The organism is Pseudomonas sp. KBW05 (assembly GCF_003852405.1).
In the GTDB taxonomy this organism is placed as follows: Bacteria; Pseudomonadota; Gammaproteobacteria; order Pseudomonadales; family Pseudomonadaceae; genus Aquipseudomonas.
In genome coordinates this window covers 56666-113270 of the sequence record NZ_QAJM01000024.1, presented here as the reverse complement: position 1 = coordinate 113270, position 56605 = coordinate 56666, and the positions used below count along the sequence as shown (strand labels likewise).

The 56605-nt window shown below is 59.0% G+C and carries 55 protein-coding genes (2 of these 55 cut by a window edge); 27 read left to right on the top strand and 28 right to left on the bottom strand.

Annotated elements, in window-relative coordinates; genetic code table 11:
- Nucleotides 1–533 carry the 3' portion of a DNA-binding transcriptional activator PunR gene (punR, locus tag DBR46_RS23160; RefSeq protein ID WP_124528072.1) on the top strand. 376 nt of this gene lie to the left of the window's left edge, so only the last 533 of its 909 coding nucleotides appear in the window; its start codon lies off the left edge, out of view; the stop codon is at nt 531–533.
- A 121-nt stretch (nt 534–654) separates the two neighbouring features.
- On the opposite strand, the gene DBR46_RS23155 is transcribed toward punR, so the two are convergent.
- Nucleotides 655–1824, bottom strand: coding sequence for an aspartate aminotransferase family protein (locus DBR46_RS23155; RefSeq protein WP_124528071.1), 1170 nt, complete (start codon nt 1822–1824; stop codon nt 655–657).
- Nucleotides 1825–1926: 102 nt separating this feature from the next.
- Between DBR46_RS23155 and DBR46_RS23150 the strand changes: the two genes are divergently transcribed.
- Nucleotides 1927–2832 (top strand): LysR family transcriptional regulator, encoded by a 906-nt coding sequence (locus DBR46_RS23150; RefSeq protein ID WP_124528070.1) that lies wholly within the window; start codon nt 1927–1929, stop codon nt 2830–2832.
- Here the strand turns inward: DBR46_RS23150 and DBR46_RS23145 are convergent.
- Complete coding sequence (locus DBR46_RS23145; protein WP_124528069.1) at nt 2829–3452, bottom strand: HAD family phosphatase; 624 nt, start codon at nt 3450–3452, stop codon at nt 2829–2831. The genes DBR46_RS23150 and DBR46_RS23145 overlap by 4 nt on opposite strands.
- A gap of 214 nt (nt 3453–3666) precedes the next feature.
- Complete coding sequence (gene fabV / locus DBR46_RS23140) at nt 3667–4860, bottom strand: enoyl-ACP reductase FabV (RefSeq protein ID WP_124528068.1); 1194 nt, start codon at nt 4858–4860, stop codon at nt 3667–3669.
- Nucleotides 4861–5167: 307 nt separating this feature from the next.
- Here fabV and DBR46_RS23135 point away from each other — a divergent pair, with 307 nt between their 5' ends.
- The 4 genes from DBR46_RS23135 (at nt 5168) to DBR46_RS23120 (ending at nt 8338) form a co-directional block, all read left to right on the top strand.
- Entirely contained in the window at nt 5168–5992 is an 825-nt protein-coding gene (locus DBR46_RS23135; protein ID WP_124528067.1) for an aspartyl/asparaginyl beta-hydroxylase domain-containing protein, read from the top strand.
- 150 nt (nt 5993–6142) lie between these two features.
- Nucleotides 6143–7516, top strand: coding sequence for a nucleotide 5'-monophosphate nucleosidase PpnN (gene ppnN, locus DBR46_RS23130; protein ID WP_017737369.1), 1374 nt, complete (start codon nt 6143–6145; stop codon nt 7514–7516).
- A gap of 172 nt (nt 7517–7688) precedes the next feature.
- On the top strand, nt 7689–7946 hold the full coding sequence (locus DBR46_RS23125; RefSeq protein ID WP_124528066.1) for an AbrB/MazE/SpoVT family DNA-binding domain-containing protein: 258 nt from the start codon (nt 7689–7691) through the stop codon (nt 7944–7946).
- The gene (locus tag DBR46_RS23120) at nt 7943–8338 is read left to right on the top strand and encodes a PIN domain-containing protein (protein WP_124528065.1); all 396 of its coding nucleotides are present in this window, start codon (nt 7943–7945) and stop codon (nt 8336–8338) included. The genes DBR46_RS23125 and DBR46_RS23120 overlap by 4 nt, the downstream gene beginning before the upstream one ends.
- Nucleotides 8339–8349: 11 nt before the next feature.
- Here the strand turns inward: DBR46_RS23120 and DBR46_RS23115 are convergent, their stop codons facing one another.
- Nucleotides 8350–8679 carry a YXWGXW repeat-containing protein gene (locus DBR46_RS23115; RefSeq protein ID WP_124528064.1) on the bottom strand — a complete coding sequence of 110 codons (330 nt, stop codon included), beginning with the start codon at nt 8677–8679 and terminating at the stop codon, nt 8350–8352.
- A 90-nt stretch (nt 8680–8769) separates the two neighbouring features.
- Nucleotides 8770–9675, bottom strand: coding sequence for a LysR family transcriptional regulator (locus DBR46_RS23110; RefSeq protein ID WP_124528141.1), 906 nt, complete (start codon nt 9673–9675; stop codon nt 8770–8772).
- 87 nt (nt 9676–9762) lie between these two features.
- On the opposite strand from DBR46_RS23110, the gene DBR46_RS23105 reads away from it, so the two are divergent.
- A complete protein-coding gene (locus tag DBR46_RS23105) occupies nt 9763–10467 on the top strand; it encodes an NADPH-dependent F420 reductase (RefSeq protein ID WP_256659380.1) in 705 nt (234 codons plus the stop codon).
- 87 nt (nt 10468–10554) lie between these two features.
- On the opposite strand, the gene mqo is transcribed toward DBR46_RS23105, so the two are convergent.
- Nucleotides 10555–12201 carry a malate dehydrogenase (quinone) gene (gene mqo / locus DBR46_RS23100; protein ID WP_124528062.1) on the bottom strand — a complete coding sequence of 549 codons (1647 nt, stop codon included), beginning with the start codon at nt 12199–12201 and terminating at the stop codon, nt 10555–10557.
- A gap of 490 nt (nt 12202–12691) precedes the next feature.
- On the opposite strand from mqo, the gene DBR46_RS23095 reads away from it, so the two are divergent.
- From DBR46_RS23095 to DBR46_RS23085, 3 genes are all read left to right on the top strand, one after another.
- Nucleotides 12692–13327: a Wzz/FepE/Etk N-terminal domain-containing protein gene (locus DBR46_RS23095; protein WP_124528061.1), complete on the top strand. Its 636-nt coding sequence runs from the start codon at nt 12692–12694 to the stop codon at nt 13325–13327.
- Between the two features lie 296 nt (nt 13328–13623).
- On the top strand, nt 13624–14811 hold the full coding sequence (locus DBR46_RS23090) for an MFS transporter (RefSeq protein WP_124528060.1): 1188 nt from the start codon (nt 13624–13626) through the stop codon (nt 14809–14811).
- A 152-nt stretch (nt 14812–14963) separates the two neighbouring features.
- A complete protein-coding gene (locus DBR46_RS23085; RefSeq protein ID WP_124528059.1) occupies nt 14964–15803 on the top strand; it encodes a hypothetical protein in 840 nt (279 codons plus the stop codon).
- Between the two features lie 309 nt (nt 15804–16112).
- Here DBR46_RS23085 and DBR46_RS23080 read toward each other — a convergent pair whose 3' ends face one another.
- The 5 genes from DBR46_RS23080 to DBR46_RS30245 all read right to left on the bottom strand — a co-directional run bounded on the left by DBR46_RS23080 (nt 16113) and on the right by DBR46_RS30245 (nt 20367).
- Nucleotides 16113–16580 (bottom strand): hypothetical protein, encoded by a 468-nt coding sequence (locus DBR46_RS23080; protein WP_124528058.1) that lies wholly within the window; start codon nt 16578–16580, stop codon nt 16113–16115.
- 795 nt (nt 16581–17375) lie between these two features.
- A complete protein-coding gene (locus DBR46_RS23075; protein ID WP_124528057.1) occupies nt 17376–18209 on the bottom strand; it encodes a hypothetical protein in 834 nt (277 codons plus the stop codon).
- 343 nt (nt 18210–18552) lie between these two features.
- On the bottom strand, nt 18553–18768 hold the full coding sequence (locus tag DBR46_RS23070) for a hypothetical protein (RefSeq protein WP_124528056.1): 216 nt from the start codon (nt 18766–18768) through the stop codon (nt 18553–18555).
- A 304-nt stretch (nt 18769–19072) separates the two neighbouring features.
- Entirely contained in the window at nt 19073–19516 is a 444-nt protein-coding gene (locus DBR46_RS30250) for a hypothetical protein (protein WP_158619161.1), read from the bottom strand.
- Nucleotides 19517–19755: 239 nt separating this feature from the next.
- Nucleotides 19756–20367 carry a hypothetical protein gene (locus tag DBR46_RS30245; protein WP_158619160.1) on the bottom strand — a complete coding sequence of 204 codons (612 nt, stop codon included), beginning with the start codon at nt 20365–20367 and terminating at the stop codon, nt 19756–19758.
- Nucleotides 20368–20749: 382 nt separating this feature from the next.
- Between DBR46_RS30245 and DBR46_RS23055 the strand changes: the two genes are divergently transcribed.
- Nucleotides 20750–22093, top strand: coding sequence for a DNA cytosine methyltransferase (locus DBR46_RS23055; protein ID WP_305955605.1), 1344 nt, complete (start codon nt 20750–20752; stop codon nt 22091–22093).
- Nucleotides 22090–22362: a pyocin activator PrtN family protein gene (locus DBR46_RS23050; protein ID WP_124528054.1), complete on the top strand. Its 273-nt coding sequence runs from the start codon at nt 22090–22092 to the stop codon at nt 22360–22362. The genes DBR46_RS23055 and DBR46_RS23050 overlap by 4 nt, the downstream gene beginning before the upstream one ends.
- 34 nt (nt 22363–22396) lie before the next feature.
- Here DBR46_RS23050 and DBR46_RS23045 read toward each other — a convergent pair whose 3' ends face one another.
- Nucleotides 22397–23950, bottom strand: a complete 1554-nt coding sequence (locus DBR46_RS23045; protein WP_124528053.1) for a hypothetical protein — start codon at nt 23948–23950, stop codon at nt 22397–22399.
- 71 nt (nt 23951–24021) lie between these two features.
- A complete protein-coding gene (locus DBR46_RS23040; RefSeq protein WP_124528052.1) occupies nt 24022–25116 on the bottom strand; it encodes a site-specific integrase in 1095 nt (364 codons plus the stop codon).
- Between the two features lie 102 nt (nt 25117–25218).
- On the opposite strand from DBR46_RS23040, the gene dusA reads away from it, so the two are divergent.
- Together dusA and tal are read left to right on the top strand one after the other, a co-directional pair.
- Nucleotides 25219–26238: a tRNA dihydrouridine(20/20a) synthase DusA gene (dusA, locus tag DBR46_RS23035; RefSeq protein ID WP_124528051.1), complete on the top strand. Its 1020-nt coding sequence runs from the start codon at nt 25219–25221 to the stop codon at nt 26236–26238.
- Between the two features lie 252 nt (nt 26239–26490).
- Nucleotides 26491–27417, top strand: coding sequence for a transaldolase (tal, locus tag DBR46_RS23030; RefSeq protein WP_017737360.1), 927 nt, complete (start codon nt 26491–26493; stop codon nt 27415–27417).
- 145 nt (nt 27418–27562) lie between these two features.
- Here tal and rssC read toward each other — a convergent pair whose 3' ends face one another.
- Both rssC and rssB read right to left on the bottom strand, forming a co-directional pair.
- The gene (gene rssC, locus DBR46_RS23025; RefSeq protein WP_003172602.1) at nt 27563–28045 is read right to left on the bottom strand and encodes an anti-sigma factor antagonist RssC; all 483 of its coding nucleotides are present in this window, start codon (nt 28043–28045) and stop codon (nt 27563–27565) included.
- Nucleotides 28045–29226: a two-component system response regulator RssB gene (gene rssB, locus DBR46_RS23020; RefSeq protein WP_017737359.1), complete on the bottom strand. Its 1182-nt coding sequence runs from the start codon at nt 29224–29226 to the stop codon at nt 28045–28047. Before rssB ends, rssC begins: the two co-directional genes overlap by 1 nt.
- A gap of 277 nt (nt 29227–29503) precedes the next feature.
- Here rssB and DBR46_RS23010 point away from each other — a divergent pair, with 277 nt between their 5' ends.
- A complete protein-coding gene (locus DBR46_RS23010) occupies nt 29504–29800 on the top strand; it encodes a PilZ domain-containing protein (protein WP_124528050.1) in 297 nt (98 codons plus the stop codon).
- Between the two features lie 62 nt (nt 29801–29862).
- Here DBR46_RS23010 and DBR46_RS23005 read toward each other — a convergent pair whose 3' ends face one another.
- Nucleotides 29863–30552, bottom strand: coding sequence for a VacJ family lipoprotein (locus tag DBR46_RS23005; RefSeq protein ID WP_017737357.1), 690 nt, complete (start codon nt 30550–30552; stop codon nt 29863–29865).
- Between the two features lie 196 nt (nt 30553–30748).
- Between DBR46_RS23005 and DBR46_RS23000 the strand changes: the two genes are divergently transcribed.
- A complete protein-coding gene (locus tag DBR46_RS23000) occupies nt 30749–31357 on the top strand; it encodes an HAD family phosphatase (protein WP_124528049.1) in 609 nt (202 codons plus the stop codon).
- Between the two features lie 110 nt (nt 31358–31467).
- Nucleotides 31468–31734 (top strand): DUF4404 family protein, encoded by a 267-nt coding sequence (locus DBR46_RS22995; RefSeq protein WP_124528048.1) that lies wholly within the window; start codon nt 31468–31470, stop codon nt 31732–31734.
- Between the two features lie 137 nt (nt 31735–31871).
- Here the strand turns inward: DBR46_RS22995 and queF are convergent, their stop codons facing one another.
- Together queF and DBR46_RS22985 are read right to left on the bottom strand one after the other, a co-directional pair.
- Nucleotides 31872–32702, bottom strand: coding sequence for an NADPH-dependent 7-cyano-7-deazaguanine reductase QueF (queF, locus tag DBR46_RS22990; protein WP_124528047.1), 831 nt, complete (start codon nt 32700–32702; stop codon nt 31872–31874).
- A gap of 61 nt (nt 32703–32763) precedes the next feature.
- Entirely contained in the window at nt 32764–33279 is a 516-nt protein-coding gene (locus tag DBR46_RS22985) for a plastocyanin/azurin family copper-binding protein (protein ID WP_124528046.1), read from the bottom strand.
- A gap of 155 nt (nt 33280–33434) precedes the next feature.
- Between DBR46_RS22985 and DBR46_RS22980 the strand changes: the two genes are divergently transcribed.
- Nucleotides 33435–34115 (top strand): heavy metal response regulator transcription factor, encoded by a 681-nt coding sequence (locus tag DBR46_RS22980; RefSeq protein WP_124528045.1) that lies wholly within the window; start codon nt 33435–33437, stop codon nt 34113–34115.
- Complete coding sequence (locus DBR46_RS22975) at nt 34112–35458, top strand: heavy metal sensor histidine kinase (RefSeq protein ID WP_124528044.1); 1347 nt, start codon at nt 34112–34114, stop codon at nt 35456–35458. Before DBR46_RS22980 ends, DBR46_RS22975 begins: the two co-directional genes overlap by 4 nt.
- A gap of 115 nt (nt 35459–35573) precedes the next feature.
- Here DBR46_RS22975 and DBR46_RS22970 read toward each other — a convergent pair whose 3' ends face one another.
- Genes DBR46_RS22970 through DBR46_RS22960 form a run of 3 tightly spaced genes read right to left on the bottom strand, consistent with a single transcriptional unit; the run spans nt 35574 to nt 38818 of the window.
- A complete protein-coding gene (locus DBR46_RS22970) occupies nt 35574–36818 on the bottom strand; it encodes a lipoprotein-releasing ABC transporter permease subunit (protein ID WP_124528043.1) in 1245 nt (414 codons plus the stop codon).
- A gap of 58 nt (nt 36819–36876) precedes the next feature.
- Complete coding sequence (gene lolD, locus DBR46_RS22965) at nt 36877–37560, bottom strand: lipoprotein-releasing ABC transporter ATP-binding protein LolD (protein WP_017477213.1); 684 nt, start codon at nt 37558–37560, stop codon at nt 36877–36879.
- A 7-nt stretch (nt 37561–37567) separates the two neighbouring features.
- A complete protein-coding gene (locus DBR46_RS22960) occupies nt 37568–38818 on the bottom strand; it encodes a lipoprotein-releasing ABC transporter permease subunit (RefSeq protein ID WP_026136852.1) in 1251 nt (416 codons plus the stop codon).
- Nucleotides 38819–38912: 94 nt separating this feature from the next.
- Between DBR46_RS22960 and DBR46_RS22955 the strand changes: the two genes are divergently transcribed.
- Both DBR46_RS22955 and DBR46_RS22950 read left to right on the top strand, forming a co-directional pair.
- Nucleotides 38913–39497: a PilZ domain-containing protein gene (locus tag DBR46_RS22955; protein ID WP_017737348.1), complete on the top strand. Its 585-nt coding sequence runs from the start codon at nt 38913–38915 to the stop codon at nt 39495–39497.
- Nucleotides 39498–39540: 43 nt separating this feature from the next.
- Entirely contained in the window at nt 39541–40263 is a 723-nt protein-coding gene (locus tag DBR46_RS22950) for a glycerophosphodiester phosphodiesterase (protein WP_017737347.1), read from the top strand.
- A gap of 42 nt (nt 40264–40305) precedes the next feature.
- Here DBR46_RS22950 and sthA read toward each other — a convergent pair whose 3' ends face one another.
- On the bottom strand, nt 40306–41700 hold the full coding sequence (sthA, locus tag DBR46_RS22945) for a Si-specific NAD(P)(+) transhydrogenase (protein ID WP_017737346.1): 1395 nt from the start codon (nt 41698–41700) through the stop codon (nt 40306–40308).
- Between the two features lie 234 nt (nt 41701–41934).
- On the opposite strand from sthA, the gene DBR46_RS22940 reads away from it, so the two are divergent.
- Entirely contained in the window at nt 41935–42456 is a 522-nt protein-coding gene (locus tag DBR46_RS22940) for a chalcone isomerase family protein (RefSeq protein WP_124528042.1), read from the top strand.
- 192 nt (nt 42457–42648) lie between these two features.
- Here DBR46_RS22940 and DBR46_RS22935 read toward each other — a convergent pair whose 3' ends face one another.
- On the bottom strand, nt 42649–44112 hold the full coding sequence (locus DBR46_RS22935) for a glyceraldehyde-3-phosphate dehydrogenase (RefSeq protein WP_124528041.1): 1464 nt from the start codon (nt 44110–44112) through the stop codon (nt 42649–42651).
- Nucleotides 44113–44452: 340 nt separating this feature from the next.
- Between DBR46_RS22935 and mfd the strand changes: the two genes are divergently transcribed.
- From mfd to DBR46_RS22920, 3 genes are read left to right on the top strand one after another with little or no spacing between them, the layout of a single operon-like run.
- Nucleotides 44453–47902, top strand: coding sequence for a transcription-repair coupling factor (gene mfd, locus DBR46_RS22930; protein WP_124528040.1), 3450 nt, complete (start codon nt 44453–44455; stop codon nt 47900–47902).
- Nucleotides 47903–47913: 11 nt separating this feature from the next.
- Nucleotides 47914–48483 carry a CsiV family protein gene (locus tag DBR46_RS22925; RefSeq protein ID WP_124528039.1) on the top strand — a complete coding sequence of 190 codons (570 nt, stop codon included), beginning with the start codon at nt 47914–47916 and terminating at the stop codon, nt 48481–48483.
- 9 nt (nt 48484–48492) lie between these two features.
- Nucleotides 48493–51183, top strand: coding sequence for a DEAD/DEAH box helicase (locus DBR46_RS22920; RefSeq protein ID WP_124528038.1), 2691 nt, complete (start codon nt 48493–48495; stop codon nt 51181–51183).
- Nucleotides 51184–51294: 111 nt separating this feature from the next.
- On the opposite strand, the gene nagZ is transcribed toward DBR46_RS22920, so the two are convergent.
- A complete protein-coding gene (nagZ, locus tag DBR46_RS22915) occupies nt 51295–52305 on the bottom strand; it encodes a beta-N-acetylhexosaminidase (protein WP_124528037.1) in 1011 nt (336 codons plus the stop codon).
- A 145-nt stretch (nt 52306–52450) separates the two neighbouring features.
- Nucleotides 52451–53158 carry a TetR/AcrR family transcriptional regulator gene (locus DBR46_RS22910; protein WP_124528036.1) on the bottom strand — a complete coding sequence of 236 codons (708 nt, stop codon included), beginning with the start codon at nt 53156–53158 and terminating at the stop codon, nt 52451–52453.
- 263 nt (nt 53159–53421) lie between these two features.
- On the opposite strand from DBR46_RS22910, the gene lexA reads away from it, so the two are divergent.
- Complete coding sequence (lexA, locus tag DBR46_RS22905; protein WP_003172575.1) at nt 53422–54030, top strand: transcriptional repressor LexA; 609 nt, start codon at nt 53422–53424, stop codon at nt 54028–54030.
- A 10-nt stretch (nt 54031–54040) separates the two neighbouring features.
- Nucleotides 54041–54517 (top strand): SOS-induced cell division inhibitor SulA, encoded by a 477-nt coding sequence (gene sulA, locus DBR46_RS22900; RefSeq protein WP_124528035.1) that lies wholly within the window; start codon nt 54041–54043, stop codon nt 54515–54517.
- Between the two features lie 217 nt (nt 54518–54734).
- On the opposite strand, the gene DBR46_RS22895 is transcribed toward sulA, so the two are convergent.
- From DBR46_RS22895 to topA, 3 genes are all read right to left on the bottom strand, one after another.
- Nucleotides 54735–54968: a hypothetical protein gene (locus tag DBR46_RS22895; protein ID WP_026136850.1), complete on the bottom strand. Its 234-nt coding sequence runs from the start codon at nt 54966–54968 to the stop codon at nt 54735–54737.
- Nucleotides 54969–55098: 130 nt separating this feature from the next.
- The gene (locus DBR46_RS22890; RefSeq protein WP_124528034.1) at nt 55099–55620 is read right to left on the bottom strand and encodes a DUF6586 family protein; all 522 of its coding nucleotides are present in this window, start codon (nt 55618–55620) and stop codon (nt 55099–55101) included.
- Nucleotides 55621–55796: 176 nt separating this feature from the next.
- Nucleotides 55797–56605 carry the 3' end of a type I DNA topoisomerase gene (gene topA / locus DBR46_RS22885; RefSeq protein WP_124528033.1) on the bottom strand. Its footprint extends 1813 nt past the window's final position, so the window shows 809 of its 2622 coding nt (coding positions 1814–2622); its start codon lies off the right edge, out of view; it ends in the stop codon at nt 55797–55799.

The window sequence follows — 56605 nt, the reverse complement described above, 5'->3', positions numbered from 1 at the left end:
AGTACGAGGTGTACAACGGCGTGTGGGATGCCCTGGCCGACGAGCGCACCGACATCGTCATCGGCGCCACCAGCGCAGTGCCGGTGGCCAGTCACTTCACCTTTCGTGACATGGGCCTGTTGAACTGGCTGTGCGTGGTCAGCGCGCGGCATCCGCTGGCGGCCATGGAAGGCTTGCTCAGTGACGATCAACTGCGGCCCTTTGCCTCGCTGTGCATGACCGACACCTCGCGCAACCTGCCCAAGCGCGACACCTGGACCCTGGATAACCAACGCCGGCTGGTGGTGCCGAATTGGGCCTCGGCCATCGATTGCCTGCGCGACGGCCTGTGCGTCGGCATGGCGCCAGCACATCAGGTGCTGCCGTGGATCGAACGCGGTGAGTTGGTGGCGCTGCAGTTGAGCCGGCCGTTTCCGGCCAGCCCATCGTGTGTGGCCTGGGCGCAGAGCAAGTTGTCGCCGGCGATGACTTGGTTGTTGGATTATCTGGGGGACAAGGAGACGATGAATCAGGAATGGCTCAATGGCCCCTGAAACATATGGGTATCCCTATGTGGGAGCGGGCTTGCTCGCGAAGGCTGTGTATCAGATACGGATTTATTCACTGACACACCGCCTTCGCGAGCAAGCCCGCTCCCACATTTTTTGATTGGGGTTAGTCCAACAAGCGGGTGATGGCCCGTACGATCATCTCGACCTCTTTGGCATCCAGGGTCAGCGGCGGCAGCAGGCGAATGATCTTGCCCCGTGTCACGTTGATCAACAAGCCGTGCTCCTGCGCCGCACGCTGGGCCAGGTCACGATAGGGGCTGGCCAGCTCGATGCCGATCATCAAGCCCTGGCCACGAATCGCCAGCACCTGTGGGTGCTCACTCAACTCTACCCGCAGCCGGGCCAGCAGGCGCTCGCCCTGTTGCGCCGCGTTCTGCAGCAAGCCTTGCTCTTCAATAATATCCAGCACCGTGCAGCCTACGCGGCAGGCCAGCGGATTGCCGCCAAAGGTGCTGCCGTGACTGCCCGGGGTGAACAGCTGCGCCACCGCCGACCGCGCCAGGCAGGCGCCGATGGGCACGCCGTTGCCAAGGCCTTTGGCCAGGGTCATCACATCCGGGAGAATGCCTTCGTGCTGGAACGCAAACCAAGTGCCGGTGCGGCCGATGCCGGTCTGGATTTCGTCGAGCATCAGCAGCCAACCGTGGCGTGTACAGTGATCACGCAGGGCGTATAGATAGCCGGGCGGTGCAGGCAGCACGCCACTTTCGCCCTGGATGGGTTCCAACAGGACGGCGGCGATACGCGCGCCGTACGCCTTGGTGATCGCCTCGATCGCCGCGATGTCACCAAACCCCACCTTGATAAAATCCCCCGGCAGGCGCTGGAAGCCCAGCCGCACCGATGGCCCGTCGCTGGCCGCCATGGTGCCCAGGGTGCGGCCGTGGAAGGCGTTTTCCATCACCACCACCAACGGTTCTTCGATGCCCTTTTTCCAGCCATGCAAGCGCGCCAGTTTCAACGCCGTCTCGTTAGCCTCGGCGCCGGAGTTATTGAAGAACGCGCGGTCGAGGCCGGACAACCGGGCCAGACGCAGGGCCAGGCGTTGTTGCCAGTCGATGCTGTAGAGGTTGGAGGTGTGCAGCAGCAGTCCCGCCTGCTCACTGATGGCACTCACCAGTCGGGGATGGGAATGCCCCACATTGGTCACCGCCACACCCGCCACCGCGTCCAGGTATTCGCGGCCTTGCTGGTCCCACAGGCGCGTGCCCAGGCCACGGGTAAAACTCAGGGCCAAGGGTTGATAAGTGGTCATCAGGCAGGTGGCGGTCATGGTCGCAGCTCCAATACATCGTTGTAATGCTTGCACTATCGTTAGCCACCCGAGCTGGATAAACTGCGCTTTTATGCAATGACTTTGAACCAGGACTTGATAATGGATTTGTTCCAGGCGATGTCGGTGTACGTAAAAGTCGTGGAAACCGGCAGCATGACGGCCGCCGCACAGGCCTGCGGGATGTCGACCACCATGGTCGGCAATCACCTGCGCGCCCTCGAACAGCGCCTCGGGGTCAGCCTGCTCAAGCGCACCACGCGCAAACAAAGCCTCACGGAATTCGGCGGGCAGTACTACCAGCGCTGCCTGGAAGTGCTGGGGCTGGTGGCCGACTCCGAGCAACTGGCCGAGCAGGCCCACAGCGACGTGCCCAAAGGCACCCTGCGCATCACCGCGCCACCGGCCTTTGGCACCGAGCGCCTGGCCCCGGCCTTGAGCGAGTTTTCCCAGCGCTACCCGTTGATCAAGCTCTATGTCGTGCTCAGCAACCAGCGCATGGACATGGTCGACAGCGGCTTCGACGTGGCGATCCGCCTGGGCGACCTGGAACCTTCCAGCCTGATCGCCCGGCCGATGCAGGATTACACCATCACCCTGTGTGCCTCGCCGAGCTACCTGGCGCGACGTGGCACGCCGCAAACCCCCGACGACCTGCAAAAGCACGACTGCCTGGCATTCGCCTACCCCTCCACCGACGATTGGCGCAACGCCGACAAGCTCTGGCGCATGAGCGGCGCCGAAGGCGAAGTGGAAATTCCGGTGTCCGGCTCGCTGACCATCAACAGCTCGCAAGCGCTGCGCCAGGCGGCGGTGCAAGGCATGGGCATCGTCATGCTGCCCGATGCCCTGGTGCAGCCCGACTTGCAGGACGGCAAGCTCGTAGCCCTGCTGACCGCCTATCAACTGCCCAGCCGCCCCATGCATTTGCTGTACGGCCAGGATCGTTATCGCCTGCCAAAACTGCGGGCGTTCGTCGATTTCGCCATGGAGAAATGGGCGCGCTAGAAGCCCACCCCCAACTCCCGCAGGCAGGCGGCGGTGTGTTCTGCTGATACGTGGTGAATGCCCTGCCAGCCCAGGGCCACCGCCGCGTCGATATTGCCGGCCACATCATCGATGAACACCACCTCTGCCGGCTGGATATCCGGCAGGTGGGCGCGTATCTGGTTGAGGCTCGCGTGGTAGATCGCCGCGTCGGGCTTGATCAACTGCAGTTCGCCGGATACCACGATGTCGCGAAAATACTGCAGGAACGGGTAGTTGGCCCGCGCATAGGGAAAGGTCTCGGCCGACCAGTTGGTGAGCCCGAACAACGGCATGTTGGCCTGGTGCAATGCCTTGAGGATCGTCACGCCTTCCGCCAGCGGGCCGCGCAGCATCTCGTGCCAGCGCGCGTAATAGGCGCGGATCAACGCTTCATGATGGGGGTGCTGCTCGACCAGGATGCGGGTGCCTTCGGCCAGTGAGCGGCCGGCGTCCTGCTCGGTGTTCCAGGCCTGGGTGCAGATGGTGTCGAGGAACCATTGCCGTTCGCGGTCGTCGGCAATCAGTTTGCGGTACAGATGGTGCGGGTTCCAATCGAACAGGACACCGCCGAAATCAAAAACTACTGCACGAATCGTCATCAGATCCTCCGTTAGCGTGAGTGATAGCTGGCGGAGTCTGGCAGATCGGAGAGACCAAGCGCGCTCAAAAAAGCGTAAGAAAGTTCTGAGAACACACAAAACAAATGTGGGAGCGGGCTTGCCCGCGAAAGCGGTGCATCAGTCGCCTTATTCAGCGCCTGACACTCCGTATTCGCGGGCAAGCCCGCTCCCACATTTTTTGCTCTACCGGATTTTAGGCCTGGATCAGGCCCTTGATCTTCACATCCGGGTTCACGTCAGCGTCGTAGTCCACGCCGTCGATTTCAAAGCCGAACAAGCGCAGGAACTCCGCCTTGTAGCCGGCAAAATCGCTGATCTCGTTGACGTTGTCGTCGGTCACCTGGTTCCACAGCGCCGCCACGGCGTCCTGGACTTTAGGTTCCAGCTCGGCCAGGTCGGCACGCAGGCGACCGTCGGCGTCGAGTTTCGGCTCGCTGCCGTACAGGCTGTCCTTGAACAGGCCGTAGACCTGCTCGATGCAACCTTCGTGGGTGCCCTGCTCTTTCATCACCTTGAACAGCAGCGACAGGTACAGCGGCATGATCGGGATCGCCGAGCTTGCCTGGGTGACCACGGCCTTGAGCACCGACACACGGGCGTCGCCCTTCAGCGCAGCGAGGTTGTCGCGCAGGGTCAGGACTTTTTTGTCGAGGTCTTTCTTGGCTTCGCCGATGGAGCCGTTCCAGTAGATATCCTGGGTCAGCTTTTCACCGAGGTAGGTGAACGCTGTGGTCTTGGCGCCTTCGGCCAACACGTCGGCGTCACGCAGGGCGTCGATCCACAGCTGCCAGTCTTCGCCACCCATGACTTTCACGGTGCCGTCGATTTCTTCCTGGGTCGCCGGCTCCAGGGTGGTGTCGACCACGACGCCTTTGTCGGTGTTGATACCGCGCAGGGTCACGGCCTTGCCGATCGGCTTGAGGGTGGAGGTGTGCACCACGCCTTGCGGGTCGGTACGGCGTGGCGCGGCCAGGCTGTAGACCACCAGGTCGATCTTGCCCAGGTCTTTCTTGATGGTTTCGATGGTCAGGCGCTTGATCTCGTCGGAGAACGCGTCGCCGTTGATGCTCTTGGCGTACAGGCCTTTCTCGACAGCGAACTTCTCGAATGCGGCGCTGTTGTACCAGCCGGCCGAACCGAGCTTGCCGTCTTCACTTGGCTTCTCAAAAAACACGCCCAGGGTGTCGGCACCGCAGCCAAACGCAGCACTGATGCGCGCGGCCAGGCCGTAGCCGGTGGAAGCGCCGAGGACCAGCACCTTCTTGGGGCCGCCTTCGATGACGCCGTGTTGGGTCACGTAGTCGATCTGTTGCTTGACGTTCGCTTCACAGCCAACAGGGTGAGCGGTCACACAGATAAAGCCACGAACCCGCGGTTTGATGATCATAAAATTTCTGCCTCTTCCAAGGGGTCGATGGCCAATGGTGGCCATTCAACTTCAATCGTACCGGTCTATGACGCCCGAAAAACCGAAGCGTCACGATAGTCGCAAATCTTCTGTTTACAAAATCCAATCGGTAAACGCGTATGCCGTTAAAAACTGTGTAAAGCGTTCACAATTTCGCAATATTTGTAACGCCTGCCCGGCGCTGGACGCCTTATCATGACGTAGTTGTTTCATTATGTTTCAAAACCCACCACTCGCGGCCACGGATCCGGACCTGTCGATTGGCGTCCAGCCGGAGCTGAGTTTCATGAACAAGTCTGCCTTACGCAAAAAAGCAGTGTCCATCGCCTGGATACTTGGCGTGCTCCTGATTATTAGTCTGTTCCCCCTGACCACCATGGTGTTCCTCGGCCTGGTGCTGGTGTGTGGCATCTATGATTTCCTGCGCAACGGCCTGTATGACGCACCCACCATCAAGAAATACTTTATCGGCAGCGGCCGCAACACCTGGTTGCTGGCACCGTTCAACACGTTGTTCGACCTGTTGAGCTCACGCAACCGCCACATCTACACGATGAACGACCTGCCACCTGCCTGGCGTGAGGACCTGCAACAAGTGCTCAACGAAGCCATGGGCCACAAGGATGAAATCATCGGTTACCTGGACGAACGCATGGCCGAGAAGAAGCGCGGCATGTTGTTTTTCCAGTGGTACGGGCGGCCGATCGAAACCACCCTGGACATTCCGAAACTGCGCGAAAAGCTACCGTTCGTGAAGACCATCGGCGTGTCGGTGTTCAACGAAAACCGTTCGACCTCTTTTCACTTCGGCCCGCTGCGCATGATGTTCCGGGTGCTCTACAACATGGCTCCCGCGCCCCATCATGACGGCGTCTACATCCAGGTCGGCGAGCACAAACATTACTGGCACGACGACCCGTTGTTCATCTTCGATGACACGCTGATGCACGCCTCCTTCAACAAGAACGATGCAAAGCGTTACTGCCTGTTTATCGATATCGTGCGGCCGACCCCGCTGCCGCAGGTGCTCAATGCCGTGATCGCGGGGTTTGCCGCAATGGTCTTTACCCTGCGTCGGGTTTTCTACAAAAACTGGAAGCTGATTCAGTAAGTTCTGCGGCATGATGATGTGCGACGGTGTTTGCACTCGGCCTTGCGCCTGAGGTAAACAATGGTCACGTGCGACCGAGTTCGGCGCCCATCATTCTCCAGCCATCGCAGCCCCTTACGGGTGTGGTGGCTGCGCTTTCAAGGAATCAGAATGCCCCAACGTCAAGTCATCAATGCCTCCGTCAGCCCCAAGGGCAGCCTCGAAACCCTGTCCCAGCGTGAAGTGCAACAACTGAGCGAAGCCGGCACCGGCAGCACCTACACCCTGTTCCGCCAGTGCGCCCTGGCGATCCTCAATACCGGCGCGCATATCGACAACGCCAAGACCATCCTCGACGCCTACAAAGATTTTGAAGTGCGCATCCACCAGCAGGATCGTGGCGTGCGCCTGGAACTGCTGAACGCACCGGCCGATGCCTTCGTTGATGGCGAAATGATCGCCAGCACCCGTGAGATGTTGTTCAGCGCCCTGCGCGACATCGTCTACACCGAGAACGAACTGGACAGCCAGCGCATCGACCTGAGCAACTCCCAGGGCATCACCGACTACGTGTTCCACCTGCTGCGCAACGCCCGTACGTTGCGCGCCGGTGTCGAGCCGAAAATCGTGGTGTGCTGGGGCGGCCACTCGATCAATACCGAAGAATACAAATACACCAAGAAAGTCGGCCACGAACTGGGCCTGCGCAGCCTGGACGTGTGCACCGGTTGCGGGCCCGGCGTGATGAAAGGTCCGATGAAAGGCGCGACTATTTCCCACGCCAAGCAGCGCATTACCGGTGGGCGCTACCTGGGCCTGACCGAGCCCGGCATCATCGCCGCCGAAGCGCCTAACCCGATCGTCAACGAGCTGGTGATCCTGCCGGATATCGAAAAACGCCTGGAAGCGTTCGTGCGCGTCGGCCACGGCATCATCATCTTCCCGGGCGGCGCCGGCACAGCGGAAGAGTTCCTGTACCTGTTGGGCATCCTGATGCATCCGGACAACCGCGACCTGCCGTTCCCGGTCATCCTCACCGGGCCGAAACACGCCGCGCCGTACCTGCAACAACTGCACGCGTTCGTCGGGGCAACCCTCGGCGAAGCGGCACAGGCGCACTATCAGATCATCATCGACGACCCGGCCGAAGTGGCCCGCCAGATGACTGCAGGGCTCAAGGGCGTGAAGCAGTTCCGCCGTGAACGCAACGATGCATTTCACTTCAACTGGCTGCTGAAGATCGACGAAGGCTTCCAGCGCCCGTTCGACCCGACCCACGCCAACATGGCCAGCCTGCAACTGAGCCATGCGCTGCCGCCCCACGAACTGGCGGCCAACCTGCGCCGCGCGTTCTCCGGGATCGTGGCAGGCAACGTCAAGGACAAGGGCATCCGCCTGATCGAAGAACACGGCCCTTACGAGATCCACGGCGACCCGGCCATCATGAAGCCGCTGGATGAGCTGCTGCAGGCCTTTGTCGCCCAGCACCGCATGAAGTTGCCAGGCGGCGCGGCCTATGTGCCGTGCTATCGCGTGGTGCAATAACGCCAGCAGTTGGTCATACGTTGTAGCGCTTTGGGCGCGTTCCAGGGCGTGCTGATGGCGTGAATCGGGCTAGTGTTTACTTAGTCCGATTCACTCACAGCAGAAGGCACAACCTATGGACCAACGGTTCTTGTCCTCCATTATTCCTTACCCTAAGGTAAGGAGTATCACGATGGAGATTTTCAATATGGCGACCGCCACACTCACCTCGAAAGGGCAAATCACCATTCCTGTCCAGGTAAGGACCGCCCTGGGCCTTGAGACAGGTGATCGCGTTGAGTTTGTCGAAATGGAAGACGGCAGGTTTTCGATCATTGCCGCGAGCAAAACTGTGCATGACCTGAAGGGTCTGATCCAGAAACCCGCCAAGGCCGTATCCTTGGAAGACATGAATCGCGCTATCGCGTCACAGGGAGCAAAAGCCGGATGATCGGCCTGGATACCAATGTGCTGGTGCGCTATGTCACCCAGGATGATCCAATCCAATCGGCCAAGGCTTCAGATCTGATTGAATCGCTCACCACGCTGTCGCCGGGCTTTGTCAGCCTGGTCTCGGTGGTGGAACTGGTATGGGTGTTACAGAGCTGCTATCAATCGGCCAAGAGTGACGTGGTGGTAGTTTTGGAGACGTTACTGCGCACCCGCGAGCTGACTATCGAGCATGCCGAAACCCTCTGGCAGGCACTCCGACGATTTACCGCAAGCAAGGCCGACTTCGCCGACTGCCTGATTGAACGCTGCGCCCATGCAGCAGGATGCGAGTACACCGCCACCTTCGATCTCAATGCCGTGAAGGCAGCGGGCATGAAGCGACTGACCTAGCCGTGCAGGGCTCAACGAACCCAGCCACCGCCCTGCCAGTGGTAACCGTCATTGCGCTGCACCCAGTGCGGATGTACATAACGATAGCCTTCGCGCACCGGCTCCCAATGGCCGTGTACCGCGACATAGCGCCCACTCTCCCAGCGCCAGTAACCGCGTGACCACACATAGCCGTAACGTGGCACGGGTTCGACTTCGATCACTTGCACCGGCGGCGGCTGTGGCGCGATGACTTCGACATACTCTCGCTGCGCCGGCCTGCGCTCATGCACGACACGCTCCTGTACACACCCCGACGCGGCAACCACCACTGCCGCCAATGCTGCATAACGTAGCAACATACAAACCCCTCGGGCGTTATCGCCCTAAGCCTACACCGGTAAAAAATCCCCCCTTGTCGCAGCCGCGCTCCTGCTTGGCCTGGATTCTTTTTAACAGGTGGTGTCTGTCGGATTGCTGAACCCATCGCCGCCAAAACGCCGCAGCACAGCGTCGACAAATCGACGCAACTTGGCGGTGCGCTGCCGGTTCGCGGTGTAGACCAGGTGCATCGGCCGGCTCGGTGCATCAAAGTCTGGCAGTACCCGCACCAACTCCCCCTTGGCCAACGCCGTGCGTAAAAAATCTTCGGGGCCAAGCACGATGCCAAAACCATCCAGCGCTGCCGACATCAACGCCCTGCTTTCATTGATCTGCAACCGGCTGGCTACCCGTATGCGGTAAGAAGCCGAGCCTTGATGCAGAACCCATTCCCGATCCGCCGGGCGCGACCAGAAGGCGTACCCCAGGCACTCATGATGTTCAAGATCCACCGGCACCCGCGGCACACCTCTTTCCGCCAGGTAAGCGGGCGCTGCGCAGAGCACCAGCCGATACGGCGCCAGGGGCCGGGCGGTAAGACTAGTCGTCGCAAGGGGCCCGATACGAAAGGCCACCTCGTAGCCCTCCTCGACCAGATCGACAAAACGGTCGGTCAAGTGCAGGTCAATTTCCACATCGGGGTGGTCACGCAAAAACCGGGTAATCAGCGGCATCAGGCTGTAGGAGCCGAAGGTCACCGGCGCGGTGATTTTCAGCTTGCCGCGCGGCGTGTCATTCATGATCTGCGCGAGGGAGTCGGCGGCATCAGCCTCTGTCAGGATGTGCTTGCAGCGCTCGTAGTACGCACTACCCAACTCCGTCAGGCTTTGCCTGCGCGTAGTGCGATTGAGCAAGCGGGCGCCCAGGCGCTGTTCAAGCGCAGCAACATGCTTGGCCACCATCTGCGGCGACATGTTCAAGCGCTCGGCAGCACGCGCGTAGGAGCCCAACTCGGCAGCCATCACAAAGGCATTCATGCTTGAAAGACGGTCCATTATTCACCACCCTGAGTAACAACAGCGACATCAAAACGGTTATTTATCACCAAACAGTTGCCAATCATCATAACCACTCCCGCAACTCACCGGAGCAAGGACATGAACATTGGCGTTATTGGAGCAGGCTTCATCGGGCGCGCCGTGGCGCAATTGGCACTGGCTGCCGGGCATGAGGTGATGCTGAGCAATTCCCGTGGCCCGCAGAGCATGACCAGTGTGGTCAGCGGCATACTCGGCGTGCAGGTCGGTAGCGCTGAAGAGGCCGCCAGGTTTGGTGATGTGGTACTTGTTGCCATTCCTTTTGAGCATTACCGCAGTATTTCCCCGCAATGGCTGGCAGGAAAAACGGTGATGGACGCCAACAACTATTATCCAAACCGCGACGGACATTTCCCCGTGCTGGACCGCTTTGAAACCACCACCAGCAGGCTGCTCGCCGAGCACCTGCCACAGGCGCACGTGGTGAAGGTGTTCAACGCGATATTCGCCCCCGACCTGACCCAGGACGCCCGCCCTCATGGCGCAACAGACCGCCGTGCACTCCCGGTGGCTGCGGACAATGCAACGGCCAAAGCGCAAGTGATCCACCTGCTCGACGAGCTTGGTTTTGACGCCGTGGATGCAGGCGGGATAGACGAAAGCTGGCGATTTGAGCGGGCTAAACCAGCCTATTGCGTGTCGCTGGACCAGGCCGGCTTGAAAGCGGCGCTGGCCGCAGCCGAGCGAACAGTGGAATTGCCTGCAGTCGAGCGGGTTCGCACCCTCGCGTAAACACACACGCACAAAAAAGCCCGCTGACCGTTACCGGTTCAGCGGGCTTTTTCTGTCTCAGCGTGGCCCTAGGACCACGGCTGTTTCTTACAACGCCAGGTCAGACGCTGGCTTGCTCGGCTCAGCCGCTGGCTTGGCAGCTTCGACAGCTTTCGGCGCAACGCTCTGTGGGATCACAGGCGGTGTCGGCAGTTGCAGGACTTCGGCCGTGTAGGCCCATTCCTTGGCAACAGCCTCAGGGCTGTCGTTCAGCTTAGTGCCGTAGCTCGGTACGATCTGGTGCAGTTTTGCCTGCCACTCAGGGGTCGCAACCTTGTCCTTGAACACTTTCTGCAGCACGGTCAGCATGATCGGAGCCGCGGTGGACGCGCCTGGCGATGCACCCAACAGGCCGGCGATGGTGTTGTCGGCGGAGCTGACCACTTCGGTACCGAGTTTCAGGACGCCGCCCTGCTCTTCGTCACGCTTGATGATCTGCACGCGCTGACCGGCTTGCCACAGGCGCCAGTCTTCTTTCTTGGCGTTCGGGAAGTACTCTTGCAGTGCCTTGAAGCGGTCGTCATCCGACAGCATCAGTTGGCCTGCAAGGTACTCGACCAGTGGGTATTCACGAATACCGACTTTGGTCATTGGCCAGATGTTGTGGGTGGTGGTGCTGGTCAGCAGGTCCAGGTACGAACCTTCCTTCAGGAACTTGGTGGAGAAGGTCGCGAATGGGCCAAACAGGATCACGCGCTTGCCATCCAGCACACGGGTGTCCAGGTGCGGAACCGACATCGGTGGCGCGCCAACCGAAGCTTTGCCGTAGGCCTTGGCCAGGTGCGCCTCGGCCACGGTTGGGTTATCGGTCACCAGGAACGAACCACCTACCGGGAAGCCAGCGTATTCCTTGGCTTCAGGAATGCCCGACTTTTGCAGCAGGTGCAGTGCACCGCCGCCCGCGCCGATGAACACGAACTTGGCGTCGGTTTCGGTCTTGGTGCCATCTTTCAGGTTTTTGTAGCTCACACGCCACGAACCGTCGGCGTTCTTGGTGATGTCCTGCACTTCGCTCGACAGTTTCAGGTCGAACTTAGGCGTGGTTTGCAGGTGAGCGACGAACTGGCGGGTGATCTCGCCGAAGTTCATGTCGGTACCCAGCGGGCTCCAGGTGGCCGCGATCTTCTGGTTCGGGTCACGCCCTTCCATCATCAGCGGAACCCACTTGGCGATCTGCGCCGGGTCTTCGGAGTACTGCATGCCGGCGAACAGCGGGCTGGCTTGCAGGGCTTCGTAGCGCTTCTTCAGGAACTTGATGTTGTCATCGCCCCACACAAAGCTCATGTGCGGCGTGGTGTTGATGAACGAACGCGGGTTCTTCAGCACGCCCTGCTGGACCTGCCAGGACCAGAACTGACGGGAGATCTGGAACGCTTCGTTGATTTCGACCGCTTTCGGGATCTCAACGTTGCCGTTCTTGTCTTCCGGGGTGTAGTTCAGCTCAGCCAGGGCCGAGTGACCGGTACCGGCGTTGTTCCAGCCGTTGGAGCTTTCTTCGGCCACGCCATCGAGGCGCTCGACCATTTCCATCGACCAACCCGGCTCCAGCTCATTGAGCCAGACACCCAGGGTCGCACTCATGATGCCGCCGCCGATCAGCAGCACATCGACTTTCTTTGCCTCTTCCGCGTGAACGGACGTGATCCCCATCGACAAAGCCAGCCCCAGCAGGGCAGTGTTTACTTTCTTAAACATCAGTAGCACCTATGATAAAACGCCATCCGCCCCACCGCCCCGGATCATGGGCAACCCTCCTTCACACTGCGCCAGGCAACGCACTGCGGGGTTTGCACACTCACTTAAAGGCTGCAGGGTGGGCACACAAGGCCGACGTATCGACCTCACTTTTATGTCCCTTCTGCGCTGACTTCTTATCATTATTGGCTTCAGCTACCTGGGCGACAGCCAACCGTCGGCGCGTATTCGGGTGAACGCACCTTGGAAAGCGTAGACCAAGACGGCGCGCAGAATATCACGCTCGGGGAGGATGGGGCGTCTGATATGGACTTGGCGGTCGAATGTTGCCGCCGACTGGCTGGCCTGCCATGCCCTCACATGTACCGATCTGGAACTATTCACCTCCCAATCCTGTCAATCCGCCCTTGGATGCAACAACTGTAACAGCAAACATTTTTAACTACTCTACACTCAGCGGAACGTATCTAAAGGGCTATTAGTGAGCAGCATGAAAACGCCAAATGATCAATGTAAGTATGACGAATTTGACCTTCTGCCTCTTATTCATGCGCTGTGCAAGAATAAACTCAAGATACTCTCAGCTATCGTGATTGGAGTCGCGATGGCCCTCACGGCGTTTTATGCCTTGCCGCCAAAATGGGTCGCCAGCACCTACATAACCAAAGGTTCGCTGCTCAGCGCATACAGAGAAGTTCGCAGCACCGAAACGGTGCCCGACGCGACGACACAACCGATAGAGATCAAGCTCTACAGCTCAATCCAGGACGATGTATTTTACGCTGCCCTGGGCATCATGACCGCCAACAAAATTGACGTCGCAGCCACGCGCCAGCCGTTCATCCACCTCGCTTCATCCAAGGCCGAATCAGAAGAGTTGGCCGTATCAGAACTGAAATCGGTATTGGCCAACGCCAACACGCAAGCCCTCAGCCTCAACCTCCCCTCCCTGACGCCAGATCACAACCTTAGAGCATTCAATACGCTGGGGGAAATCGAGGTCATCAACTCAAAAAGCTTGGTAGCGTATCTTGCAATCGGTATTTTCCTGGGTTTTGTAGTGGGATGCTTATTGGTTTACTTTCCACTGTTTAAAGCCTATTACGAACGGGAAACTCGTAAATAACCCCGCTACAGCCAAGCCACTTTCCACGCAATAAGAGTGCACATAAAAAACAATCAAAAAGTTTTTTAAAAACAAAATTCTTTAACACTTGCTGCCCTTCAATCAGTTGTACAAATTAGTTGCGATAGCACAAATAGCATTTCATCTACGCACCGCGCTCAATGGCCTTGGCCCAGGCTTCATCGCACAGCACACGCGCCCATGGGGTTTTGCATGAAACGCCTGTCCTAGACGCCTCCGACGATGTTCTTTAGCATCACCGGCTTACCTTGTGCGCCGTAGAGAGCAGAGCCCCCATGTCTATCCACCAAACACCCGGGCACGTCCTGCCCGCGCGCAGCGCCGCCAAAATGGAAGCGGCCATGGCCGTAGGCAGCTTCGCTATCGGCACCGGCGAGTTCGCGATCATGGGGTTGATGCCCGACATCGCCAGCAATTTGCACCTGAGCGAACCCCAGGTCGGACACGCCATCAGTGCGTACGCCCTGGGTGTGATGGTCGGCGCGCCGCTGCTGGCAATCCTCGGCGCCAGACTGTTGCGCAAACATATGCTGTTGTTGCTGATGGGGCTTTATGCCCTGGGCAACCTGGCCACTGCCTTCACCCCGACATTCAGCTCATTGGTGGCTTTTCGCTTTATCAGCGGCCTGCCCCACGGCGCCTACTTTGGCATCGCCGCTGTAGTGGCCTCTAGCATGGTGTCATCGGACAAACGCGCCGGCGCCGTTGCGCGGGTAATGATGGGCCTGACCCTGGCCATGCTGCTGGGCAACCCGATCGCGACGTTCCTCGGGCAGCATCTGGGATGGCGCTCGGCGTTCGCACTGGTGAGCCTGATCGCCCTTTGCACCATCGCACTGGTCTGGCGCTTCGTACCCGAGCGTCGCGACGAACCGCGCAGCGACCCGCGCAAAGAACTGCGGGCCTTCACCAAGCCCCAGGTGTGGATGGCGCTGTCGATCGGCGCCATCGGTTTCGCCGGGATGTTCTGCGTATTCAGCTACCTCGCGCCGACCATGCTCGAAGTCACCAAAGTCACCCCTCAGTGGATTCCATTCGGCCTGGCGGCGTTCGGCGTCGGCGGCATCATCGGCAACATTGCGGGCGGCAAACTCTTCGACCGCCTGCAGTTTCGCGCCGTGGGCCTGATCCTGGTGTGGTCGATGGCGGTGCTGGTGTTCTTCCCCTTCGCCGCCGGCTCGCTCTGGGGCGTGCTGCTAGGCATTGGCCTGGTTGGCACCATGGTGGCACTGGCCGCGCCGTTGCAGATTCGCTTGATGGACATAGCCCACGAAGCGCCGAGCCTGGCAGCGGCGTCCAACCACGCGGCGTTTAACCTGGCCAATGCGCTGGGCCCATGGTTTGGAGGGATCGCGATCACTGCCGGTTTCGGCTGGACCAGCACCGGCTATATCGGCGCAGCGACCGCACTGATCGGCCTGGGGGTTTACCTGGTAGCACGTCGAATGCACGGCGGCAGCTAAAGCAAGACAGCACCTGAGTCAATGGCGGCAAAATCAAAAAACCGCCATTGATGATGACTATTTATCCATCAGACAGGCTAGGTTCAGGTTGGATCCAATAGCGGCATACGTGTAACATCCCTGTAACATTTACCCAATGACAAGGATGTGTTTTGATTTTCCCCGACAGAGGTGTCCTTCAGAGTTTTCCCTCGATACTCGACCACCGTAAAGCCAGGATTTTTCTGACAGAAGACACTGATATCAATGTCGAACTGGCGATCCAAGAGCTGATCGACAGCCGGCACCAGTTGCAAGATCGCATCAGCGCCCCGCTCCAAGGCATGGAAAGCGACCTCTTCGCCAAATTCCAGCCCCTCGACAGCTTCAAGCCCAAATTGAGAGTGACCCTCGGACGTGCAAAGCGCGACGGCGCCTTCGATTGGCCGGTCGAAGAAGTCATCAACACCCACGCCGCACAACAACGCGGGGCCCCCATCGCCAACCTGCTCGGATTTGGCTACCGAAAATCCGCGATTGGTTTGATCCAGGAATTCTTCATCTTCACCGAGATGCTCGATGACCACGTCAACGGCCTGCAATGGCTCGACCAAAGCCGCGACATCCGCGGCCTGATCAGCCTGTCGTTCGACCTGCTGCGCGCCCTGCATGAAAAGGGCATCGTGCACATGGACTTCTGGGCGAACAACGTAATGATCCAAACCGATGCGCCAGACTCAGCCAAAGCCATTGATCTGGAAAACTGCTTCCTGACCCCTACCGACTACTTGTCCGAAGTGCTGGCGTTTCAATTCGGGTTCTATTATCGACGGGAAATCTTCCGCTTCATGATCGAGCAGGAATACGATCAGATGGTCATGGAAGAGCTGCACAAATACGGCGAAATCGACCGCAGCCGGTTTGACGGCATGTATGCGGCATGCAAACACGAGAATATAAGCCGTCGCGCCAGGCGCGAGATTTTTCATAGGGGCACCGTTGTTGCGGGATGACGGCGATGGCACCTGTTGGAGCCGGGGCCGCAGCGCACGATTTCTGCGCCCTGATTCCTGATAAACTCGCGGCCTCTGTCCTGTCCACTCAGATTGTCCAATGTCCTTGACTACTGCTGCATCGCAATCCTTCTCTCGGCGCTTTTCTGTGGCGCAGATGATGGGTTGGACGTATCCCCTCGTTTGTACCCTGGCTCCCCCCTCGAAATCACAATGCTTTGTAGCAATTTCCAAGCATGCATCAATTACCCCCCCACAAAGCGTACTACCCTGTATCTTCGCCAGTCGGGATTTGCGGGAGTTAACCCCTTATGTCACTCGCTCCCAACGAAGCGTACTGATTGCTTTGAATTGGCTGATACCGACTGATCCACGCTCGGTCCTAGCTTTTGATCCAGGTCTAGTCAGAAGTGCCTCAACTGCGGGTCTAGCAGCCTCATGTATTTGGAAGGCGTTGTAATCGCCATCGAGCAGCACTAGAAGAACGGTATCAAAGGACTGCTTTAAGTCGATCGACCCAACCCGGCCGCCTCGCATTCTGGGGTTGGAGAAATACCGACCCTTGATTTGGATTCTGATAGTCAACCCATCCCTTATTTCGGTAGCGTCGTAACCGGCTTGCCTAGCAAGCTCCAAGTCGAGATTGAGGATCCGAGCAGCCTCATATTCTGCGACCTCACCAGTGACGCCCAACGGCTTGCCAGTCAGGTGGTAATAACGCCGAGCAAGAGCTTTCGCGTCACTCAGAATCTGGTAAACCTCATCAGTGGCTTCCATACATTTCCGTTGTTCGTGGAGCTGGTGATGAGCGACGTTACTTGTCGCCCTAGATGGCAGCTGCCAGCAAACCACATGCGCTTGCTGCTTTACCTTCTTGCTTAGACCTAGCGCACGAGCTCGTCGAATTTTTTAACGACGGTTGAATCGCAGTCCTTACCGTCGATAGTGAATACTTCACTGCCTGACTGGTTATCTATTAAAGATATATCAAAAATCGAATATCCCCTAAGGTCCCAGATGCAGGTATCTACCTGTTGGTAAGCTACTGTCAGGGTATATCGTGTATTGAATGTGTCGTAGTGCTGGAGTGAGGTTTCCTTACCCATTGTTCCTTCAATGATTGACGTGCCTTTGTAAACGTTCATTTTCCAACCATTTGAGCTCAACGTTTTTTTGAGCCCCCCGAGTAGACCGCTAGACCCGACGGGCACCGTTACGCTTTTAGCGGATGAATCTATCTGCTCGAAATTGTTTACGTTTTGGCTATTGCAGGCCGTCAGGGACGTCATCAATAAAACAATCGCCAGTAACCTGTTCACGGTTTCCCCCTCAATAATAGGGCCAAAAGCAGCGTGCTGCTAAGACCTCCCCCCTGTAGGGTTGGAACTGGACATCAACGGCCGCAGGTTGCGCACAAACAAATAGGCACCATCCGAACCATCTCTGAGTCCTTCGGTTGACACACTCTCCCAGCATTTTGAAGACAGCTGATCATTTTCGGACGTTAGCTCTTCACCTCAGTGATCATTCAGGCAGACGAAGCAGCGATATGGGCATGGTCATAGTTGTTTCCTATTGTCCATCGGGACGAACAGCGTTCTCGATCCGGGTACGAATATTGCCCTGCTGTTCGATCATCTTCTCTGCGATGAACTGGGCCATGGAGAAATTACCCTCCGCCAGATAGCCGTCCAGGCTTGTCATATCGCGGTCACGACCTTGATAGGTGATCTGCTCCGCATTTACCTGCTCGATCAGCCTTTGCAACTCATGGGGCAAGCCATGATCCTGCAGATAACGGAACTGCCGCTGCTGCTCGATCATCTTCTCTGCAATGAACTGGGCCATGGAGAAATTACCCTCCGCCAGATAGCCGTCCAGGCTTGTCACATCGCGGTCACGGCCTTGATAGGCAATCTGTTCTGCGTTTACCTGCTTGATCAGCCTTTGCAACTCCGGAGGCAAGCCACAATCTTGCAGATGGCGGAACTGCCGCTGCTGCTCGATCATTTTCTCTGCAATAAACTGGGCCATGGAGAAATTACCCTCCGCCAGATAGCCGTTCAGGCTTGTCACATCGCGGTCACGGCCTTGATAGGCGATCTGCCCTGCACTTACCTGCTCGATCAGCTTTTGCAACTCCTCGGGTAAGCCACGATCCTGCAGATAACGGAACTGCCGCTGCTGCTCAATCATTTTCTCTGCAATGAACTGGGCCATGGAGAAATTACCCTCCGCAAGATAGCCGTCCAGGCTTGTCACATCGCGGTCACGACCTTGATAGGCGATCTGCCCTGCACTTACCTGCTCGATCAGCCTTTGCAACTCCGGAGGCAAGCCATGATCCTGCAGATAACGGAAATGCCGCTGCTGCTCAATCATCTTCTCTGCGATGAACTGGGCCATGGAAAAATCCCCCTCTGTCAAGTAGTCGTCCAGGCTCGTCACATCGCGATCACGGCCTTGATAGGAGATCTGCTCCGTGTCGATCTGGTTGATCAGATCTTGCAGGTGCAGGGGAAGACCGAGTGTTCTATCCGTGCTTTTTTCCTAGATCAGAGAGCCGTCAGGGCTGGATACAATGACCGAAACTCAATCGTGCTGAGTTCCCTTCATAAGTCGCGTCGTTGGCTTCCGATATACCAAAATGCTCTTGCAGCTATGCGTAGAACTTGTAATGGATCAATTGATCCCGGACCCGACGCCACGGTCAACAGAAAGGCCTGCGATTGCGACTATATTTGAGTGCTTAAGAGCCTGGATGGGCTGCATCATAGTGCCGTTCGGCGTCCTCAATCAGCGAAACGCTGAAAGCATCCATCTCCATAATTCGGTCAGACTCTTCAGGGCTCATCTTCTGAACCTGAATTTGCGCAGCAATACCAGCGTAGAGAACTTGAAACCGGTTTTCCAAATACTCCTTTAGGTCATCAACACTTTTGACGACAGGCGCGGTGAAAACCATCGAAGAGTCTTCTTGACGGTAATGATGCTTCCCGCCCTACTGATCATCTCGATAGATTGTAATTTCGATGTCACCTGCCCTGGAACCAACATGTCGGCTCATCAGCCAATGGCCTAATTCGTGCCTCATAACCTTGAGGCAAACGTCATACCCCCCTAAACGTATCGAGTCGAAGACTCTGCTGAAGTCACCCTATCGAATTGGGGCATTCTGCCATCAACCTGAACATTCTACCTGCTGCGGCACGTAATGCGCAGCATCGTCCAACCACCCAAACCAACACAACGGAAAGTCCCAAGGGCACTCAGAACAACCCACTCAAGGCCGTCGGTTCAACGGCCACACTCGCGAGCTCTAAAGCGTGGCCCAGTTCAGCTGCATCTTCGCCGAGCTGGTGCTGGAAGAGTACAAGCTCGCAACGCTGCTCCACGATGCCGCCGAGGCGTAAGTGGGCGACATGACTCGGCCGCTCAAGCAGTTGATTAGTACCTACCAGCACGTCGAGGACTGCATATGGTGACGGGTTTACGAGCGGTTCGACATCGCTCCAGAACTCCCCGTCTGCATCTACAAGGCCGACTTGATTGCGCTGGCGAACGAACGCCGCGACCTCATGCCAACCGATCCGGCTATCTGGGATTGCTTGGTCGGCATCGACACCATGGCCGAAACCATTCGCCCATGGCCTGCAGCAGAAGCTCGACTCACCTATCACCAGCGCCTGATGGACCAACTCGCTATCGAACACCGGAGGAAAGCGGCATGAAGAATCACCAGGTGAACACCAGCGCCCTGCCCGCTTTGCTCCGCACAGCCAATGGTGGCGCCACGCTAGAAACAAACAGTCTCTGCTGCGTAGCAGCAGGTATTATTGCTCCTCCCAGCGCCACTGCTGACGCGCACCTTGATGCAACGCTACACGCTCGGGATCGCTCGCTCGCGCAGCCTGCCGCGGGGTATGGAGGCCATAATACGAAGCGCTGGAACTCATTTACTTCGCTTCCTCCGAGCATAAAGTTCCGCCAGAACCTCGCTCAGAATTTCTTTGCTCGCCTTCGCAACCTCCATATGGCGATTCAGCTTCTCTTGATCCCCCGATCTGAGGACCCCTTGGTGCGCCATCGCATCCTGAAGGATTCCAGACGCGTCGCTAACACTCCGAAGCGTCTTCAGTACAGGTTTGAGAGCTTGCTCGCTAACGGGTTGAGATATCGCGAGCATCAAAGCCTGATGAACGCTCTCTATTCGTTTAGAGCTCACCCGAGTTTCACCGGACCTATTCGCGTTTCTACAAACCGCAGAAAAAGTCTCGCTAGCTTCCTTTACAATTCCTTCAGCCAACAGAACCGCCTTGACCTCAGCATCGAGACCGGCATCTTTCGATGCACGACGCTCAAGTTTGTGCGTATGAGTGGCAACCATAAATGCGCCGATTATTGCTCCGATAGAACCCACAGCCTGCACCCAAGCAGCTGCGTTATCAGTGGGCCACTGCCGGAACATCAAGGCAGTAGCCCCGCCGATAACAAACGCCCCAGGAGCGGAAACTGCGATTTTCAGCAACGTGCGAGTTTTGAAGCTGATTTCCTCGGGAAGCATCTGTGGCTCCTAGCCATCATTCAGTCGGTAATTGTGAACAACTCCAAAGGCACCGTCCACGGACGGTTTCGCATGACCAACTACAATTCCCCGCCAATCAAATCTACTGTAAAACCCAGTTCGGCCTAGACTTCGCCGGCGAGATCCGCATGGACCTCTTCGCCGGCGGCGGAAGCGCAACCACCCAAGCGCCGAGCACTACATCACCGATGTCTACGACGTGTGCCCGCGTGTGGCAACTCGAGGCCGCCCTGTTGCGCACCTGCACGCCAGCCCTGAATGCACCCACCACAGCCTCGCTGCCGGCGGTCAGGCGCGCAGCACCACCAGCCGCTCCCAATCGTGGGTCATCCTTAAATGGGGAGGCGAAGCCAGCCCCCGCATGATCACCATGGAAAACGTCGTACAGATCCTCCAATGGGGTCCACTGATCGCAAAGCGCTGCACCAAGATTGGCCTAGTGATTCGCCGGGATATGACCATCGCCGCTGCCGGCGAGCGTGTGCCGGTGCAGGATCAGTACCTGGTGCCCGATCCAAAGCGTAAGGGACAGACCTGGCGCCGCTTCGAAAGCATCCTGCGGTCCATGGGTTACGACATGATGTACGGCAAGCTCAAGGCTTGCGACTTCGGCGCAGCTACTACCCGTGAGCGCTTGTTCCTGATCGCACGCCGTGACGGACAGCCACTGCGCTGGCCGGAACCGACGCACTTCAAGAACCCAGGCAAGGGGCAATCTGCGTACCGAACCGCCGCCAGCTGCATCGACTGGTCGATTCCATGCCCGAGCATTTTCCTTACAAAGGAAGAAGGCCGTGCGGCAGGCGTCAAGCGACCACTGGTGACCAACACGATGGAGCGCCTGCGCAAAGGCGCCAAGCGCTACGTCATCGAGCACAAGAACCCGTTCATCGTCAGTGTGAACCACACAGGCAACGATCTGGCGCGCTGCCAATCTGTGTACGACCCGGCAAAGACCATCACAGGCGCTCAGGGCTTTGCACTTGTCACTCCCCAGCTCGCGCCCTTTATCACCGAACATGCCAATGGCAGCAGCCAACGCAACATGCCAGGTGATGATCCCCTGCGCACAATTTGCAGCGGCGTGAAGGGCGGACATTTCGCACTGGCCGTAGCCTATGTTGCACAGCACAACGGCGGGTACAACGAAACGCCAGGGCATCACCCTCTAAAACCCCTGACAGCCATCACAACCACAGGCAGTCAGCAGCAAGTCGTCACTGCGCACCTATCGACACTTCGCAGGAACTGCGTTGGCCGGGCCATGGACGAACTGGTGCCGACGATCACGGCCGGCGCCGAACATCACGCGCTGGTTGAATACAAGCTCGCTCCAGAGGTCGAGGCCGGCGCTATGCGTGTTGCCGCCTTCCTGATGGGCTACTACGGCAGCGACAACACCTACGACCTGCGCAACCCGGCCGCGACCATCACCACTCGGGACCGCTTGGCGCTTGTAACGGTAACGATCAAGGGCACGCCGTATATGATCGTGGACATCGGCATGCGAATGCTCACTCCGCGTGAGCTTTATCGTGCGCAGGGCTTCCCCGATAACTATGTGATCGACCGCGGGCACGATGGACGGAAACTCAGCAACAAGACTCAGGTGTTGATGGTAGGTAACTCAGTGTCGCCGTGGCCGATGAAGGCCTTAATAAGTATGAACAACGGAAATTACGCCATTGAAGAGGTGGCAGCTTGAACACATTATTTTTACTGATGGCTCAGTATGAAGGCAGAGCTGTTGTACCACTCGAACTTGTATGTAAAGACTACATGCATTTAACAGTGGAAAAATTCAAACGAAAGAGACTCGACGGTGAAATTGACATCCCAGTTGTTCGCTTAGGCGCAGACAGTCAAAAAGCAGCCTTGGGAATACACCTAAAAGACCTCGCCGACTACATTGAACGCCAGACAGAAAAAGCACGAAAAGAACAAAACCAACTTATGGGAAGAGTAGCCGCATAGAAAAATGGCCGCTTTAGCGGCCATTTTTTTAAAGCTATCGAGATTGACGCTGGATAGATAGGTGAGCACAAAGAGCATTATGAACAAACACATTATGATCAAAAAGAATCTCGTCATCACCTCGAAATGAAAACCGCATATGTGATCCACGGTTCTCAATATTACCGATCACGCCAATTCGGTACAGATCCTTTACTACGTCCCGCATAGAAACTCTCGCCAACAAATCCTTGGTTTCCTTGTGATCAACTGCTACAGCGTCAGCACGCCCTATTAGATCACCAACAGTACAAACCTGTTTGAAACCGTAAAACACGTATTTAATGCCATCAATCTCGGACGGCTTATATTTGGCCTTCAGTTCCTCGGTAAGCTCTACCCATGATGCAGTTGAATAAGCCTTTCTTACAGCCTCAATCCCCTGAAGAATAAAGCTTGACTCATCGGGATATTGATCCTGAACAGCTATAAGCAACCTCACTACATCCCTTGGTCGATACCAGGAGTTATGAAGAATATAAACCTGAGGCTTCACGCCATGAATGTAATCTGGGAAGTACTCTTTCCAAAGCTCGACTGACGACAACTTGTTCAAGCCAGCTTCATCTCGAGCGTTGTTTATTCTTTGCTCAATTATATTGAGCAGTGGCTGTTGCGCCGCGTCAAGACCTGGCCGATTCCAATGAATCACAGAACCAAAGTCTGTAATCGGCTTATTAATTTCCTTTCCCAAAGCCGCTACAGAAACCAGAACTTCAGACCTGATCGCAGCATAGATACAAAGTGGATACCCGCGCAGTTTTGATTTAGCATTCAACTTTTCAACAGACACAACTAAATCCCTAACCAGTCGAGAGTCACGTTGGTACTGTTTATTAGAGCCATAGTTAAGCTCGAGCTCATCAAAAAATATATTTAACCGCTGATCCGACGGATCCAATCCTTCGAAAGCAGTATCTGCCTCACGAACTAAATAATTAAAATTTACTTTAGCGTTCCCATTTTCGTCCCAGTCAAACTCCAGACCAAGCTTCGGAGACTTGCTGATTTCAATAGTTCCTTTACGAATATTTGGAACCAACCGCATAAATCCCGTTTTTTCAGGCTGACTTAAAGCTTCCGAACTAACCACAGCAACAAATTTCGCAAGATTAGCGTTATCCTGAAAAACATCAGCGCCTTTTTCTTGGATCGCGGCAACAATTTTTCTGTATATAAACCATCGCCATACCGACTCTACATCATCGCCATCAAATGCGTCACTGTTCTCTGTGACAACTTGCACTCTTGCCGCCTTACTAAAGTCCTTACGCAGCTCCTCATCAATATCAGACTTAAACAAAATAAAACTCGAAACCGAGTTTAATTGCTCCTCAAGCTTTATAGATATATATCTGAGCAGAGCGGTTTTACCCGTACCTTTTAAACCCACGACATAATATTTGCTTTTGCTCAAAAACTTATCAATTGCCAGCGCTGGAGGTTCGACAAAAGAATCCACAAACCGCTTGAATTCATCAGGACTATTGCTGAGCATTTCATTTTTAGCATCAGTACTGCCAAGGTGTATGTCTTTCAGCTTTAACATCAGCGCGCCTTATATCCATGATGGCTTTGTGCCAACGCTACTCACTACTGTTCAAAATGTCCACTCACAATTCATTCGTTTAATATTTTTTTTAACCATTCCCAATCCTGGTACTGATCCCCACGCCCCCTCAAATGCGTATACCGCCTCAAAGAATTCCAATCACGATGACCTGAAACGCTCGAGACCCTGGGAATATCCCACCCCATCTCAAATAGCCGGCTGACCCCTTCATGGCGTAAATCATGAAAATGGAGATCTTCAATCCCAAGCATCGGGCAAGCCCGCGTAAAAGAAGCTGACACTGATTTAGCGTTGTAGGGAAAGATCTCTCGCTCAACCTTCGGCATGGTGCATAAAATCGCCCAGGCCTCATCCGGCAGATGACACCAGACATCGTTACCGATCTTTTGCCCAGGATTCTTCATGTCCCGTACCAGTACAGCCTGCCGAGCGCAGTCGAGGTCTTCCCATCGAATCCGAGTGATCTCTTCTTGTCGACGTGTCGAGAGAAGCGCAAAGGCGATCATCTTCGGCATATGTATAGAGTCCGGCCGGCGCTTCTGCATCTCGAAAAAATGCCCCATGAGCTTATCCAGCTCATCGAGCGTGGGCCGGCGATTACGCTCCTTGCTCTTACTTACCATGCCAAGCTTGCGTAAAACCTTGCGAGCATCGGGCATTGCATGAGAATCGACCTCATATCCCCATGCCGGCCGAGCCACAGACATCACAGCGCCCAGGTGCGACAGGTCATTACCAACCGTCTGCGCCTGCACACCGCCGCCCTCTTCGCTCATTCGCCACTGCGCGTACTCCACCAACTTCTGGCTATTCAGCGCTGCATCCTCCAACTCACCTAGCCAGGTTTCCTTGATCGCACTCAACGTCGCGCCCTTGGTCTTCCCCAGCGGCCGGATCTTCTCGTACTCATCCAGGTACTGCTCGATCATCTTCTTGATCGTCACCCCCTTCCGATTCGCCCGCTCAATAGCACCTGGCTGGGCCAGCTCGGTCTCCCGTCGCTTGATCCAGGCCTGGGCGACCTGCTTACGGTCAAAGGTTTGGCTTTCCTGATAAACTGTCTTGCCATCCCGATTGATCCGTATCTGCGCCGTGTAGGCTGTCGAGTTGTCCTTGCGCTTACGTGCTGTGATCGTGCCCATTTCCAGTTGCTACATTGCCGAAGTCGATCGCTACAATGTAGCAACCAACTTCAGAAAACAAGGAAAAATGGGTAAAAACCGCTGTATAAAAGATCAGTATTAATGAATTCCGAAAAAGCCTCATCCCCAGTAAATTCAAGCTCTTCGCGCTGCGAGCCGTCTCGGCGCTTCAGCGTCGCGCCGATGATGGATTGGACCGACCGCCACTGCCGCTTCTTCCTGCGCCTGCTGTCGAAAAACGCCCTGCTCTACACCGAGATGGTCACCACCGGCGCGATCCTGCACGGTGACCACGAGCGCTTCCTGCGTCACAACGACGCCGAGCACCCGCTGGCATTGCAACTGGGCGGTAGCGTTCCAGCGGAGCTGGCCGCGTGTGCGCGGATGGCTGAGGCCGGTGGCTACGATGAGGTGAACCTCAACGTCGGCTGCCCCAGCGACCGCGTGCAGAACAATATGATCGGCGCCTGCCTTATGGGCCACCCCGCGCTGGTGGCGGATTGCGTGAAGGCGATGCGTGATGCAGTGGCGATTCCGGTGACGGTGAAGCATCGCATCGGGATCAATGGCCGCGACAGTTATGCGCAGCTGTGTGATTTTGTCGGCCAGGTGAAGGACGCGGGGTGCGCCAGTTTTACCGTGCATGCGCGCATTGCGATTCTGGAGGGTTTGTCGCCCAAGGAGAACCGGGATATTCCGCCTTTGCGTTATGACGTGGCGGCGCAGTTGAAGCAGGATTTCCCTGAGCTGGAGATCATTCTCAACGGCGGAATCAAGACACTGGAACAATGCCAGGAGCACTTGCAGGTGTTTGATGGGGTGATGCTGGGCCGCGAGGCTTATCACAACCCCTACCTGCTGGCGGAGGTGGATCAGCAGTTGTTTGGCAGTACCGAGCCGGTGATCACCCGCGCGGAGGCGCTGGCGCAATTGCGGCCTTATATCGCGGCGCATTTGGCGACGGGCGGCACGATGCATCACATTACCCGGCATGTGCTGGGGCTGGGGACGGGTTTCCCGGGGGCGCGAAAGTTTCGCCAGTTGCTGTCGGTGGATATTCATAAGGCGAGCGATCCGCTGGCGTTGCTGGATCAGGCAGGGGCACTGTTGGAAGGGCGTTGATCGCGCCCCGATTTCTGGGGCTGCTGCGCAGTCCAACGGGAGCAAGCTCCCTCGCCACAGGGACTGGGGTGCAACCACGAGCATCAGGGTTGAACCTGCTGGCCTTTTTGCCCTCCTATCTACCAGCAAGGCCGGTCATTCAAACGGCTGTTTTCAGGTTGTTGCCCTCGCAAACGATCGAACGCATTTGCGCCCTTGAGCGCCTGTCGGCGCTCGGGTAATGTCATCAGACCCATAGGACAGAGCACGCCCATGACTTCCAAGCTGGAACAACTCAAGCAAATCACCACCGTCGTAGCCGATACCGGCGATTTCGAAGCTATCGCTCGGGTCAAACCGCAAGACGCCACCACCAACCCTTCCCTGCTGCTCAAGGCTGCGTCGATCCCGGCCTACGCCAAGCTGCTGGACGAGTGTGTCAAAGACTGCAACGGTGACGTGGGCCTGGCCAGCGATCGCTTTGCGGTCGCAGTGGGTCAAGAGATCCTGAAAGTAGTGCCGGGGCGCATTTCCACCGAGGTAGACGCGCGCCTGTCGTTCGACACCGACGCTGTACTCAAGCGTGCGCACCGCCTGATCGACCTGTACGAAAAGGCCGGTATTGGCCGCGACCGCGTGCTGATCAAGATCGCCTCCACCTGGGAAGGTATCCGCGCAGCAGAAAAGCTGGAAAAAGAAGGCATCCAGACCAACCTGACCCTGCTGTTCTCCTTCGCCCAGGCCGTGGCTTGCGCAGAAGCCGGCGTGTTCCTGATTTCGCCGTTCGTGGGCCGTATCTACGACTGGTACAAGAAGGCCAACGGCAGCGACTACACCGGTTCGGAAGACCCGGGCGTGCAGTCGGTGACGCGCATCTACAACTACTACAAGGCCAATGGCTACAAGACCGTGGTGATGGGCGCCAGCTTCCGCAACCTGAGCCAGATCGAAGAACTGGCCGGTTGTGATCGCCTGACCATCAGCCCGGACCTGCTGGAGAAACTGGCGGCCGACAACGGCAAGCTGGAGCGCAAGCTGGCTCCAGGCCACGCCGGTGAAGCGCGTGTGCATCTGACTGAAGCGCAGTTCCGTTGGGAGTCCAATGAGGACGCGATGGCGACTGAGAAGCTGGCGGAGGGGATTCGTCAGTTTGCTCGGGATCAGGAGAAGCTGGAGGCACTGCTGAGCGCCAAGTTGTAAGGCAGGCAGTAACAAAAAGGGCGATACCTGTGAGGGTATCGCCCTTTTTTGTGGTTGCCGGTTATGGCAACGAGTCTTGGGGTGTCTGAGCTGGCGCTATCGCAGGCAAGCCAGCTCCCACACAAGCCATATTCCTACCGAGGGATCAGTGGCGTTCGAGGGCGTTGACGAGGTCGTGGAACGCTTCGCGGTTGGACTCGTTCAAGCCCATCAGGATCTTGTGCGCTTCCAGCACCTTGACCCGCACCACTTCTTCGGACTGGTCCTGCGATGGCAGGTCGGTCAGGCATTCCGGGCACGGGATCGGACGGTCAACGATGTTGAACACCTGATCGAAACCCATGGACTGCAACAAACGGGTGATGTCTTCATGGGTGGTGACGACCGTGGGCAACAGGCCGACCTTCTGCCGAGACAGAATGGACAACTTGGCCAACAACCCAAGGGTGGTGCTGTCGATGCTGCGGGTTTCGGTCAGATCGATCACGATCGCCGAGAAGTTCAGCGCGGTGAAAATCCGCTCAATCGTCGCATCCAGCGCCGAACACAAGGTCAGGCGCACTTCACCGACAAACTTCAGGACAAAGGTCCCGTCTTGCTCGGCGAATTGGATTCTTCCGGTACTCATCAAAGATTCCTGCTCAACACCAATAGGGCGATATCATCCGGCATCTCCCCCAGCGTGGCCAATCCAAACACTTGCCGCAGGCCATCCAGGCTGCCGCCCGCCGACTTGACCTTTTGGGGCAAGGCGGCTTCTTTCTCCTTGAGTGTAGGCTCTGGAAGCAAGTCCAGGATACCGTCGGACATCAGCGTCAGGCTGAAGGTCGGCGGCAGCTCCAGGATGTGATCTTCGTAGGTGGCTTCATTGAACAAGCCTACGGGCAGACCACGTCCTTCCAGGTAGCGCACACTGTCAGGCGTATACAAAACAGGCATCGGCAGGTGACCGCCAATACTGTAGGTCAAAAGACCGGTTTCTTCATCAATCACGCCGCCGACCATCGTCACGTGCTTGCCCAGCTTGCAGCTGATCAAACCTCGGTTGATGTGGCCCAGCACCTCGGATGGCGTGAACTCCGGCAAGGTGCCATTGCGCTTGGATTCGAACAGCAACCGCGTGGTCATGAACTTCAACAGCACGGTGACAAACGCGGAAGAGGCGCCGTGGCCGGAGACGTCGGCCAGATAGAACGCGACACGGCGCTCATCCACACGGAAATAATCGACAAAATCACCCGACAGGTACAACGACGGGATGATCTGGTGGGCAAACTGGAATTCGTCGATGGTCCACGGGCTCACCGGCAACATGTTCATCTGCACCTGGCGACCGGCGTTCTGGTCTTCCTGGAGCAGGTTCAGGCTGGCTTCGAGTTCGCGGTTGGCGGTTTCGAGTTTTTCGCGGTAGCGCTGGTTTTCCAGGAGCAGGCGTGCACGATCCAGGGCACGGCGCACCGAGTGCTCCAGCACCGCCAGGTCTTCCAGGGGTTTGATCAGGTAGTCGGCAGCGCCCAGGCGCAGGGCCTCGACCGCGTCGTTCATCACCCCGGCACCAGACACCACAATCACCGGCGTCTGCGGCGCAAGCTCAGTCACCTGGCGAATCAGCTCCAGGCCGCCCATCTGGGGCATGCGCAGGTCGCAGATCACAAGGTCGGGCTTGTCGCGCTCGAATACCTGGAGACCCTGTTGGCCATTACTGGCCTGCAGGACGCTGAAGCCACTGTCTTCCAAATAGGCCGCGAGACTCGCGCGCACTACTTCGTCGTCATCGATTATCAGCAGCGTGGCACTGGTTTTTTGCATGTGGGCAAACGGCGCCAGAATTAGGTTGGCGTAGGCAGCTCGGCAATGGCCGGACTCACACTACTGGATTCGCTTTCTAGCCACTCTGTCCTACAAAGCACGGGCTTTTGGCCTACGCACAACTGTAAAGCAGAGGTGCCCTTCTAAGGCGCAGACGGTACTCCCATCCGTCAGGGGTTTCAAGCTCATGCCGATGGTCGCCGGGCGTCTTTACATCGCAAATCACTGGGAGTTATAAGAACAGGCAATACCACAACACAAAGTAAGGATGGAACCCGTGAGCGAACACGAGCGCGACTACGCCGAAAAACGCGATTTCATCCGCATGCGAGTGGATGCCGATGTGTCTTTGATCCACGCCGGGCAAGAGATTGCTGGGGTTTGCGTGGACCTTTCCAGCTCCGGCATGCAGGTGCAGGCGCCGCGCCAATTCCAGGTAGGCGACACACTGACCGTACGCATCGATTCCGAGCACACCGCCCTCGCGGGGCTGGAAGCGGACACCGAGGTAGTCTGGACCAAGACAAACGGTCCAGACCAGCACCTGGGCCTCAAGATCTTGAAAATGCGCTGAAATCCGCGCACAAAAAAAGGCGACCCTCACGGTCGCCTTTTTTCATTTCAAGACGTCACGGCTTAAAAGTCATCAACAACCTTGCCGTCCTTGACCTTGAACTCGCGGTTCTGCAAGTAGGCGTTGCGGATGAAGGTGTATTTGTCGCCGGTGATCAGCTTCTCGCTGTCGAGCAAGCTGGCACGGACATCAACCACGTTCAGGCCGAAGGTGCTGTTGCGCCAGCCGATATCGTTCATGTAGCGGTACGGCTGGGTGTAGCTGTCGACGTACTTGGATGGCGCGTCACGCAAGGTGCTCGGGCCCAGCAACGGCAGCATCACGTAAGGCCCGCTGCCCACGCCCCAGTAGCCGAGGGTCTGGCCGAAGTCTTCATCACTGCGTTGCAGCCCCATTTTGGTGCCGACGTCGATAAAGCCCAGCACGCCAAACGTGGTGTTCATCAACAAGCGCGCCGTGTCCACACCCGCCGCATGCGGCTTGAGCTGCAGCACATTGTTGGCCAGGTTGCCGACATCGCCGATATTGCGGAAGAAGTTATGAACGCCATCCTGCATGAATTGCGGGGTGACGAACTGATAGCCTTGGGCCAATGGCTTGAGGGCATAGGTATCAACGGTGTCGTTAAAGGTGAAGATCGGGCGGTTCACGCTTTCCCAGGGATCATCTTCCGAGGCGGCCTGTGCGGCGAACGGGGCCAGCAGGACAGTGGCACACACCGACAGCTGAGCGAAGTAGTGGCTCCAGCGCATAGCTTTTGCTCCTTGAATGGTCTGTCATGGGCGCTATGCCCTGAATAAGGCCGTGAGTATATGACGGAAGTGTCCATTTAGGCAGCAGCTGGGAAAAGTCATGCCGTAAATGCACAAAATTCCTACAATTAAAGCCGGGTGTCATCGGCTTGTCATCCCGCGCCGATAGGGTCAGAGCTATTTCAGGGAAGTCCCCATGCCTCACGCCGAGATTGCCATTGCCAGCGCGCCTGCCTTGACTGCCGTTCTGTTTGGCCTGAGTGGTTGCCTGGTGGACTTCGGTTCCCAAGCACGCAGCGATTCGCCCTCGCTCGATTCCCTGGCCACCCCCGGCGCCCTGAAAATCCTGCGCAGCCTGCAAGAGCAGGGCGTGCCCTGCGCCTGGCTGGACGAACTCCCCGCCTCGATTACCACGCCATTGGCCACGGTGCTGCCCAACTGGCTGAAAGCAACATCGCCCTCCTCCATTCGCTGGCCTGCACCTCACGCCTGCTGGCAGGCCTTGATGGAATTGAACATCGAACGCCTCGAAGGCTGTGTGCTGGTCAGCGGCGAACCGCGCTTGCTGCAATCGGGGCTCAACGCCGGCCTGTGGACGATAGGCCTGGCGTCCTGCGGCTCGCTGTGCGGCATCCCCCCGGAACAATGGCAGGCGTTGAGCGAGCAAGAGCGCGAGCACAAGCGCGGCAAGGCCACCGTGGCCCTGTACGGGCTGGGCGTGCATTCGGTGATCGACCACCTGGGCGAGCTCGGCACCTGCCTGGCCGACATCAGCCTGCGCCAGCTCAAAGGCGAGAAGCCCTGATCGAGATCATGCACAGTCGGCGCAGGTGGATTAGTCTACAGGTCAGTCCGTAGACCTTTCTCGGCGTGCCGCGGTCTATGCCAGTGCCTATCGATAAAAGGAAACACGTCATGCCTGATCGCAAAAAACTGGAAGAACAGGTCGAGATCCTGCGCGGGCAGTTGGAACAGGAACCGCCCCTTTCGGAAGAAAAACGTGCAGCACTGGAAGCTTTGATTGCCAAATTCGAGCTACAACTGGAACTTGAACCGGCGACCCAGACACCCAGTATTTCCGACGATGTGAATCAAGCGGCCATAGAGTTCGACGCTGAGCACCCGCTGATTTCTGGGACATTGCGCAACATCATGATCACCCTGGGCAACATCGGGATCTGACTCAGGTTTCAGCCAGAGACAGAAACCAATGTGGGAGCGGGCTTGCTCGCGAAGGCGGCGTGTCAGTCAACAGATTCATTGGCTGATCTACCGCATTCGCGAGCAAGCCCGCTCCCACATTTAGTTCTGCGTGAAGGCTATTGGCGGGCCAGACGCACGTTCTGGAACGCCACATCCTCAGTACTGCGATAAGGGTTGATATCCAACCCACCACGCCGCACATAACGCGCATACACCGTCAATTTCTCAGGCTTGAGCAAACGTTGCAGGTCGAGAAAGATCCGCTCCACACACTGCTCGTGGAAGTCCGAGTGCTGGCGAAAGCTCACGATGTATTCCAACAGGCTGGCGTGATCCAGTGCGGATCCGCGGTACTCCACCACCACGCTGCCCCAGTCGGGCTGGCTGGTCACCGGGCAGTTGGATTTGAGCAGGTGGCTGTGCACGCTCTCCTCGACAATGCGCGAAGCATCGCAACGCAGCAGCTCCGGGCGCGGATGCTCGTAGTTGCTGACGCTGATGTCCAGCTCATCGATGCACACGCCCGGCAACGCCATCACGCCTTCGGCCTCGATCTCGGCCAAGCTGCGGATGCGCACACTGACCGGCTTGCCGGCAGCGGCGCTGAGGTCGGTGCGCAGGGTCGCTTCCAGGCTCGCCGTGTCGGCGAACGCGGTCTGGTTCAGCGAGTTGAGATACAGCTTGAAGGACTTGGACTCGATGATATTCGGCGAGTCAGCCGGGATGCTGAACTCACCGATGGCCACCACCGGCTTGCCCGACGGCAGCAGCCAGGACAGTTCGAAGCAGTTCCAGAAGTCCACGCCCTTGTAAGGCAGGGTCTCGGCGCTCAGGCCCAGCTCGGCCCATTTCGCGGCACGAGGGATCGGAAACAGCAACGACGGGGTGTAGGTGGAGATGTATTCACTGGACTTGCCCAGCGGCGAATGTTCGGCTGCGGGATGCATGGCGGAAACCTGGCTAAATAAACGCCGCCAGTCTACCAGCCTTTGCCCCCGCCTTTGCGGCCTACTCGACGTTCAGCTCTCCCACCATGCCCGCCTGGTAATGCCCTGGCAGGTTACAGGCAAACTCCAGGCCCGTGGACTGGGTGAAGGTCCAGGTCAACTCGGCGGTTTTCCCAGGCTCGACCAACACACTGTTGGGATCATCGTGTTTCATCATTGCGCCATGGCCCATGGCACTGTGATCCATCTTGCCCATGCCAGTGGCGGTGAGCATGCCACTCGCCTGCATCTGCAACATTTCCTTCTGGTGTTCGGCATGCATCGCCGCGTCGCCCAAGTTGAATTCGTGAAGCAGCTGGCCTTTATTGACCAAGACAAAGCGCACGGTCTCACCGGCTTTTACGTCCAACGACTTGGGCGAAAAGGAAATATCCTGCAAGGTCACTTCCACGGTGCGCGTGGCCTGAGCGGCCGGTGCCGCGTGGCCGAATGCATAGGTATGCGCCGAGTCGGCCATCGCAGCAAAACTCGCCACCAACAGGCAACCCGCCAATAACAGGGGTGTACGCAACGCCATCTCAACTCTCCAAAAATGTGTAACACGCTGAACAGCACTCTAAGATGGGGCTGCTGCCAGCCAGCTGACTGCTAGATTACAACTTTGTCAGGTTGCGCCCCTACCTTGGAACCTACGGTATAAAGCGCCTCGTGCACCGCCACTCAGAGCCGCCCATGAAACTGCTGATCGTCGAAGACCAACCGAAAACCGGCCATTACCTGCGCCAGGGCCTGGCCGAAGCCGGCTTTACCACCGAGCTGGCGGCCGACGGCACCAGCGGCCAGCACCTGGCACTGACCGGTGACTACGATCTGCTGATTCTCGACGTCATGCTACCCGGTCGCGATGGCTGGCAAATCCTGCAAGCGGTGCGCAGCGCCGGCCTGGAGACGCCGGTGCTGTTCCTTACCGCCCGCGACGCCGTGGAAGACCGCGTACACGGCCTGGAACTGGGCGCCGATGATTACCTGGTCAAGCCTTTCGCCTTTTCCGAACTGCTGGCTCGGGTGCGCAGCCTGTTGCGCCGTGGCAGCAGCGCGCCACAGGAAACCGCCCTGCAACTGGCCGACTTGCGCCTGGACCTCATCCGCCGCCGCGTCGAGCGGGACGGCCAGCGCATCGACCTCACGGCCAAGGAGTTCGCCCTGCTGGAGCTGTTGCTACGCCGCCAAGGCGAAGTGCTGCCCAAATCGCTGATCGCCTCCCAGGTCTGGGACATGAACTTCGACAGCGACACCAACATTATCGAAGTGGCGATCCGCCGCCTGCGCCTGAAAATCGACGACAACTTCCCCAACAAGTTGATCCACACCGTGCGCGGCATGGGTTACGTGCTGGAGGAGCGCTTCAATTGATCCAGCGCCTGTCCCTGGCCAGCCGCCTGGCACTGTTGTTTGCGGCGTGTACCGCGGTGGTCTCGTTGCTCGCCGGCGTGCTGTTCAACCGCGCCAGCGAGGCGCACTTCATCGAGCTGGACCAACAACAGCTCGACAGCCAGCTCGTGGCCCTGCGCAGCACCTTGCAAGGTGTGGACTCGCCCGAATCCTTTGCCCGTCGCGAAGCGCAACTGCGCGCCGAACTCAGCCACCAACCCGACCTCACGCTGCGCATTACCCGCGCGGGCCAGCGCTGGTTCGACGGCGTACCCGGCATGACCTTGCCCGAGGCCCCCGGCCTGCACAGCCTGCAAGACGCCGGTACGGACTACCGGGTGTACAACGCGCCGTTGATGGCCGGCACACCTGACTCGCCACAGCTGAGCCTGATGCTCGACATCACCCACCACCAGCACTTCCTGCAACGCATGCAGCACCTGATCTGGCTGACCGTTGGCCTCTCGGCACTCGCCACCGCCTTGCTGGGTGCCTGGGCCGCGCGCAGTGGGTTGCGGCCGTTGCGGCGCATGGGTGAAGTGGCGGCAGGCGTATCGGCCCACTCCCTGACCCAACGCCTGCCCCAGGAGCAGATGCCGGCGGAATTGGCCGAACTGGCCCAAGCCTTCAATGCCATGCTCGGCCGCCTGGACGATGCCTTCCAGCGCCTCTCGGCGTTCTCCGCCGATATCGCCCATGAGCTGCGCACACCGCTGTCGAACCTGCTGACCCACACCCAGGTCATCCTCACCCAGCCGCGCCCGCTGGAGGACTACCGCGAAGCGCTGCACAGCAATCTGGAAGAGCTGCAATGGATGGCGCAATTGGTCAACGACATGCTGTACCTGGCCAAGGCGGACCACGGCTTGCTGATGCCCAGGCGTGAGCCCTTGGCATTGGCCGATGAAGTGGACACGTTGCTGGAGTTTTTTGCATTGCTGGCGGAAGACGCCCAGGTCGGCCTGGTGCGTGAAGGCTCTGCACATACGGTAGGCGATCGCGGCATGTTGCGTCGGGCGCTGTCGAATCTGCTGGATAACGCCTTGCGGTTTACGCCGACAGGGGGTGAGGTGCGGGTGAGGATAGAGGAAGGCGTGAGGCTGACCGTTGAAAATACCGGGGACGGTATTCCAGCGGCGTTGCTGCCGAGGCTGTTTGACCGATTCTATCGGGCGGACCCGGCGCGTCATGAGGGCAGCAGCGAGCATGCGGGGTTGGGGCTGGCAATTACCCAGTCGATTGTGCGGGCCCATGGCGGGCGGATTTTTTGTGAGTCGGGGAAGGGTTGGACCAGGTTTGTGATTGAGTTGCCACAGCTAGCTTGATGCAAGCAGTGCCGGCTCCTTCGCGAGCAAGCCCGCTCCCACATTTGACCGCATTTCAAAAGGTGTACGCGGACAAATGTGGGAGCGGGCTTGCTCGCGAAAGCGGTCTAAAGGCTTACGAATATCTCAGGGCATGCGCCGGCTCAATCTTCGCCGCCCGATACGCCGGATACAGCGTCGCCAAAAAGCTCAACACAAACCCCGCCGTGCAAATCAGCAGCACATCCCCACCCTGCAGCTCCGAAGGCAGGTTGCTGACAAAGTACACGTCCGAGCTGAAGATATGCTGCCCGGTCACCCGCTCCATCCAGCCCACCAGCGCACTCACGTTCAGCGCCGCAATCACCCCCAGCACGCCGCCGATCAAGGTGCCGACGATGCCGATCACCGTGCCCTGCACCATGAAGATCGCCATGATCTGCCGTGGCGTGGCGCCAATGGTGCGCAGGATGGCGATGTCGGCGCCCTTGTCGTTCACCACCATGATCAGGGTGGCGATGATGTTGAACGCCGCCACGGCGACGATCATCAGCAACAGCAAGCCGATCATGGTTTTTTCCATCTTCATGGCGCTGAACAGGCTGCCCTGAGTGTGGGTCCAGTCGTCCGCCTTGTAGGCGGTGCCCAGGCTGCCGGCGATATCCGCCGAGACCTTGGGCGCCGCATACAGGTCTTTCACCGCCAGGCGCACGCTTTGCACCTGGTTCGGCTGCCAATGCTGGATCTCTGCCGCGTCGGCCATGTGGATCAAGGCCATTGAGCCATCCAGCTCGGCGCCGACCTTGAAGATACCGACCACATTCAGACGCTGCATGCGCGGGGTGATCCCCCCCGGTGCCGTGCTGATTTCCGGGACGATCAGGGTCAGCTTGTCGCCCACATTCAAGCGAAAGCGTCGGGCGGTGATTTCACCGACCACCACGCCGAACTCGCCGGGTTTCAGGTCCTCCAGCTTGCCCTGCACGATGTGCTGGGCCACGATCGACACCTTGCCTTCCTGGGCCGGGTCGACGCCGCTGATCTCAATCGGCTGCATCGCGCCCTTGTAGGAGAACATGCCATCCATCTGCGTGAACGGTACTGCGGCGGTCACTTCAGGATTCTTCATCGCAGCAGCGGCCACTGGCTGCCAGTCGTCAATCGGGTTCACGCCGACGATGGTAGCGTGGGGCACCATGCCGAGGATGCGTGAGCTCATTTCGCGCTGGAAGCCGTTCATCACCGACAACACCACGATCATCGCCAACACACCCAGGGCGAGGCCGATCATCGAGGTCATCGAGATAAACGAAACAAAACGGTTGCGGCGCTTGGCGCGGGTATAGCGCGTGCCGATGAAAATCGATAACGGTCTGAACATTCGCGGGCACCGTTGGAAAAATAGAAAACCCGATGTCAGACACCGGGCTTGAAACAGGTCAGATGGCGACCAGATGACCTTCCTGCAGGTGCAACACACGGTCCATCTGGCGGGCCATGCTCATGTCATGGGTCACCACCAGGAACGCGGTGCGCATCTGCGTGCTCAGTTCCAGCATCAAGTCCTTGATGCCCTGGGCGGTGTGGGAGTCGAGGTTGCCGGTCGGCTCATCGAGCATCACCAGGCCCGGGTTGTTCACCAGGGCGCGGGCGATGGCCACACGCTGGCGCTCGCCGCCGGACAGTTCGGCTGGCTTGTGCTCCAGACGATGGCCGAGGCCGACGCGTTCCAGCAGCGCCTTGGCACGCTGGCGCGCTTCCGGGATGGCGGTCTTGCCGATCAACAGCGGCATGCACACGTTCTCCAGGGCGGTGAACTCGGGCAGCAAGTGGTGGAACTGGTACACAAAACCGAGGGAACGGTTGCGCAACTGGCCACGGGCCTTTTCACCAAGGGCCGACAGTTCTTCCCCGGCCAGCCATACGCTGCCCTGGGACGGCGTATCAAGGCCGCCCAACAGGTTCAGCAAGGTACTTTTGCCAGAGCCGGAACTGCCGACAATCGCCACGCGCTCGCCCGGGTGCAACTCCAGTTGCAGGTTGGACAGCACCACCACCGACTCCGGGCCTTCCTCGTAGGATTTGCCCAGGTTGCGGCAGCTCAAGATTGCTTTTTCACTCATGCCCGATTCACTCATAACGTAAGGCCTGTGCTGGTTGGGTGCGTGCCGCGCGCCAGGCTGGATACAGGGTGGCAAGGAAACTCAATACCAACGCGGCGCCGCCCACCATCAACACGTCCTGGGCCTGTACCTGGGACGGCAAGTAGTCGATGAAGTAGACGTCGGCGTTGAGAAACTTGTGGCCGATCAGGGTTTCGAGGCCGGCAATGGCGGCGCTGACGTTCAGCGCGGCGAGGATGCCGACGGCGGTGCCGATCAGGGTACCGACCACGCCAATCACCGTGCCCTGCACCATGAAGATCGCCATGATCTGCCCCGGCGTGGCGCCAAGGGTGCGCAGGATGGCGATGTCGCCTTTCTTGTCATTCACCACCATCACCAGCGTGGAGATGATATTGAACGCGGCCACGGCAACGATCAGCAGCAACAGCAGGCCGATCATGGCTTTTTCCATGCGGATGGCCTGGTACAGGTTGCCGTGGGTGCGGGTCCAGTCGCGGGCGTAGTATTGGGATTCGCCCAGGTGCTGGGCGATTTCCCACGAGGTGCGCGGGGCGTCGAACAGGTCATTGAACTTGAGGCGCAGGCCCTGCACCTGGTCCGGCTTCCAGCGATGCAGACGGGCCAGGTCGGTGAGGTTGGTCAGGCCGAGGTAGCCGTCGATCTCGCCAGCGCCAACGTGGAAAGTGCCGACCACGGTAAAGCGCTTCATGCGCGGGAACATGCCAGCCGGGGTCACGGTGACTTCCGGGGCGACGAAGGTCAGCTTGTCGCCCAGGTTCACACCGAGCTTGGCCGCGGCCTTGTCACCGATCACGATGCCGAACTCGCCGGGGGCCAAGTCATCGAGTTTGCCCGACAACATGAACTTGTCGATGATCGAGACGTTGCGCTCCTGGGCCGGGTCGATGGCATTGAGCAGAATCTTCTGCACCTTGCCGTCGTTGGTCAGCAACCCCTGCATCTGGGTAAATGGCGCGACGGCCAGCACCTTGGGGTTCTGCTTGACCTTGTCGGCCAGGCTTTGCCAGTCACTGATGGGCGCATCGCCCTCGATGGTCGCGTGGGGCACCATGCCCAGCACGCGGGTACGCATCTCATGATCGAAGCCGTTCATCACCGACAGCACCACGATCATCACGACCACGCCCAAGGCGAGCCCGATCATCGAGGTCAAGGAAATGAACGACACAAAATGATTGCGACGCTTTGCACGGGTATAACGCGTGCCGATAAATACGAAGAGAGGTCTGAACATGTCGGGGCTTGTTCGGAGGAAAAGAAGACGTCCCGGTGGCGGGGTCTGGTAAGCAGCTTTACACTCAGACCATTAACGCTAGCTGGGGTTCGCCATGTCGACATTAGATGAAGAAGAGCGCCGCGAATACTACCGTATCGACGACATGATCGCACTTCAAATCAAAAGCCTGTCCGCCCCTGAAGCGGCGAGCAAGGAAGTGTTGCAGGATGAGTCGCCGCTGTTCAATTTGCTCAGCGAACTGCACCTCAGCGAATTCGAAGCCCAGCACCTGCTGCGCCAGATCAGCGAGAAGGATCGCAGCCTCGCCGCCTTCCTCAAAGTCCAGAACAAGCGCCTGGACCTGCTCAGCCAGGTCATGGCGCAAAGCCTGCGCACGGCCGTTGGCGAGCCGCAGCCGGTGATCATTTCCGAAGGCGGCATCGACTTCCAACACCCTACCCCCCTCGCCCCCGGCGCACACCTGGCGGTCAAGCTGGTGCTGATGCCCCAGGCGCTCGGCCTGCTGCTGCGCGCACGGGTCACCCATTGCGATCCTAAAGGCGCTGGCTTTGACGTGGGCACGGAGTTCGAATCCATGACCGACGCCCAGCGCCAGCTGCTCGCCCGCTACATCCTGCAGAAACAAGCCCAGGAACGCCGCCTGGCGCGGGAACAAAGCGACGCCCAAGACACCTGAATAGCATTCACCCCGCCAGACACGCTGGCGCATAGGAGCAACTGTGACCCTGATTTACGGCCACCGCGGTGCCAAAGGCGAAGCACCGGAAAACACCCTGACCAGTTTTCAGGAATGCCTCAAGCACGGCGTACGCCGCTGCGAACTGGACCTGCACCTGTCCATGGACGGAGAGTTGATGGTCATCCACGACCCGACCCTCAAGCGCACCACCGACCGGCGCGGCAAAGTCGTCGAGTACTCGGCAGCGGACCTGGTGAAGATGGACGCCCGCAAAGGCGGCCCGGGTTGGGTCAAACCGTGCCCGATCCCACGCCTGGAAGAGTTGTTCGAGCAGTGCGACTTCGATCACTGGCAACTGGAAGTCAAAAGCGCCTCACGCACCCGCGCAGCCACTACCGTGCTGGCGATTCGCGAGATGGCCGTGCGCCACGGCCTGATGGACAAGGTCACGGTCACGTCAAGTTCGCGGGAAGTGCTGAAAGCGGCGGTTGAACTCACCCCCGACCTGTCGCGCGGGCTGGTGGCCGAATACGCCTGGCTCGACCCGCTGAAGGTCGCGCAAAACTACGGCTGTGAGATTCTGGCGTTGAACTGGACGTTGTGCACCCCTGAGCGTCTGGAGAAAGCCCAGCGCCAGGGCCTGCACGTGTCCGTGTGGACGGTCAACGAACCTGCGCTGATGCGCAGGCTCGCCGACTTCGGCGTAGATAGCCTGATTACAGACTTTCCCGGTTTGGCCACTGCCACCCTCGAGAATTACTGAAATCGGTCTCCCCGGCCGGCTCAGGCCACCGGCCGGAGCCGCTCAAAAAAGCCGGTTGAGGCCGTCGTAGGCAGCTACCCGATAGGCTTCAGCCATGGTCGGGTAGTTGAACGTGGTGTTCACAAAATACTTGAGGGTATTTTGCTCGCCCGGCTGGTTCATGATGGCCTGGCCGATGTGCACGATCTCCGACGCCTGGTAGCCGAAGCAATGCACGCCGAGGACTTCCAGGGTTTCCCGGTGGAACAGGATCTTCAGCATGCCTTGCGGCTCGCCGGCGATCTGCGCACGCGCCATGCTCTTGAAGAACGCCTTGCCCACTTCGTAAGGCACCTTGGCCTTGGTCAGCTCGTGCTCGTTCTTGCCGATCGAGCTGATCTCGGGAATGGTGTAGATCCCTGTCGGCACGTCGTTCACATAACGCCAGCTGCCGTTGTCGACGATGCTGCCAGCGGCCGAACGGCCCTGGTCATGCGCCGCACTGGCCAGGCTCGGCCAGCCGATCACGTCGCCGGCGCCGTAGATGTTCGGCACGCAGGTGCGGTAGTTCTCGTCCACCTCGATCTGGCCACGGCCGTTGACCTTGACCCCGATGTTTTCCATGCCCAGCTTGTCGGTGTTGCCGGTACGGCCGTTGCACCACAGCAAGGCATCGGCCTTGATTTTCTTGCCGGACTTGAGGTGCAGGATCACCCCGTTGTCCAGGCCTTCGACCCGCTCATACTCTTCGTTATGGCGCACGGTGATGTTGTTGTTGCTGAAGTGGTAGCTCAACGCCTGGGAAATTTCCGAGTCGAGGAAGCTCAGCAACTGGTCGCGGTTGTCCACCAGCTCCACCAGTACACCCAGGCCGCTGAAGATCGAGGCGTATTCACAGCCGATTACGCCGGCGCCGTAGATAATCAGTTTGCGCGGGGTGTGGCCCAGGCTGAGGATGGTGTCGCTATCGTAGATACGCGGGTGGTGGAAATCGATATCGGCCGGGCGATACGGGCGCGAACCGGTGGCGATGATGATGTGCTTGGCCACCAGCTTCTCGACCACGCCATTGGGGCAGACCACTTCGACGGTTTGCTCGTCGGCGAAGCTGCCGGTGCCGAAGAACAGGTCGACACGGTTACGGGCGTAGTAACCGGTGCGCGAGGCCACTTGCTTGGAGATGACTTTCTCGGCGCTTTTCAGCACGTCCGGGAACGAGAACCAGCGCGGCTCACCAATGGCCCGGAACATCGGGTTGGTGTTGAACTGCATGATCTGGCGCACCGAGTGACGCAAAGCCTTGGACGGGATGGTACCCAGGTGGGTGCAGTTACCGCCGACCTGGCGACGGCTATCGACCATCGCCACCTTGCGCCCTGCCTTCGCGGCGTTCATCGCCGCACCTTCTCCAGCCGGGCCGGAACCCAGTACCACCACGTCGTAGTTGTAGACAGCCATGCGTACTCCTCAGAACAGGCCAGGCGTACGGTTGGACGCCTGGCTAAATCATGCCGCGGCCAGCGGTCATGAAGGACATTTTGGCTCAAGTGTGTGAACCGGGGCACAGTCTATATAAGGCTCAACGCCGCGCACATTAACCCTTGGTCGCGTCGTAGGCCAGTCTTGCCGTTACTACAGCGTAAGGAAATTGCAATTACACTGCCAGCAAGCACCTTTGCAGGACGGGCCATTATGCGGCATGTCGCTTTCTGTTTATTGATGATGTTGTCGGTCATGGTTCAAGCCAATGAAGCCGACCGGCTCAGGCAAGCCGGTTTTCCTGCGCAATCACGTGAGCTGGCCTTGAAAAACCAGGTGGTGCTGACCTACCTCTGGGCGGATGTCTACGCGGCAGCGCTGTATGCCCCGGCCGAGGTGCGCGCCAAGCTCGCCTGGGCGCAGCAAAAGGCCCTGCGCCTGGAGCTGTATTACTTTCGCGATATCGACCGTGGCGATGTGATCAAGGCGGCCAATACCACGCTGGAGCGCCAGCGGGTCAGCGCACGATTGAAACCCGAGGTAGAAAAATTACATGCCCGCTTTCGCGACATCCAGAAGGGTGATCGGTATGCGCTGGATTTTCGCCCTGGGCGTGGGTTGAATCTGGAAATCAATGGGGAGGTGGTGTTCAGCAGCACCGATGAAGAACTGGCGCGGGCTTACCTGGGGATTTGGTTGGCGCCCAAGGGGTTGTCGGAGGGGTTGCTGAATTGAGGGTGTGTCAGTGCTGCCGCCATCGCGGGCAAGCCCGCTCCCACAGGTGAATGGATTCACAAATGGAAATGTGTGAACCCGGTCCAATGTGGGAGCTGGCTTGCCTGCGATGAGGCCCCTACAGCCCCCACAAAACCTTCAGGCATAAAAAAGCCCCGAACCAGTCGGGGCTTTTTCATTCAGCGCAAAGGCTTAGCGCGGAAACGCAGGCGGGTTGACCCCGGCCATATCTTCCATCACGCGAACCACCTGGCAGCTGTAGCCGAACTCGTTGTCGTACCACACGTACAGCACAACACGGTTGTCCTGGGTAATGGTCGCCTCGGCGTCCACCACACCGGCGTGGCGCGAGCCCACGAAGTCGGTGGAAACCACTTCCTGCGAGTTGACGAAGTCGATTTGCTTATGCAGATCGGAGTGCAGCGCCATGAAGCGCAGGTACTCGTTCATCTCTTCACGGGTGGCGGCTTTCTCAAGGTTCAGGTTGAGAATGGCCATCGACACGTTTGGCGTCGGCACGCGGATCGCGTTACCGGTCAGCTTGCCGGCCAGCTCAGGCAGGGCCTTGGCAGCAGCGGTGGCAGCACCGGTCTCGGTGATCACCATGTTCAACGCAGCGCTACGGCCACGGCGATCGCCCTTGTGGAAGTTGTCGATCAGGTTCTGGTCGTTGGTGTACGAGTGAACCGTCTCAACGTGACCGTTGACGATACCGAACTTGTCATTCACAGCCTTCAGCACCGGCACGATGGCGTTGGTGGTGCAGGAAGCGGCGGACACGATCTTGTCGTCAGCGGTGATTTCGCCATGGTTGATGCCGTGAACGATGTTCTTCAGCTTGCCCTTGCCCGGAGCGGTCAGGACAACGCGGTCGATACCCGGGCAGGCCAAGTGTTGGCCCAGGCCTTCGGCATCACGCCATACGCCGGTGTTGTCCACCAGCAGCGCGTCTTTGATGCCGTACTGGGTGTAGTCCACTTCAGCCGGGTTCTTCGCGTAGATCACCTGGATCAGGTTACCGTTGGCGGTGATGGTGTTGTTTTCTTCGTCGATGACGATGGTGCCGTTGAACGGACCGTGTACCGAGTCTCGACGCAAGAGGCTCGCGCGTTTGGTCAGGTCATTGTCGGCGCCTTTGCGCACCACGATGGCACGCAGACGCAGGCCGTCGCCGCCGCCGGTTTTTTCGATGAGGATGCGCGCCAGCAGACGGCCGATACGACCGAAGCCGTACAGCACAACGTCGGTGCCTTTACGGGCAGCGGCGTTTTGCTGGCCAACCACATCGGCCATTTCTTCACGCACGAACTGCTCGGCGGTACGCCCAGCGCCTTCCTTGCGGAATTTATAGGCCAACTTGCCCAGGTCTACCGAAGCCGCGCCGAGCTTGAGCTCGCTCATGGCCTTGAGCAGTGGGAATGTTTCGTGGACGGAGAGTTCGCTGTCGTCGGCAGAACGGTGACGCGCAAAGCGGTGGGCTTTGAGAATCGCGATGACAGACTGGTTGATCAGGCTGCGGCCATAGATCGAGCTCACCACATTGTTATTGCGGTACAGCTGGCCGATAAGCGGAATCATCGCTTCTGCGAGTGCTTCACGGTCGATCCATTCACCAAGACACTGGTCGGGCTTCTGAGTCACGGGAACCTTCCACATGTAGGGGCAGAAAAAAGGGGCTACATTATGCCGCCCGACCGGCCTCGGAGCAATGCGCCCCAGGCAACAAAAAGTGCTTGCGAAAAAAACGCACCCCGCTGGAGCCCAGTAAATACGCGGGTTCCAGAAGGCCACCAGTTAAGCGAAGCTCACGACTTGTCCGTAACCCTCCGAAAACCTGAGCAGTTTTGGCACTACATAATGAGTCAAAACCCGCCTTTGTTTGTCTTAGCCACTACATTTCCTACAAACCGTAATAGGCTCAGTCAGCAACTGACAGACGGCGCCTAGGACCGTTACAATTACCGACTTTGTCGCAACGCTTGGAGCTCAACCTTCCGTGCCCGTCCTGCGTCTACCGCTTCTCCCTGCTGCGGCAGGCAAACAGCACTGGGGCAACCTGCCCGGTGCCGCCCTGAGCCTGGCCATTGCCGAGGCTGCCAGCGCAGCCAAGCGCTTTACCCTGCTGCTGACCGCCGACAGCCAAAGCGCCGAACGGTTGGAGCAGGAGCTGAGCTTCTTCGCCCCCGATTTGCCGGTGCTGCATTTTCCCGACTGGGAAACCCTGCCCTACGACCTGTTCTCGCCGCACCAGGACATCATCTCCCAGCGCATCGCCAGCCTCTACCGTCTGCCGGAACTGGCCCACGGCGTGCTGGTGGTGCCGATCACCACAGCCCTGCATCGCCTGGCGCCGACCAAATTCCTGCTGGGCAGCAGCCTGGTGCTGGATATCGGCCAGAAGCTCGATGTCGAGCAGATGCGCACACGCCTGGAAGCCAGCGGCTACCGTTGCGTGGACACGGTGTACGAGCACGGTGAGTTCGCGGTGCGCGGTGCACTGATCGACCTGTTCCCGATGGGCAGCAAACTGCCCTATCGCATCGACCTGTTCGACGACGAAATCGAGACCCTGCGCACCTTCGACCCGGAAAACCAGCGCTCCATCGACAAGGTGGATTCGGTCAAGCTGCTGCCCGCACGGGAATTCCCGCTGCAAAAAGACGCGGTCACCCGCTTCAAGGCACGCTTCCGTGAACGCTTTGACGTGGACTTCCGTCGTTGCCCGATCTTCCAGGACTTGAGCAGCGGGATTACACCCGCCGGTATCGAGTACTACCTGCCGCTGTTCTTCGACGAAACCTCCACGCTGTTCGATTACCTGCCCCAGGACACCCAAGTGTTCTCACTGCCGGGCATCGAGCAAGCGGCGGAAAACTTCTGGAACGACGTGCGCAACCGCTACGAAGAGCGCCGCGTCGATCCGTCCCGGCCTTTATTGCCGCCCGCCGAGCTGTTCCTGCCGGTGGAAGACTGCTTCGCCCGCCTGAAAAGCTGGCCGCGCGTGGTCGCCAGTCAGCAGGACGTGGACGCCGGCAGTGGCCGTGAACGCTTCCCCGCGCAGGCGCTGCCTAACCTGGCGATTGAAGCCAAAGCCAACCAGCCACTGGAAGCGCTGTCCAACTTCCTCGGCGACTTCCCCGGCCGCGTGCTGTTTACCGCCGAATCCGCCGGCCGCCGCGAAGTCCTGCTGGAGCTGCTGGAACGCCTGAAGCTGCGGCCAAAAACCGTCGACAGCTGGCCGGACTTCGTCAAAGGCAAAGACCGCCTGGCGATCACCATTGCACCGCTGGACGAAGGTTTGCTGCTGGATGACCCGGCGCTGGCACTGATCGCCGAGAGCCCGCTGTTCGGCCAACGCGTGATGCAGCGCCGCCGCCGGGAAAAACGCGCCGACGCCAACAACGACGCAGTCATCAAGAACCTCACCGAACTGCGCGAGGGCGCGCCGGTGGTGCACATTGACCATGGCGTCGGCCGTTACCTCGGCCTGCAGACCCTGGAGATCGACAACCAGGCCGCCGAATTCCTCACCATGGAATACGCCGAAGGCGCCAAGCTCTACGTGCCGGTGGCCAGCCTGCACCTGATCGCCCGCTACACCGGCAGCGACGATGCCCTCGCGCCGTTGCACCGCCTGGGCTCCGAGACCTGGCAGAAAGCCAAGCGCAAGGCCGCCGAGCAAGTGCGCGACGTCGCCGCCGAACTGCTCGACATCTATGCCCGCCGCGCGGCGCGCGAAGGTTATGCGTTCGCCGACCCGAAAGCCGACTACGCCACCTTTAGCGCCGGCTTCCCCTTCGAAGAAACCCCAGACCAGCAAACCACCATCGAAGCGGTGCGCGCCGACATGCTCGCGCCCAAGCCGATGGACCGCCTGGTGTGTGGCGACGTGGGTTTCGGCAAGACCGAAGTGGCCATGCGCGCCGCGTTCATCGCCGTACACGGCGGCCGTCAAGTGGCGATCCTGGTGCCCACCACCCTGCTCGCCCAGCAACACTACAACAGCTTCCGCGACCGCTTCGCCGACTGGCCGGTGACCGTGGAAGTGATGAGCCGCTTCAAGTCGGCCAAGGAAGTGAATGCCGCCATCGCCGATTTGGCCGAAGGCAAGATCGACATCGTGATCGGCACCCACAAGCTGCTGTCGGACGATGTGAAGATCAAGAACCTGGGCCTGGTGATCATCGACGAAGAACACCGCTTTGGCGTGCGCCAGAAAGAACAGCTCAAGGCCCTGCGCAGTGAAGTCGACATCCTCACCCTCACCGCCACGCCGATTCCGCGCACGCTGAACATGGCAGTGTCGGGCATGCGCGACCTGTCGATCATCGCCACGCCGCCGGCGCGTCGTTTGTCGGTGCGCACCTTCGTGATGGAGCAGAACAAAAGCACGGTCAAGGAAGCGTTGTTGCGCGAACTGCTGCGCGGCGGGCAGGTGTACTACCTGCACAACGACGTAAAGACCATCGAGAAATGCGCCGCCGACCTCGCCGAGCTGGTGCCGGAGGCACGTATCGCCATCGGCCACGGGCAGATGCGCGAGCGCGAACTCGAACAAGTGATGAGCGACTTCTACCACAAGCGCTTCAACGTGCTGATCGCCTCGACCATCATCGAGACCGGCATCGACGTGCCAAGCGCCAACACCATCATCATCGAGCGCGCCGACAAGTTCGGCCTGGCGCAGTTGCACCAGCTGCGTGGCCGCGTCGGGCGTAGTCACCACCAGGCGTATGCCTATCTGCTCACGCCGCCGCGCCAACAGATCACGTCCGACGCCGAGAAGCGCCTGGAAGCCATCGCCAACACCCAGGACCTGGGCGCCGGTTTTGTGCTGGCCACCAACGACCTGGAAATCCGTGGCGCCGGCGAACTGCTGGGCGACGGCCAGAGCGGGCAGATCCAAGCGGTAGGCTTCACGCTTTATATGGAGATGCTCGAACGCGCCGTAAAAGCCATCCGCAAGGGCGAACAGCCGAACCTCGACCAACCGCTGGGCGGCGGCCCGGAAATCAACCTGCGCTTGCCGGCGTTGATCCCCGAAGACTACCTGCCCGACGTGCACGCACGGCTGATCCTGTACAAGCGCATCGCCTCGGCCACCGACGAAGAAGGCCTCAAGGACCTGCAAGTCGAGATGATCGACCGCTTCGGCCTGCTGCCGGAACCGACCAAGAACCTGGTGCGCCTGACCCTGCTGAAATTGCAGGCCGAGCAGTTGGGCATCAAGAAAGTCGATGCCGGGCCGCAAGGCGGGCGCATCGAGTTTGAAGCGCAGACGCCGGTGGACCCGCTGGTGCTGATCAAGCTGATCCAGGGCCAGCCCAACCGCTACAAGTTCGAAGGGGCTACGCTGTTCAAGTTCATGGTGCCGATGGAACGCGCCGAAGAACGCTTTAATACATTGGAGGCGTTGTTTGAGCGCCTCATTCCGAAATCCGTATGAAGGACGCCCCAATGCGCCTGTTCCGCATTTTGAGCCTGTTGTTGGTGGTCGTGGCCCCGTCGGCGTTTGCCGACAGCCCGTACCAGGTGGAAATGATCCTGGTGCGCCAGAATGCGGAGCCGGTGATCAACAGCCGCGCCGCGCCGGAAAACTGGGATGCCGGGGCTATGCGCCTGGATTCCGACAAACTGAGCCCGCCACGCCTGAACAATATCGTCGACAAGCTCAGCGCCGATAACAGCTACACCGTGCTCGCGCACAAAGCCTGGGAGCAAAACCTCGGCGAGCAACCGGTGAAAATCGCCATCACCGATGGCCAGGAACAGTTCGGCCAGTTCCCTATCGAGGGTGTGCTCAACCTGCAACTGGGCCGTTTCACCGACATCGACGCGAACTTCTGGATCAACCAATTTGACAGCAACGGCAGCGTGGTCGCCAGCGAACACCTGAGCCAGACGGACGTGCGCACCAAGAACAACCAACTCAACTACCTGGACGGCGGCCACCTGGCGCTGCTGATCAAGATCACCTCGTTGACCGCCAAGCCGCCCAGTGCACCACCGCCCGACGTTCAGGACTGATCACGCACCATGCCCCTGACGTCGCAGTTGACCAAACCCCTGGCCCCGTCGTGGGCCAATCGCTTTAAAGAGCAGAGCCTGGAGCGCGGGCGCCGTTATGCCCTGGAGAACCGCGTGCGCATCGTCGAGTGCGGCGACAGCACCATCGTCGCCAGTTGCGAAGGCTCGGGTGGCAATGTGTACCGGCAGACCATCTCCTTGCGCGAATCGGCCAAGGGCACGCTGATCCTCGTCGACAGCCGTTGCACCTGCCCGGTGCATACCAACTGCAAACACATCGCCGCCGTGCTGCTCAAGGTCCAGGAAACCCTGGCCTACCCGGCCGCCGCCCAGGATGCCGAGCTGCTGGAAAAGCTCCAGGCCGTGCTGGATAACCGTGTGGTGTTGCCACAAGTGGTGATGGAGGACGTGCCGCCGGTGCCGCGCCTGTGGCTGGCCAGTGTCGAATTCAGCGCGTTTGAACCGCGCAACGGCAAGATGCAGCGTTATATCCAGCACCGTGCGGCGCTGTCGTTCAACTACCTGGGCAACTATGTCAGCGGGCAGAAGAACGCCGACATTATCGTCCGCCAGGACACCCAAAGCCTGCGGATCAAGCGCCATCCCGAACTGGAACAGCCCTATCGCGAGCAACTGCGCTTGCTCGGCTTCAAGATCGCCACGCGCCAGAGCAAAGCCTTGCCGGAAAGCGCCGGCGAGCTGTTCGAGATGGTCAATGACAGCGCCTGGCTGAACTTCACCCTGAACGTATCGCCCACCTTGCGCGCCGAGGGCTGGGAGTTGCTGATCGATGACGATTTCGGCTTCGATCTGAGCGCCGTTGACGATTGGTACGCCACCGTCGACGAGGGGCCGGAGCGCGATTGGTTCGACCTGGAACTGGGGATCATCGTCAACGGCGAGCGCCTGAGCCTGCTGCCGATCCTGTTGAACCTGATGCGCTCCCACACCGAAATCCTCAACCCGGAGAAGCTCGCACGGCGGCGTGATGATGAGCTGATCCTGGTGAATATCCCCGGCCTGCCCAACGGCCATGGCCCATTGCAAGTGGCGCTGCCCTACGGCCGATTGAAGCCCGTACTGGCGACGCTCGGCGAGTTTTACCTACAGGAAGCCGGCACCACCACCTTGCGCCTGGCCAAGGCCGATGCCATTCGCTTGAACCCGCTGGAAGACCTGCCCCTGCAATGGGAGGGCGGCGAAAAAATCCGCAACTTCGCCCAGCGCCTGCGGGACATCAAGGATTTCACCTGCGTAGCGCCCGAAGGACTGAACGCGACCTTGCGCCCATATCAGCTGGAAGGCTTGAGCTGGATGCAGTCGCTACGCCAGTTGGATGTGGGCGGCATTCTTGCGGACGACATGGGCCTGGGCAAAACCCTGCAAACCCTGGCGCATATTCTCATGGAGAAAAACGCCGGACGCCTGGACCGCCCGTGCATGGTGGTGATGCCTACCAGCCTGATCCCCAACTGGCTCGATGAAGCGGCGCACTTCACCCCGCAACTCAAGGTAGTGGCCCTCTACGGCGCCGGGCGCAAGAAACACTTCAAGAACCTGCAGGACTATGACCTGCTGCTGACCACCTACGCCCTGCTCCCCAAGGACATCGAACTGCTCGCCGCCCAGCCGCTGCATGTGCTGATACTCGACGAAGCCCAGTACATCAAGAACCCCAACAGCAAGGCGGCCCAGGCCGCGCGCGAGCTGAATGCGCGGCAGCGCCTGTGCCTGAGCGGCACGCCGCTGGAAAACCACCTGGGCGAACTGTGGTCGCTGTTCCACTTCCTGCTGCCGGGCTGGCTGGGTGACGTGAAGAGCTTCAACCGCGATTACCGCGTGCCCATCGAAAAGCGCGCCAGCGAAGTGCGATTGCAGCACCTCAACGGTAGGATCAAACCCTTCCTGCTGCGTCGCACCAAAGAACAGGTGGCCACGGAGTTGCCGCCCAAGACCGAGATCATCCATTGGGTCGATCTCAACGAAGCCCAGCGCGACGTATACGAAACCATGCGCCTGGCCATGGACAAGAAGGTGCGCGACGAAATCACCCGCAAGGGCGTAGCGCGCAGCCAGATCATCATTCTTGAAGCGCTGCTCAAGCTGCGCCAGGTCTGCTGTGACCTGCGCCTGGTCAACGACGCCGCCCTGCCCGCCCGTGGCAGCAGCTCGGGCAAGCTTGACAGCCTGATGGAAATGCTCGAAGAACTGTTTGCCGAGGGCCGGCGGATTCTGTTGTTTTCGCAATTCACCTCGATGCTCAGCCTGATCGAAGCCGAACTGAAAAAGCGCGGCGTTGCCTACGCCCTGTTGACCGGCCAGACCCGCGATCGGCGCACGCCGGTGAAGGACTTTCAGAGCGGCAAGCTACAGATTTTCCTGATCAGCCTGAAGGCCGGCGGCGTGGGCCTGAACCTCACGGAAGCGGACACGGTGATCCACTACGACCCCTGGTGGAACCCGGCCACGGAGAACCAGGCCACCGACCGCGCGTACCGCATCGGTCAGGAGAAGCCGGTGTTCGTGTACAAGATGATTGCGCGGGGCACGGTGGAGGAGAAAATCCAGCATCTGCAGAAGGAAAAGTCCGACTTGGCAGCGGGCGTGCTGGATGGGCGTACGACGGGGGATTGGCAGTTGGGTAATGAGGATATCGAGGCGTTATTTGCGCCGTTGCCCCATAAGCAAGAGAAGCGCTGATTTCGAGACCGCTTTCGCGAGCAAGCCCGCTCCCACATTTGACTGCATTCCAAAGTTGGAACTCGGTCGAATGTGGGAGCGGGCTTGCTCGCGAAAGCCGCGCCGCGGTCTTCAGCCAATCAACTGAGCATCCCGCAACGCCGTCAGCGCCGCCAACCAACGCGGATCCTGCTTGTAATCCGTAGAAGCAATCGCCTGCCCACGCATCCGCGCAATGCGTGCGGAAGGCTTGACCTTCATCCGCTGCGCAGCGGTCAATGCCAACTCCGCCGCCGCACGATCGTTACACACCAGCCCCATGTCGCAACCCGCCGTCAGCGCAGCCTCGATCCGACTGGCCGCATCACCGACCACATGGGCACCCGCCATGGACAGGTCATCGCTGAAAATCACCCCATCAAATTGCAGCTCGCCGCGCAGGATGTCTTGCAACCAGCGGCGCGAAAAGCCAGCGGGCTGGGAATCGACTTGCGGGTAGATCACATGGGCCGGCATGACTGCGGCCAACTGCTTACTCAGGCGTGCGAAAGGCACCAGGTCATTGGCGCGAATCTGTTCCAGGCTGCGCTCATCATTGGGAATGGCAACGTGGGAATCGGCCTCAGCCCAACCGTGCCCCGGGAAATGTTTACCGGTGGCGGCCATGCCGGCGCTGTTCATGCCACGGATAAAGGCGCCGGCGAGCACGGCGGCGCGCTCGGGGTCGCCTTCGAAGGAACGGGTGCCGACCACGGCGCTGCGCTGGTAATCCAGGTCCAGTACCGGGGCGAAGCTCAGGTCGAGACCCACGGCCAGCACTTCAGTGGCCATGATCCAGCCGCACTGTTCGGCCAGGTATTCGGCATTGGGGTTGTCGGCCAGCGCGCGCATGGCCGGCAGGCGTACAAAGCCTTGGCGCAAGCGCTGCACACGACCGCCCTCCTGATCGACGGCCAGCAGCAGGTCCGGACGCACGGCACGAATCGCCGCGCTCAGCTCCCGCACCTGGCGCGGATGCTCGATATTGCGCGCAAAAATGATCAGGCCACCCACTTCAGGCTGGCGCAACAGGTGGCGATCCTCGGCCGTCAGCCAGGTGCCGGCCACGTCAACCATCAAAGAACCTTGCAGGGCAGCAGTCATAAACCTTCCTTAAATAACGCACACAACCCGCCGCACTCACCCAATGCGATGAGCACGGTGAACACAGCAGGTTGCGAGTAAATAGCTGAATTCGGCATGGGCGGCTAGCTTAGCGGATGCAAGCGGCCGCGCACACCCGGAAGGGTCAAACCTTGGCGACTGCCGGCGTGGATTTGCTGCGCGGGCGCAATTGCGCGGCCGCCATGGCCTGGTCGGTCACCCCGGACTCGGCACGCATGCCGGCGGCGAGGAACGGCACCATCAGGCGCATGACCTGCTCGATGGAGGTGTTCACACCGAAGTCGGTTTCGGCAATGGCGCGCAGGGCCTTGATCCCGGACATGCTGAACGCCGCAGCGCCGAGCATGAAGTGCACGCGCCAGAACAGCTCGATGGGCGGAATGCGCGGGGCGGCTTCGTTGACCAGCAACATATAGCGACGGAAAACCTTGCCGTACATGTCTTCCAGGTAACGACGCAAGTGACCCTGGCTCTGGCTGAACGCCAACCCCAGTAAACGCATGAAAATCGACAGGTCGTTGCCGCTGCGCGGTTGTACCACCAGCGCTTGCTCGACAAGGATCTCCAGCAGGTCTTCCAGGCTTGGCTTGTTTTCAGGCTTGGTCTGGCGGCGTTCCAACTCGCGGTCGAGACTGGCGCAGAACGGCCCCAGGAAGCGCGAGAACACCGCCTGAATCAGGGCTTTTTTCGAGCCGAAATGGTAGTTCACGGCGGCGAGGTTGACCCCGGCCTTGCTGGTGATCAGCCGCAATGAAGTTTCAGCAAATCCTTTTTCCGCGAACAATTGCTCGGCAGCATCGAGAATGCGTTCAACGGTTTCCGACTGGGCCATGGCTACTCCGCCTGACAAACACTTGTTTGAAACATACGTTTCAGGTTGTGTCTTGTCAACCCTGAGGGGCCGTTTTCCGGCCGGGCAGTCATCTATTTCATCGCTATTTAATCACATCCTTCCCGCTCTGTAGGCAGCGCTATCTCCGGCTTGTGGGAGGAGTGACGAATGACCGTCCAGCGGAGTGGCAGAAAAGGATGATTGCCAAGCGCAGTTCACTGTATATAATCCCAGTCACTGTATAAAAAGACAGAGCGATCAACATGCTAAAACTGACGCCACGCCAAGCTGAGATTCTGGCTTTTATCAAGCGCTGCCTCGATGACAACGGCTACCCGCCGACACGAGCGGAAATTGCGCTGGAACTGGGATTCAAGTCCCCCAACGCCGCAGAAGAACACCTCAAGGCCCTCGCTCGCAAAGGCGCGATCGAGATGACCCCAGGTGCCTCACGCGGCATTCGTATCCCTGGCTTTGAAGCCAAGGCCGACGAATCGACACTGCCGATCATCGGTCGCGTCGCCGCCGGTGCGCCGATCCTGGCGCAGCAGCACGTCGAGGAATCCTGCAACATCAACCCGACCTTCTTCCATCCTCGCGCCGACTATCTGTTGCGCGTCCATGGCATGAGCATGAAGGACGTGGGCATCTTCGATGGCGACCTGCTGGCCGTCCACACCACCCGCGAAGCCCGTAATGGCCAGATCGTTGTCGCCCGTATCGGCGATGAAGTCACCGTCAAACGCTTCAAGCGCGAAGGCAGCAAGGTCTGGCTCCTGGCCGAGAACCCTGAGTTCGCCCCGATTGAAGTGAACCTGAAAGATCAGGACCTGGTGATCGAAGGCTTGAGCGTCGGCGTCATTCGCCGCTAAAGGAGGCATCATGCAGCTCGTGCACACCCCGCAACACACACAACTGTCGCTGTTCGAGGCCTTTATGGCCCAACCCCTTGCGCCTATCCTCAAGGAAACGGTCGAGGCGCCCTGGAGCGCCGAGCCTGAGGCGTTCAGTGAATTGTCGTTGCGCGGTGCGGCCGGGAGCTGCCTGAGCCTGCTGGCGCCAATCCTGCGCGAGCTGAGCGAAGAACAGGACGACGCCCGCTGGCTGACGCTGATCGCCCCGCCCGCCAGCCTGACCCAAGCCTGGCTGCGGGACGCCGGCCTCAACCGTGAACGCATCCTTCTGCTGCAACCGCGCGGCGCGCAAAGTGCCCAGCAGTTGACCTGCGAAGCGTTGCGCCTGGGCCGTAGCCATACGGTGGTGAGTTGGTTGAATCCATTGAACGCAAGCGCCAAGCAGCAGCTGATCAGTGCTGCACGTACGGGCGATGCTCAGAGCTTGAATATTCGATTGGGATAAAGTCACAGGCCGACCTGTGGCTGTGGCTGTGGCGAGCGAGCTTGCTCGCGCTGGGCTGCGGAGCAGCCCCAAAACCAGACACCGTGGAATGCCTGATACACCGCATCAATCTATTTAGGGCCGCTTCGCAGCCCAGCGCGAGCAAGCTCGCTCGCCACAAAAGCCCGCTCAGCACAGCAAGCCCGTAAAATCACAGCAAACACCTTAACCACAGCTCTCAGTGCAGAACCCGCGGCCCATCATCCTTCTCCGGCTCGCCTTCCGCCAGGCGACCTGCCATCTGCACACCCACGCTCAACATGGCTTTTGCCACTTCCACGTGCTGGCCTTGCAGGAACGCCTTGGCATCCTCGGAAAAATCCAAAGTCACCAGAGAACCCTCGTCCTCAGCCCGGCGCAGCTCGATTCGGCCGTCAGGCAGTTCAACAATTTCCAGAAAGGACGTTGGCATAAAAGTCAGTTCTCCACGAAAGGCCAGGATTATATCAGTCATCCACCCGGCCCCGCTGAGGATCTGAAGAGGTTTCTTTACAGCATGATGAATGGTGCTTTGCGCTGCTTATAGGATAAGTGGGGATGCATTAGCACTCGTTCAAGCCTTCACGAAAACGCAGCGCCATTTTCTTCAGCTCCTGACGCCAGTTTTCAAGCTCTTCCCGGCTCAGAGGCTTGGGCTCGTCTTCTTCCAGCGCCACTGCCACGATCAATGGCTGGGTCACATCACCCTTGGGCACATGGGGAACACGTGGCGGCTGAAACATATCGGCATGGGCCTTAAGCAAGCGCGCAACCCAACTGTCGGGGCTCTGGGCCATCTCTACCAACTCGGCAAGCTCAGGAATCGCCATTGTGTCCAGCACTTCACGATTCATGATCATTTCTGCACGCGGCGAACCAGCCTGGGGCAAGCGATAGAACCCGGCGATTTCATGGCACAACCCCAGCAACGCACCGTAGAGGTGGAACAACGCCGCTTCACGCCCCGCCTGGACCAACGCGATGGCATTCATCTCCTTCCCTTCCTCAGCACGGCCAAGGGCTTCCAGGGACAAACCCGCGAAGTAAATTTTCTGATTGGTACGGGTATAGAGTTCGTTGGCCATAACGGCAGTCTCCACAACGAAAAGAGGCGTGATGCTGGCTTTGTAATGTGGCGAGGGAGCTTGCTCCCGCTGGGGTGCGCAGCGCCCCCAAAATCTTGGGCCTGCTGCGCAGTCCAGCGGGAGCAAGCTCCCTCGCCACAACAAGCCCGTCCCTACAACCTGGTCAGACTAGCCGATCAAGCGCCCTGGCGCTTGTCCTCGACCTTCCACTTGCCACCGTCGTAGAACGCTTTCCAGCCAGTAGGCTTGCCGTCCACTTCGGTCTGCACGTACTGCTCCTTGGTCTTGCGGCTGTAGCGGATCACGGCTGGACGACCATCCGGGTCCTTCTTCGGCGCTTCACACAGGAAGTGGTACTTAGGATCGATCTCATCCTTGTGCGGCACGATCTCCATGACCAACGGCGCACGGGTCTCGCGGTTTTTCGGGAACTGGCTCGCAGCCAGGAACAGGCCCGAAGCACCGTCACGCAGGATATAGGTGTCGTTGACCTTCTCGCACTTGAGCTCCGGCATCTTCACCGGGTCCATTTTCGGCGGCGCCGCATCACCGCTTTTCAGCAGCTTGCGGGTGTTCTTGCAGGTCGCGTTGGTGCAACCGAAGAACTTGCCGAAGCGGCCGGTCTTGAGCTGCATCTCACTGCCGCACTTGTCGCATTCCAGGCTCGGACCTTCGTAGCCCTTGATGCGGTAGGTGCCCTCTTCAATCTCGTAGCCGTTGCAATCCGGGTTGTTACCGCAGATGTGCAGCTTGTGCTTCTCGTCCAGCAGGTAGGCGTCCATCGCCGTGCTGCAGATCGGGCAGCGATGCTTGCCACGCAGTACCAGCGACTCGGACTCACCCTCGTCGTCAGCCGCGATTTCATCGCCCGGCACCAGGTTGACCGTGGCCTTGCAGCGCTCTTTCGGCGGCAGGCTGTAGCCCGAGCAACCGAGGAACACGCCAGTGGAGGCGGTACGGATCTGCATCGGACGGCCGCACGTCA

Bases quoted from the DNA above. Each gene is read 5' to 3' on its own strand.
- dusA (WP_124528051.1), top strand. From the start codon at position 25,219: ATGAATTCCGAAAAAGCCTCATCCCCAGTAAATTCAAGCTCTTCGCGC.
- DBR46_RS22985 (WP_124528046.1), bottom strand. From the start codon at position 33,279: ATGGCGTTGCGTACACCCCTGTTATTGGCGGGTTGCCTGTTGGTGGCG.
- DBR46_RS23135 (WP_124528067.1), top strand. From the start codon at position 5,168: ATGAACAAGTCTGCCTTACGCAAAAAAGCAGTGTCCATCGCCTGGATA.
- DBR46_RS23120 (WP_124528065.1), top strand. From the start codon at position 7,943: ATGATCGGCCTGGATACCAATGTGCTGGTGCGCTATGTCACCCAGGAT.
- rssB (WP_017737359.1), bottom strand. From the start codon at position 29,226: ATGCAAAAAACCAGTGCCACGCTGCTGATAATCGATGACGACGAAGTA.
- DBR46_RS23075 (WP_124528057.1), bottom strand. From the start codon at position 18,209: ATGGCCCAGTTCATCGCAGAGAAGATGATTGAGCAGCAGCGGCATTTC.
- DBR46_RS22955 (WP_017737348.1), top strand. From the start codon at position 38,913: ATGTCGACATTAGATGAAGAAGAGCGCCGCGAATACTACCGTATCGAC.
- mqo (WP_124528062.1), bottom strand. From the start codon at position 12,201: ATGTTTAAGAAAGTAAACACTGCCCTGCTGGGGCTGGCTTTGTCGATG.
- ppnN (WP_017737369.1), top strand. From the start codon at position 6,143: ATGCCCCAACGTCAAGTCATCAATGCCTCCGTCAGCCCCAAGGGCAGC.
- DBR46_RS23115 (WP_124528064.1), bottom strand. From the start codon at position 8,679: ATGTTGCTACGTTATGCAGCATTGGCGGCAGTGGTGGTTGCCGCGTCG.
- DBR46_RS23070 (WP_124528056.1), bottom strand. From the start codon at position 18,768: ATGGTTTTCACCGCGCCTGTCGTCAAAAGTGTTGATGACCTAAAGGAG.
- DBR46_RS22970 (WP_124528043.1), bottom strand. From the start codon at position 36,818: ATGTTCAGACCGTTATCGATTTTCATCGGCACGCGCTATACCCGCGCC.
- DBR46_RS22920 (WP_124528038.1), top strand. From the start codon at position 48,493: ATGCCCCTGACGTCGCAGTTGACCAAACCCCTGGCCCCGTCGTGGGCC.
- DBR46_RS23110 (WP_124528141.1), bottom strand. From the start codon at position 9,675: ATGAATGCCTTTGTGATGGCTGCCGAGTTGGGCTCCTACGCGCGTGCT.
- DBR46_RS22895 (WP_026136850.1), bottom strand. From the start codon at position 54,968: ATGCCAACGTCCTTTCTGGAAATTGTTGAACTGCCTGACGGCCGAATC.
- DBR46_RS23090 (WP_124528060.1), top strand. From the start codon at position 13,624: ATGTCTATCCACCAAACACCCGGGCACGTCCTGCCCGCGCGCAGCGCC.
- DBR46_RS22910 (WP_124528036.1), bottom strand. From the start codon at position 53,158: ATGGCCCAGTCGGAAACCGTTGAACGCATTCTCGATGCTGCCGAGCAA.
- DBR46_RS22935 (WP_124528041.1), bottom strand. From the start codon at position 44,112: ATGTGGAAGGTTCCCGTGACTCAGAAGCCCGACCAGTGTCTTGGTGAA.
- sulA (WP_124528035.1), top strand. From the start codon at position 54,041: ATGCAGCTCGTGCACACCCCGCAACACACACAACTGTCGCTGTTCGAG.
- DBR46_RS23080 (WP_124528058.1), bottom strand. From the start codon at position 16,580: ATGGAAGCCACTGATGAGGTTTACCAGATTCTGAGTGACGCGAAAGCT.
- nagZ (WP_124528037.1), bottom strand. From the start codon at position 52,305: ATGACTGCTGCCCTGCAAGGTTCTTTGATGGTTGACGTGGCCGGCACC.
- DBR46_RS23045 (WP_124528053.1), bottom strand. From the start codon at position 23,950: ATGTTAAAGCTGAAAGACATACACCTTGGCAGTACTGATGCTAAAAAT.
- DBR46_RS23125 (WP_124528066.1), top strand. From the start codon at position 7,689: ATGGAGATTTTCAATATGGCGACCGCCACACTCACCTCGAAAGGGCAA.
- DBR46_RS23000 (WP_124528049.1), top strand. From the start codon at position 30,749: ATGCCTCACGCCGAGATTGCCATTGCCAGCGCGCCTGCCTTGACTGCC.
- DBR46_RS23040 (WP_124528052.1), bottom strand. From the start codon at position 25,116: ATGGGCACGATCACAGCACGTAAGCGCAAGGACAACTCGACAGCCTAC.
- DBR46_RS23155 (WP_124528071.1), bottom strand. From the start codon at position 1,824: ATGACCGCCACCTGCCTGATGACCACTTATCAACCCTTGGCCCTGAGT.
- DBR46_RS22995 (WP_124528048.1), top strand. From the start codon at position 31,468: ATGCCTGATCGCAAAAAACTGGAAGAACAGGTCGAGATCCTGCGCGGG.
- sthA (WP_017737346.1), bottom strand. From the start codon at position 41,700: ATGGCTGTCTACAACTACGACGTGGTGGTACTGGGTTCCGGCCCGGCT.
- DBR46_RS23095 (WP_124528061.1), top strand. From the start codon at position 12,692: ATGAAAACGCCAAATGATCAATGTAAGTATGACGAATTTGACCTTCTG.
- rssC (WP_003172602.1), bottom strand. From the start codon at position 28,045: ATGAGTACCGGAAGAATCCAATTCGCCGAGCAAGACGGGACCTTTGTC.
- DBR46_RS22960 (WP_026136852.1), bottom strand. From the start codon at position 38,818: ATGTTCAGACCTCTCTTCGTATTTATCGGCACGCGTTATACCCGTGCA.
- tal (WP_017737360.1), top strand. From the start codon at position 26,491: ATGACTTCCAAGCTGGAACAACTCAAGCAAATCACCACCGTCGTAGCC.
- DBR46_RS22940 (WP_124528042.1), top strand. From the start codon at position 41,935: ATGCGGCATGTCGCTTTCTGTTTATTGATGATGTTGTCGGTCATGGTT.
- DBR46_RS30245 (WP_158619160.1), bottom strand. From the start codon at position 20,367: ATGCTTCCCGAGGAAATCAGCTTCAAAACTCGCACGTTGCTGAAAATC.
- lexA (WP_003172575.1), top strand. From the start codon at position 53,422: ATGCTAAAACTGACGCCACGCCAAGCTGAGATTCTGGCTTTTATCAAG.
- queF (WP_124528047.1), bottom strand. From the start codon at position 32,702: ATGCATCCCGCAGCCGAACATTCGCCGCTGGGCAAGTCCAGTGAATAC.
- DBR46_RS22980 (WP_124528045.1), top strand. From the start codon at position 33,435: ATGAAACTGCTGATCGTCGAAGACCAACCGAAAACCGGCCATTACCTG.
- DBR46_RS23005 (WP_017737357.1), bottom strand. From the start codon at position 30,552: ATGCGCTGGAGCCACTACTTCGCTCAGCTGTCGGTGTGTGCCACTGTC.
- DBR46_RS23055 (WP_305955605.1), top strand. From the start codon at position 20,750: ATGATCACCATGGAAAACGTCGTACAGATCCTCCAATGGGGTCCACTG.
- DBR46_RS23150 (WP_124528070.1), top strand. From the start codon at position 1,927: ATGGATTTGTTCCAGGCGATGTCGGTGTACGTAAAAGTCGTGGAAACC.
- DBR46_RS23145 (WP_124528069.1), bottom strand. From the start codon at position 3,452: ATGACGATTCGTGCAGTAGTTTTTGATTTCGGCGGTGTCCTGTTCGAT.
- fabV (WP_124528068.1), bottom strand. From the start codon at position 4,860: ATGATCATCAAACCGCGGGTTCGTGGCTTTATCTGTGTGACCGCTCAC.
- DBR46_RS22890 (WP_124528034.1), bottom strand. From the start codon at position 55,620: ATGGCCAACGAACTCTATACCCGTACCAATCAGAAAATTTACTTCGCG.
- DBR46_RS22925 (WP_124528039.1), top strand. From the start codon at position 47,914: ATGCGCCTGTTCCGCATTTTGAGCCTGTTGTTGGTGGTCGTGGCCCCG.
- lolD (WP_017477213.1), bottom strand. From the start codon at position 37,560: ATGAGTGAAAAAGCAATCTTGAGCTGCCGCAACCTGGGCAAATCCTAC.